The sequence below is a fragment of the Microbacterium esteraromaticum genome, from assembly GCF_017303215.1.
Lineage (GTDB): Bacteria > Actinomycetota > Actinomycetes > Actinomycetales > Microbacteriaceae > Microbacterium > Microbacterium esteraromaticum_C.
Genome location: NZ_JAEMWU010000001.1, coordinates 400,396 through 457,084 on the forward strand (window position 1 = coordinate 400,396; position 56,689 = coordinate 457,084).

51 protein-coding genes and 3 tRNA genes (2 of these 54 running past the window's edge) are annotated in these 56,689 nt (G+C 68.2%); 32 read left to right on the plus strand and 22 right to left on the minus strand.

Translation table 11 applies throughout. The features are described from left to right. The 6 genes from JF543_RS01870 to JF543_RS01895 form a co-directional block, all read left to right on the plus strand. Positions 1–658: the 3' portion of a DUF4097 family beta strand repeat-containing protein gene (locus JF543_RS01870; RefSeq protein WP_206821392.1), read on the plus strand. 140 nt of this gene lie to the left of the window's left edge; only the last 658 of its 798 coding nucleotides appear in the window; its start codon lies beyond the left edge, outside the window; the stop codon is at positions 656–658. A 110-nt stretch (positions 659–768) separates the two neighbouring features. After that, positions 769–842 (plus strand) — tRNA-Ile (locus JF543_RS01875). A 37-nt stretch (positions 843–879) separates the two neighbouring features. Next, a tRNA-Ala gene (locus JF543_RS01880) sits at positions 880–952 on the plus strand. 211 nt (positions 953–1,163) lie between these two features. After that, complete coding sequence (locus JF543_RS01885; RefSeq protein WP_206821391.1) at positions 1,164–2,009, plus strand: universal stress protein; 846 nt, start codon at positions 1,164–1,166, stop codon at positions 2,007–2,009. A gap of 43 nt (positions 2,010–2,052) precedes the next feature. Next, positions 2,053–2,481 carry an NUDIX hydrolase gene (locus JF543_RS01890; protein WP_206821390.1) on the plus strand — a complete coding sequence of 143 codons (429 nt, stop codon included), beginning with the start codon at positions 2,053–2,055 and terminating at the stop codon, positions 2,479–2,481. 37 nt (positions 2,482–2,518) lie between these two features. Further along, on the plus strand, positions 2,519–3,703 hold the full coding sequence (locus tag JF543_RS01895) for an amidohydrolase family protein (protein ID WP_206822572.1): 1,185 nt from the start codon (positions 2,519–2,521) through the stop codon (positions 3,701–3,703). A 9-nt stretch (positions 3,704–3,712) separates the two neighbouring features. On the opposite strand, the gene JF543_RS01900 is transcribed toward JF543_RS01895, so the two are convergent. Both JF543_RS01900 and JF543_RS01905 read right to left on the minus strand, forming a co-directional pair. Continuing rightward, positions 3,713–4,162: an aminoacyl-tRNA deacylase gene (locus tag JF543_RS01900; protein ID WP_347401306.1), complete on the minus strand. Its 450-nt coding sequence runs from the start codon at positions 4,160–4,162 to the stop codon at positions 3,713–3,715. A 20-nt stretch (positions 4,163–4,182) separates the two neighbouring features. Further along, a complete protein-coding gene (locus tag JF543_RS01905; RefSeq protein ID WP_179409548.1) occupies positions 4,183–4,671 on the minus strand; it encodes a DNA helicase in 489 nt (162 codons plus the stop codon). A gap of 137 nt (positions 4,672–4,808) precedes the next feature. Between JF543_RS01905 and JF543_RS01910 the strand changes: the two genes are divergently transcribed. Both JF543_RS01910 and JF543_RS01915 read left to right on the plus strand, forming a co-directional pair. Next, entirely contained in the window at positions 4,809–5,366 is a 558-nt protein-coding gene (locus tag JF543_RS01910; RefSeq protein ID WP_179409547.1) for a peptidylprolyl isomerase, read from the plus strand. A gap of 21 nt (positions 5,367–5,387) precedes the next feature. After that, complete coding sequence (locus JF543_RS01915; RefSeq protein WP_179409546.1) at positions 5,388–6,275, plus strand: rhomboid family intramembrane serine protease; 888 nt, start codon at positions 5,388–5,390, stop codon at positions 6,273–6,275. A 174-nt stretch (positions 6,276–6,449) separates the two neighbouring features. On the opposite strand, the gene JF543_RS01920 is transcribed toward JF543_RS01915, so the two are convergent. Beyond that, positions 6,450–6,689 carry a cell division protein CrgA gene (locus tag JF543_RS01920; protein WP_179409545.1) on the minus strand — a complete coding sequence of 80 codons (240 nt, stop codon included), beginning with the start codon at positions 6,687–6,689 and terminating at the stop codon, positions 6,450–6,452. A 36-nt stretch (positions 6,690–6,725) separates the two neighbouring features. On the opposite strand from JF543_RS01920, the gene JF543_RS01925 reads away from it, so the two are divergent. From JF543_RS01925 to JF543_RS01935, 3 genes are read left to right on the plus strand one after another with little or no spacing between them, the layout of a single operon-like run. Next, positions 6,726–7,538, plus strand: a complete 813-nt coding sequence (locus tag JF543_RS01925; protein ID WP_206822573.1) for a class E sortase — start codon at positions 6,726–6,728, stop codon at positions 7,536–7,538. After that, positions 7,538–7,693, plus strand: a complete 156-nt coding sequence (locus JF543_RS01930) for a hypothetical protein (RefSeq protein WP_179409543.1) — start codon at positions 7,538–7,540, stop codon at positions 7,691–7,693. Before JF543_RS01925 ends, JF543_RS01930 begins: the two co-directional genes overlap by 1 nt. After that, on the plus strand, positions 7,690–8,295 hold the full coding sequence (locus JF543_RS01935; RefSeq protein WP_206822574.1) for an anthranilate synthase component II: 606 nt from the start codon (positions 7,690–7,692) through the stop codon (positions 8,293–8,295). The genes JF543_RS01930 and JF543_RS01935 overlap by 4 nt, the downstream gene beginning before the upstream one ends. Here JF543_RS01935 and pknB read toward each other — a convergent pair. From pknB to JF543_RS01970, 7 genes are all read right to left on the minus strand, one after another. Next, complete coding sequence (gene pknB / locus JF543_RS01940; RefSeq protein ID WP_242519495.1) at positions 8,274–9,890, minus strand: Stk1 family PASTA domain-containing Ser/Thr kinase; 1,617 nt, start codon at positions 9,888–9,890, stop codon at positions 8,274–8,276. The genes JF543_RS01935 and pknB overlap by 22 nt on opposite strands. A gap of 105 nt (positions 9,891–9,995) precedes the next feature. Further along, entirely contained in the window at positions 9,996–11,771 is a 1,776-nt protein-coding gene (locus tag JF543_RS01945) for a serine/threonine-protein kinase (RefSeq protein WP_206822575.1), read from the minus strand. Further along, positions 11,768–13,225 (minus strand): peptidoglycan D,D-transpeptidase FtsI family protein, encoded by a 1,458-nt coding sequence (locus tag JF543_RS01950; protein ID WP_206822576.1) that lies wholly within the window; start codon positions 13,223–13,225, stop codon positions 11,768–11,770. The genes JF543_RS01945 and JF543_RS01950 overlap by 4 nt, the downstream gene beginning before the upstream one ends. Positions 13,226–13,241: 16 nt before the next feature. After that, on the minus strand, positions 13,242–14,624 hold the full coding sequence (locus tag JF543_RS01955; protein ID WP_179409538.1) for an FtsW/RodA/SpoVE family cell cycle protein: 1,383 nt from the start codon (positions 14,622–14,624) through the stop codon (positions 13,242–13,244). After that, positions 14,621–15,928 (minus strand): PP2C family protein-serine/threonine phosphatase, encoded by a 1,308-nt coding sequence (locus JF543_RS01960; protein WP_206821385.1) that lies wholly within the window; start codon positions 15,926–15,928, stop codon positions 14,621–14,623. Before JF543_RS01960 ends, JF543_RS01955 begins: the two co-directional genes overlap by 4 nt. A 14-nt stretch (positions 15,929–15,942) precedes the next feature. Then, positions 15,943–16,437: an FHA domain-containing protein FhaB/FipA gene (locus tag JF543_RS01965; protein WP_206821384.1), complete on the minus strand. Its 495-nt coding sequence runs from the start codon at positions 16,435–16,437 to the stop codon at positions 15,943–15,945. Next, positions 16,434–17,117 (minus strand): FhaA domain-containing protein, encoded by a 684-nt coding sequence (locus tag JF543_RS01970; RefSeq protein ID WP_179409535.1) that lies wholly within the window; start codon positions 17,115–17,117, stop codon positions 16,434–16,436. The genes JF543_RS01965 and JF543_RS01970 overlap by 4 nt, the downstream gene beginning before the upstream one ends. Before the next feature lie 289 nt (positions 17,118–17,406). Here JF543_RS01970 and JF543_RS01975 point away from each other — a divergent pair. The 3 genes from JF543_RS01975 (at position 17,407) to JF543_RS01985 (ending at position 19,550) form a co-directional block, all read left to right on the plus strand. Then, positions 17,407–17,493, plus strand: a tRNA-Leu gene (locus JF543_RS01975). A gap of 106 nt (positions 17,494–17,599) precedes the next feature. Continuing rightward, on the plus strand, positions 17,600–18,067 hold the full coding sequence (locus tag JF543_RS01980) for a hypothetical protein (RefSeq protein ID WP_206550858.1): 468 nt from the start codon (positions 17,600–17,602) through the stop codon (positions 18,065–18,067). A 61-nt stretch (positions 18,068–18,128) separates the two neighbouring features. Continuing rightward, positions 18,129–19,550, plus strand: a complete 1,422-nt coding sequence (locus JF543_RS01985; protein WP_206822577.1) for an LssY C-terminal domain-containing protein — start codon at positions 18,129–18,131, stop codon at positions 19,548–19,550. A gap of 10 nt (positions 19,551–19,560) precedes the next feature. Here the strand turns inward: JF543_RS01985 and JF543_RS01990 are convergent, their stop codons facing one another. The 3 genes from JF543_RS01990 to JF543_RS02000 form a co-directional block, all read right to left on the minus strand. Then, on the minus strand, positions 19,561–21,780 hold the full coding sequence (locus tag JF543_RS01990; protein ID WP_242519370.1) for a beta-N-acetylhexosaminidase: 2,220 nt from the start codon (positions 21,778–21,780) through the stop codon (positions 19,561–19,563). Positions 21,781–21,920: 140 nt separating this feature from the next. After that, positions 21,921–23,459: a multicopper oxidase family protein gene (locus JF543_RS01995; protein ID WP_206822579.1), complete on the minus strand. Its 1,539-nt coding sequence runs from the start codon at positions 23,457–23,459 to the stop codon at positions 21,921–21,923. A gap of 65 nt (positions 23,460–23,524) precedes the next feature. Further along, positions 23,525–23,917 (minus strand): hypothetical protein, encoded by a 393-nt coding sequence (locus JF543_RS02000; RefSeq protein ID WP_206822580.1) that lies wholly within the window; start codon positions 23,915–23,917, stop codon positions 23,525–23,527. 133 nt (positions 23,918–24,050) lie between these two features. Between JF543_RS02000 and JF543_RS02005 the strand changes: the two genes are divergently transcribed. The 4 genes from JF543_RS02005 to JF543_RS02020 are packed head-to-tail and all read left to right on the plus strand — an operon-like array spanning position 24,051 to position 29,800. Further along, a complete protein-coding gene (locus JF543_RS02005) occupies positions 24,051–26,213 on the plus strand; it encodes an MMPL family transporter (RefSeq protein WP_206822581.1) in 2,163 nt (720 codons plus the stop codon). Further along, positions 26,179–27,474: a sensor histidine kinase gene (locus JF543_RS02010; RefSeq protein WP_206822582.1), complete on the plus strand. Its 1,296-nt coding sequence runs from the start codon at positions 26,179–26,181 to the stop codon at positions 27,472–27,474. The genes JF543_RS02005 and JF543_RS02010 overlap by 35 nt, the downstream gene beginning before the upstream one ends. Next, the gene (locus tag JF543_RS02015; RefSeq protein WP_206821376.1) at positions 27,471–28,088 is read left to right on the plus strand and encodes a response regulator; all 618 of its coding nucleotides are present in this window, start codon (positions 27,471–27,473) and stop codon (positions 28,086–28,088) included. Before JF543_RS02010 ends, JF543_RS02015 begins: the two co-directional genes overlap by 4 nt. Positions 28,089–28,090: 2 nt before the next feature. After that, positions 28,091–29,800, plus strand: coding sequence for an MFS transporter (locus JF543_RS02020; protein WP_206822583.1), 1,710 nt, complete (start codon positions 28,091–28,093; stop codon positions 29,798–29,800). A 45-nt stretch (positions 29,801–29,845) separates the two neighbouring features. Here the strand turns inward: JF543_RS02020 and JF543_RS02025 are convergent, their stop codons facing one another. Continuing rightward, positions 29,846–30,019: a CsbD family protein gene (locus tag JF543_RS02025; protein WP_179409525.1), complete on the minus strand. Its 174-nt coding sequence runs from the start codon at positions 30,017–30,019 to the stop codon at positions 29,846–29,848. 676 nt (positions 30,020–30,695) lie between these two features. Between JF543_RS02025 and JF543_RS02030 the strand changes: the two genes are divergently transcribed. After that, positions 30,696–30,902, plus strand: a complete 207-nt coding sequence (locus tag JF543_RS02030) for a cold-shock protein (RefSeq protein WP_136034351.1) — start codon at positions 30,696–30,698, stop codon at positions 30,900–30,902. 67 nt (positions 30,903–30,969) lie between these two features. Here the strand turns inward: JF543_RS02030 and JF543_RS02035 are convergent, their stop codons facing one another. From JF543_RS02035 to JF543_RS02045, 3 genes are all read right to left on the minus strand, one after another. Continuing rightward, entirely contained in the window at positions 30,970–31,638 is a 669-nt protein-coding gene (locus JF543_RS02035; RefSeq protein WP_206821375.1) for an HAD hydrolase-like protein, read from the minus strand. Between the two features lie 63 nt (positions 31,639–31,701). Further along, complete coding sequence (gene nucS, locus JF543_RS02040) at positions 31,702–32,397, minus strand: endonuclease NucS (protein WP_179409523.1); 696 nt, start codon at positions 32,395–32,397, stop codon at positions 31,702–31,704. A 56-nt stretch (positions 32,398–32,453) separates the two neighbouring features. Beyond that, positions 32,454–33,677: an MFS transporter gene (locus tag JF543_RS02045; RefSeq protein WP_179409522.1), complete on the minus strand. Its 1,224-nt coding sequence runs from the start codon at positions 33,675–33,677 to the stop codon at positions 32,454–32,456. Between the two features lie 59 nt (positions 33,678–33,736). Between JF543_RS02045 and JF543_RS02050 the strand changes: the two genes are divergently transcribed. The 12 genes from JF543_RS02050 (at position 33,737) to JF543_RS02105 (ending at position 47,009) form a co-directional block, all read left to right on the plus strand. Further along, positions 33,737–34,810 (plus strand): LacI family DNA-binding transcriptional regulator, encoded by a 1,074-nt coding sequence (locus JF543_RS02050; protein WP_206822584.1) that lies wholly within the window; start codon positions 33,737–33,739, stop codon positions 34,808–34,810. A gap of 224 nt (positions 34,811–35,034) precedes the next feature. Next, entirely contained in the window at positions 35,035–35,937 is a 903-nt protein-coding gene (locus tag JF543_RS02055; RefSeq protein ID WP_206822585.1) for a PIG-L deacetylase family protein, read from the plus strand. After that, on the plus strand, positions 35,937–36,839 hold the full coding sequence (locus JF543_RS02060) for an ATP-grasp domain-containing protein (RefSeq protein WP_242519371.1): 903 nt from the start codon (positions 35,937–35,939) through the stop codon (positions 36,837–36,839). The genes JF543_RS02055 and JF543_RS02060 overlap by 1 nt, the downstream gene beginning before the upstream one ends. Positions 36,840–36,844: 5 nt before the next feature. Further along, positions 36,845–38,173, plus strand: coding sequence for a glycosyltransferase (locus tag JF543_RS02065; RefSeq protein ID WP_179409519.1), 1,329 nt, complete (start codon positions 36,845–36,847; stop codon positions 38,171–38,173). Continuing rightward, on the plus strand, positions 38,173–39,453 hold the full coding sequence (locus JF543_RS02070) for a hypothetical protein (RefSeq protein ID WP_206822586.1): 1,281 nt from the start codon (positions 38,173–38,175) through the stop codon (positions 39,451–39,453). The genes JF543_RS02065 and JF543_RS02070 overlap by 1 nt, the downstream gene beginning before the upstream one ends. A gap of 59 nt (positions 39,454–39,512) precedes the next feature. After that, on the plus strand, positions 39,513–42,485 hold the full coding sequence (locus JF543_RS02075; protein WP_206822587.1) for a Na+/H+ antiporter subunit A: 2,973 nt from the start codon (positions 39,513–39,515) through the stop codon (positions 42,483–42,485). Beyond that, positions 42,485–43,045 (plus strand): Na(+)/H(+) antiporter subunit C, encoded by a 561-nt coding sequence (locus tag JF543_RS02080; protein ID WP_179409516.1) that lies wholly within the window; start codon positions 42,485–42,487, stop codon positions 43,043–43,045. Before JF543_RS02075 ends, JF543_RS02080 begins: the two co-directional genes overlap by 1 nt. Next, complete coding sequence (locus tag JF543_RS02085) at positions 43,042–44,607, plus strand: Na+/H+ antiporter subunit D (RefSeq protein WP_206822588.1); 1,566 nt, start codon at positions 43,042–43,044, stop codon at positions 44,605–44,607. Before JF543_RS02080 ends, JF543_RS02085 begins: the two co-directional genes overlap by 4 nt. Next, positions 44,604–45,185: a Na+/H+ antiporter subunit E gene (locus JF543_RS02090; protein ID WP_179409514.1), complete on the plus strand. Its 582-nt coding sequence runs from the start codon at positions 44,604–44,606 to the stop codon at positions 45,183–45,185. The genes JF543_RS02085 and JF543_RS02090 overlap by 4 nt, the downstream gene beginning before the upstream one ends. Then, positions 45,182–45,451 carry a monovalent cation/H+ antiporter complex subunit F gene (locus JF543_RS02095; RefSeq protein ID WP_179409513.1) on the plus strand — a complete coding sequence of 90 codons (270 nt, stop codon included), beginning with the start codon at positions 45,182–45,184 and terminating at the stop codon, positions 45,449–45,451. The genes JF543_RS02090 and JF543_RS02095 overlap by 4 nt, the downstream gene beginning before the upstream one ends. Further along, a complete protein-coding gene (mnhG, locus tag JF543_RS02100) occupies positions 45,448–45,837 on the plus strand; it encodes a monovalent cation/H(+) antiporter subunit G (protein ID WP_206822589.1) in 390 nt (129 codons plus the stop codon). The genes JF543_RS02095 and mnhG overlap by 4 nt, the downstream gene beginning before the upstream one ends. Positions 45,838–46,097: 260 nt before the next feature. Further along, positions 46,098–47,009: a type IV toxin-antitoxin system AbiEi family antitoxin domain-containing protein gene (locus tag JF543_RS02105; RefSeq protein WP_206822590.1), complete on the plus strand. Its 912-nt coding sequence runs from the start codon at positions 46,098–46,100 to the stop codon at positions 47,007–47,009. A 97-nt stretch (positions 47,010–47,106) separates the two neighbouring features. On the opposite strand, the gene JF543_RS02110 is transcribed toward JF543_RS02105, so the two are convergent. From JF543_RS02110 to argG, 5 genes are all read right to left on the minus strand, one after another. Then, complete coding sequence (locus tag JF543_RS02110) at positions 47,107–49,746, minus strand: penicillin acylase family protein (protein ID WP_242519372.1); 2,640 nt, start codon at positions 49,744–49,746, stop codon at positions 47,107–47,109. A 111-nt stretch (positions 49,747–49,857) separates the two neighbouring features. After that, a complete protein-coding gene (locus JF543_RS02115; protein WP_206822591.1) occupies positions 49,858–51,669 on the minus strand; it encodes a YhgE/Pip family protein in 1,812 nt (603 codons plus the stop codon). Further along, positions 51,666–52,337 carry a hypothetical protein gene (locus tag JF543_RS02120; protein ID WP_206822592.1) on the minus strand — a complete coding sequence of 224 codons (672 nt, stop codon included), beginning with the start codon at positions 52,335–52,337 and terminating at the stop codon, positions 51,666–51,668. The genes JF543_RS02115 and JF543_RS02120 overlap by 4 nt, the downstream gene beginning before the upstream one ends. 13 nt (positions 52,338–52,350) lie before the next feature. After that, positions 52,351–52,992: a TetR/AcrR family transcriptional regulator gene (locus tag JF543_RS02125; protein ID WP_206822593.1), complete on the minus strand. Its 642-nt coding sequence runs from the start codon at positions 52,990–52,992 to the stop codon at positions 52,351–52,353. Between the two features lie 147 nt (positions 52,993–53,139). Beyond that, positions 53,140–54,585 carry an argininosuccinate synthase gene (argG, locus tag JF543_RS02130; protein ID WP_206821363.1) on the minus strand — a complete coding sequence of 482 codons (1,446 nt, stop codon included), beginning with the start codon at positions 54,583–54,585 and terminating at the stop codon, positions 53,140–53,142. A 213-nt stretch (positions 54,586–54,798) separates the two neighbouring features. On the opposite strand from argG, the gene JF543_RS02135 reads away from it, so the two are divergent. Next, on the plus strand, positions 54,799–56,689 hold the 5' end (the start) of the coding sequence (locus JF543_RS02135; RefSeq protein WP_206822594.1) for a DUF5979 domain-containing protein. It continues 2,306 nt past the right edge of the window; 1,891 of the gene's 4,197 nt are visible here — the first part of the coding sequence; the start codon lies at positions 54,799–54,801; its stop codon lies off the right edge, out of view.

The following is a 56,689-nucleotide window of genomic DNA, read 5'->3' on the forward strand; positions in this document are numbered from 1 at the left end:
ACAGGGACTGGATGCCACGGTCGATGCGGCTGGCCTGACCATTGAGTTCTACGACGGCGACGACGCACGTTTGCGTGCGGATGAGGGATCCACGGATGGGTGGACGCTGCGCACGCGCGGCGAAGAGCTCGTGGTGCGCACCCCACAACCGTCGTGGCTCGGGTGGCTCTCGCCGGACTGGCTGCGCGGAGACTGGTTTGATGGTGGTGACCAGGTGACCCTGCTGTTGCCGGAGACGCTGAAGGGCATCGACGCCGATCTCACACTCAACGCCGGTGCGCTGTTCGCCAATGGGGACTTCGATGAGATCGAGGCGCAGGTCAATGCGGGACGTATGGAACTGCTCGGTTCAGCCGAATCGTTGGACCTCTCGCTGAACGCCGGTGCCGGTAGTGTCGAGCTCGAGGGCGTCGATGAGGCGGGCTTCGACGTGGCTGCAGGGCGGATCGATGCCGAGTTGACCGGAACCGCACCTTCCGAGGTGACGATCGATGTGTCGGCGGGCGATGTGACGCTGACGCTTCCGCGAGGCGACTACGACGTCCGCCAGGACGTGTCGGCGGGAGACCTGAGCAGTGAACTGCGTCAGGACCCGGACAGCACGAACCGGGTGCGGGTCTCGATTTCGGCGGGTTCGGTGAACCTCCACGAGGGGTGATCAGTGACGGGCGCGCCGCGGGTTTCGACTCGCGGCGCGCCCGGGATTCATCCTCTCGGCGTCCGATTGGATTTCTCCCGTGTTCTTCGGGTAAAGTCTTCAAGGTTGACGGGGCTATAGCTCAGGCGGTTAGAGCGCTTCACTGATAATGAAGAGGTCCCAGGTTCAAGTCCTGGTAGCCCCACTCCGTTCGCGGAATCCCCGCGGTGACCGTGCCGCATGGGGCCTTAGCTCAGTTGGTAGAGCGCTGCCTTTGCAAGGCAGATGTCAGGAGTTCGAATCTCCTAGGCTCCACAGTAGAAACCCCCGTGCTTTGCACGGGGGTTTCTTCGTTTACGACGCCCGTCCCACACCCGAGGCGGGTTATAGGCCCCCGAGGCAGACGGTCGAAGAACCCGGCGCCGAGTATCTCGCCGCTAACTGATCGCCTGATATCCACGGGCGTACGGCGCCCGGAATCCCCGCGGAATCAATAGAGTGGAAGTCCTCGCGGATGGAGACGGAAATGACCGAGAAGATCGTCGTCGGAGTCACTGGGGCCTCAGGCAGCCGCCGTGCTGTCGATTGGGCCGCGGCACGTGCAGTGGCACGCAAGCAGCAGCTCGAACTGATCAACGTCGTCGGTGGTGCCGTCGGCATGATCGGTGAAGGAGCCGTGCTGCAGGCCGCCAGAGAGGCCGCGGACGAACTGCTCCGCGAAGAGGCCGAGCGGATCGCATCCGATGGTCTCACCGTCACCACGCGCATCGAGACCGGCGACCCGGTTCACACGCTCATCGACGCGTCCAAGGACGCCGCCCTGCTCGTGATCGGCAGCGACTACCAGGGGCCGGGGCAGGGTCCTGCCCGTGGTTCGCACGGTATCCGCATCGCGGCCGCGTCGTCGAGCCCGGTCGTCGTCGTCCCCGACTTCGACATCACCGGGGAGCGCTCCGGTGTCGTCGTCGCGGTCGACGGCTCCCCCGTCTCGGAATCGGCCATCGCCTTCGCCGCCGCCGAGGCCGACCGACTCGGCGAGCCGCTCACCGCGCTGATCGTATGGACGCCCATCGCGGTACCCCGCAACGCGCTGATGGTGATGCCGCAGGCCTACCGTGAGGGCATGGAGCAGAGCGCCCGTGAGGCGCTGTCGCTCTCGTTGGCCGGCCTGCGTTCGCAGTACCCGGGTCTCGAGATCGAAGAGGCCGTCGCTGAGGGCTTCCCGTCGGTGATCATCAACGAGCTCGCCGAGAGCGCGCACCTCACGGTCGTCGGCAGCCGCGGTCACGGTGCCGTGCGTCGCTTCCTGCTGGGCTCGATCAGCCACGAGGTGCTGCAGCGACTCGCGACGGTGACCGCCGTCGTGCGCTGATCGCTGATCGACAGGTGATCGATCCGCGCACTACTGTGAACAGATGGATCTGCGGGTAGCGGCGTACGGCGTCGTCACGGACGATGCCGGTCGCGTCCTGTTGGCGCGGTGGGTCGAGGGCCGTCGCGTCGCATGGACGATGCCCGGCGGAGGCCTCGAGGCGGGCGAGGATCCCGAACTCGCCGTGCGCCGGGAACTGCGCGAAGAGACCGGTTTCGATATCGAGCCGACCGAACTGCTCGGCATCCACTCCCGGGTGATTCCCGCGTCACGGCGTGTGCGCCGAGACGACATGGACACGCCGCTGCACACCCTGCGCATCGTCTACCGCGCCAGGATCATCGGAGGCACCCTGCGCTTCGAGAAGAACGGCTCGACCGATATGGCGGCCTGGTTCACTCTCGACGAGGTCGCCGAACTGCAGCGCGTCCGGCTCGTCGACACGGCGCTGCGGATGGCGCAGATCCTCTGAAGCGACTCCCGCGCCCGCCGTGCCGCAAGATGGTGGGATGCACTCGTCGTTGCTCGCCGTATCCGCCGTCCGCAACATCCGCCCGTGGGGCGGTGACCGAAGCGACATCCTCATCGAGAACGGCCTGATCACCGCCGTCGTTCCCGCCGAAGACCGCGCGCCCGCGCACGGAGAGATCGACGGCCGGGGCATGCTCGCCCTGCCCGGGCTCGTGAACGCGCACGCCCACGTCGACAAGTCGTGGTGGGGTCGCCCGTGGCAGTCCTACGGTGGCGAGCCGGGCACCGACGGACGGATCCGCCATGAGCGCGCCCGCCGCGACGAGTTGGGCATTCCCAGCGTCGAGACCACCGCCCAGGTGCTCGAACAGTTCGCGCGGCACGGCACCACCGCCATGCGCACGCACGTCGACGTCGACACGGGCATCGGGCTGCGCGGCATCGACGCCGTGCGCGAGGCCGTAGCGGCGTACCAGGGGGCGTTGGCGTGCGAGATCGTCGCGTTTCCGCAGGACGGAGTGCTGCGCAGGCCGGGAGTGCTCGAGCTGCTCGCCGACGCCGCGCGCGCCGGCGTGGAGCACATCGGTGGTCTTGATCCGGCGGGCATCGACCGTGACCCGGTGGGGCAGATCGATGCGATCTTCGCGCTGGCGGATGAGCACGGGTGTGGCCTGGACATCCACCTGCACGACGGTGGGTCGCTCGGGGCGTTCCAGTTCGACCTGATTCTGGATCGGACGCAGCGCCTCGGTCTGCAGGGCAGGGTCAATATCGCGCACGGCTTCGCCATCGTCGAGGTGGATGCTGTCCGCCGCCGCGATCTGCTGCACACGATGGCCGAACTCGACGTGACGATGACGACCGTCGCACCGGTGCGGATGCCGCAGCTGAGCGTGCACGAGTTCGATGACGCCGGCGTGCGCTACGGACTCGGTACCGACGGCATCCGCGATCTGTGGAGTCCCTACGGAACGGGGGACGTGATGGGCATTGCGTGGCAGCACGCGCGCGGCGGAGGAATCGTGCGTGACGAGGACCTGCGGCGCGTGGTCGAACTGGCGACGTCGGCCGCCGCTCCGTTCGCGGGCGTGGAGCGCGCTGATCTCACGCCGGGATCGCGCGCGGATGTGGTTCTGGTCGACGCCGAGAACCCGATGGATGCCCTGGTGCGCGTCGTTCCGCGCGAGATCGTCATCGGCGCCGGGCGTGTACTGCACGGTTGACGACCGAGATCACTCCGGGACGGAGATGTCGGCGATCGTCGCGTCGTAGGCGCGCACGAGGGCATCCGCGTCGACGAACAGGCTGAAGCCGTGACTTCCGGCGCCCATCGCGACCCGGCGGCCGAGCACCGTCTCGTCGACGTACACGGGCCAGTCGACCGTGCTGCCGATCGGGACGATCGTGCCGCGTTCATAGCCGGTCGCGGCCAGTGCGAGGTCGGGTTCCGGCAACCGAAGCCGGTTGACGCCGACGACGGCGCGCAGCTTCGGCCACGAGATCGACCTGCCGCCGGGCACCAACGCGAACAAGTACGTGTCGTCCGACTTCTTGACCACCAGGGTCTTCACGATGTCGGACGGCGTGAGTCCGAGCAGGTCAGCGGCCTCGTGCAGACTGCGCGCGTCAGGCCGCTCGCGGATCTCGATCTCGAGACCGCGAGCGGTCGCAGCGTCGCGCACCCTGCGGTGCGGATCGGATGTCACACGTTGGGCGGCGACAGCGGGTCGTCAGCGACCCACAGCTCATCATCGGCACGCAGCGCCTGCCATGCGGCGACGACAACGCCCACGGCGGCAGCGGCACCGAGCACGATGGCGATGACCGAACCGAGGCCCAGACCCTTCTTCTCGGGCACGGCCACGGGGACGGGCCGACCGGTCAGCACGTGCCGCTTCTGATTCGCGACATCCCATGCCGAAAGGGCGGTGCCGACGACGCCGCCGACGATCGGGACGACCCGCTCATCGACGACCTTCTTGCCGCGGTTCACCGTCGGAGCGACGTGGCGCTCGTAGGAGTCATGCATCGCGGGCACGACCTGCTCACGGTTGAAGTTGCCGAGCTGGCGTCCGGCCTCGCGTGCGATGTCTGCGGCATCGGCCACGAGAACCTGCTGCGATTCCCAGAGTCGGCCGGCGTTCTTCTGAAGCTGGCGCAGTTCTTTCTTGCGCTTACGGCTGAGGTTCACGTTGCTCTCCCGTCGGTCGGAGTCCGTTCAGCACTCATCTAACCAGAACAGACTGAACGACAGCACAGTCTTGTGGATGTGCTGTAGGCGTACACGATACGCGGCTTGTTCAAGAGTCGCTCTGAGACAATGGAGCCATGGCTCACGCTTCTCACGTCGCAACCCTGCACACCAACCACGGTGACATCGTCATCAACCTGTTCGGCGACCACGCGCCCAACACGGTCGCGAACTTCGTCGGCCTCGCCGATGGGTCGAAGGACTGGACCGACCCCGCCACGGGCAAGCCCGGTGAAGGTCCCCTGTACAAGGACGTCATCTTCCACCGCATCATCCCGAACTTCATGATTCAGGGCGGTGACCCGCTCGGCCAGGGCATCGGCGGCCCCGGCTACAACTTCAACGACGAGATCCACCCCGAGCTGAACTTCAACGCTCCGTACATCCTCGCCATGGCCAACGCCGGCCTGCGTCGCAACGCGATCACCGGTCAGGCCGAGGGCACCAACGGCTCGCAGTTCTTCATCACCACCGACCCGACGCCGTGGCTGATGGGCAAGCACACCATCTTCGGCGAGGTCGCCGATGACGCCTCGAAGGCCGTCGTCGACGCGATCTCGGCCGTTCCCACCGGTGCCGGCGACCGCCCGGTCGAGCCGGTCGTGCTGCAGTCGATCGACATCGTCGCGGCCTGACGAGAGCACGAGCCGATCCGGATGACCTCGCCAGACCTCACGCAGAACCGCGAGAATTTCTGCTACCGGCATCCGGATCGGCAGAGCTTCGTGCTCTGTCAGCGATGCATGCGCACGATCTGCCCCGAGTGCCAGACCCAGGCACCGGTCGGTGTGATCTGTCCGGAATGCATGAAGGCCGAGCGCAAGGCGCGCACGCCCGCCCAGCGCCGGGCGCAGCGCCGCTGGGGCGGATCGATCGCCGCTGACGGGCGTCCACTCGTCACCTACGCGATCATCGCCGTCACCGCGGCGGTCAGCCTGCTGCAGATGGTTCCGGTCATCGGCGGCTACATCCAACGCGCGCTCATCTTCGCCCCGGCCTTTCTCTACCCCGACCTGTCGGGTGCCCCGTTCGAGCCGTGGCGCATGCTCACCGCGATGCTGCTGCACGGCGGCTTCATCCACCTCGGTCTGAACATGCTCGCGCTGTGGATGCTGGGCCGGTCGCTCGAACCGATGCTGGGGCGCTGGCGCTTTCTGAGCCTGTACCTCATCAGCGGGTTCGGTGGCTCTGTCGCCGTCGCATGCCTGGCGCCCAACACGCTGACCGTCGGTGCATCGGGTGGCGTCTTCGGTCTGATGGCCGCGCTGCTGATCATCGGTCGCCACATCGGTGCCAACGTCACGGGCATCCTCGTCGTGCTCGGCATCAACTTCGCGTTCGGACTGTTCGTCGGCGGCATCTCGTGGCAGGCACACCTGGGTGGTGCCCTCGTCGGTGCCGCCGTGGCCTACATCTTCACGCGCACGCGGCAGCGGCAGCAGCGCACCGCACAGATCTGGCTGCTGGTGGCGCTGGTCGTCGTGCTGATCGGGATCACCGCGTTCGTGCCGCCGGCGTTGATCGCCGCGGGCGTCTTCCGCTGAGTCCTGCGCGGCATCCGCAGGTTTTACACGGAGTTATCCACAGGACTCTCCACAGATGGGGAGAATTACACCGGTGTTATTCACAGTTCTCCCCCGTTGTTAACAACTTTCTGGGGATAGCACGAGGCCCCCTCACGTTCGTGAGGGGGCCTCGTGTCAAGAAGCGGATGCTGGTCAGCGCCAGCGTGTGGTCATCAGGAAGCCGATCAGCGCGATACCCAGGCCGATGCCGAGGTTCCAGGCGTCGAGGCCGGGGATCGGAAAGCGCGAACCTGAGATGTAGTACACCAGGATCCAGATGAGCCCGAGCAGCATGAAGCCGACCATGACGGGCTTGAACCAGACAGCGTTGGGGGCCTCATCGGTGCCCTCGGGGCGGTCGACGGGCTCTTCGGGTACGCGGGATCGTGCCATGCGAGTCAGTCTAGCCCGGGTGAATAGACTTTCCCTATGCACGAACACGGCTCCTCGCGCCGATCGAGCCGCGCAGCGCGCCGATCGCGCCCGAGGGCGACCTTCACGAGCGTCCTCGGCGAGCTGCTGCTGACGGCCGGCACGCTCGTGCTGCTGTTCGTCGCCTGGCAGATGTGGATCGGCGACATCATCATCGGCGCCGAGAACAACGCCAAGGGCGCCGAGCTGTCGCAGGAATGGGCGGCCGTTCCGGCCCCCGAGCCGCCGCCCGCCATCGAGCAGGACGGCGAGCTTGTCTACGAGCCGCCCGTGCTGCCCCACCCGGACGACGCCGAGATCTTCGCGAACATGCTCATCCCCCGGTTCGGCGACGATTACAACGTGCACATCGCCGGCGGCACCAGCCGCGCCCGCACCCTCGACACGATCGGCATCGGGCTCTACGAGCAGTCGAAGATGCCCGGTGAGGTGGGCAACTTCTCACTGGCCGGTCATCGCACCACGTGGGGCATGCCGTTCAACAAGGTCGACAAGCTCAAGCTGGACGACGCGATCGTGGTCGAGACGCCCGAGGGCTGGTTCACGTACCGTTTCCGCACTCTCCAGTACGTCACGCCCACCCAGGTGGATGTGCTGCTGGACGTGCCCCAGATGCCCGAGCTCGACACCGACGAGCGCTACATCACCCTCACCGCGTGCTCACCGCTGTACTCGCTCGCCGAGCGCATCGTCGCCTACGGCGTGTTCGAGTCGTTCCAGCCGAGGGCCGAGGGCCCGCCGGCATCACTGGCATCGGTCGAGGCGGCGACGCCGTCGGCCGGAGCCGCACCGTCCGAAGGAGTCCGCTGATGTACGCCGCCCTGTGGCGCCTGCTGCCCGGCCCGTGGTGGGTGCGGCTGCTGATCGTACTGATCGTGCTCGCCGCCGTGCTGTACGCCCTGTTCTTCCACGTCTTCCCGTGGGTGAGCCCGTACATCCTGCCCGAAGAGGTCGACCTGGCATGAGCGTGCGCGTGCTGGTCGTCGACAACCACGACAGCTTCGTGCACACCCTCATCGGATACCTGCGCGAACTCGGCGCGGACGTCACGATGGTCGAGGCCGATGCGTCCGACGCCGACTGGCCGGCGCTGCTCGGTGCACACGATGCGGTGATGATCTCACCCGGGCCCGGCACACCCGCCGACGCCGGTGCATCCGTCGCCGTCGTAAGGCTGGCGGCAGACCGGCGGATGCCCCTGCTCGGCGTCTGCCTCGGACACCAGGCGATCGGCGAGGCATTCGGCGCAACCGTGGCACGCGCCCCCGAACTGATGCACGGGATGGTGTCGCACGTCACTCACGACGGTTCGGCGCTGTTCACGGGCATCCGATCGCCCTTCGACGCCGGGCGCTACCACTCGCTCGCTCTCGCGGATCTGCCGGCGACGCTGGGCGTCACCGCGCGCGCCGAGCACGGCACCGTGATGGCCGTCGCTCACGAGGAGCTACCGATCGTCGGCGTGCAGTTCCACCCCGAGAGCGTGCTTACCGAAAGCGGGCATCGGATGCTGCAGAACTGGCTGTCAGGGGTCGCCGCGTCGACTCACTCGCCGGCGACGCAGTGACGCAGCTCGACGGTCGAGTTGATCGGCACCTCGCCCGGGGCCTCTGACATCGAGACCACCACGCCCGGGACCTGACCGTCCGAGCACGTGCCCAACTCGACGGGCGCAGCCGTCAGGCCGAGCTTCTCGAGCTGGCGGGTGGCGGCATCCAGTGACCAGCCGGTCATGTCTTCGATGGTGACCCGGCCATTGGCGACCACGAGATCGACGACGGTGTCAGGAGCCACCTCTGCTTCGGGCTCGACGCTCGCGCTCAGCACGATTCCTGCCCCGGTGTCGGGGTCGTTCTGCTGTCGTACCGTGCCCAGGGTGAGGCCGGCATCGGTGAGCGCCTTGGTCGCGGCGTCTTGCGTGAGTCCCTCGATGCTCGGCATCGTCACGGTGTCGGCGCCGGTGGAGACGTAGACGATCACCGTGGTGCCTTCGTCGACCTTCTCGCCGCCGGCGGGCTGCGTGCGGATCACGTTGCCCTCGTCGACGTCGGTGCTCGCCTCATCACGCAGGTCGGCGACCAGACCCTCGTCCGTGAGCGCCTCTTCAGCCTCGCTCGAGGTCAGGTTCGCCACGCTCGGCACGGTCACCGTGGTGGTCGGCACCTCCTTCGGAGCACTCGCCAGGCTGATCACCCAGAACAGCACCGAGATCAGCAGTACGGCCAGCAGAGCGACGCCGGCCCAGATCCACGCGACCGGCGGGCCGGACTGCGTGCGGGTCATGGTGGCATCGGTGCTCAGCTGACGCAGCGACCGCGCGGTCTCCTGGGCCTGGCGCGGGCTGGGGCCGTACAGCTCGCTGGTCAGCGCCCCGATGTCCTTCTTGGTGGGTGCGTAGCCGGCGGCGACCTCCTTCAGCGCGGCCCGGAACGAGCCCGCGTCGGGAAAGCGCTGGTACGGGTCCTTCGCCAGGGCGCGCAGCACGATGGCATCCAATACCCGGGGCAACGCCTCGTTCAGCTCGCTCGGTGGCTCGGGCGTCTCGCTGACGTGCTGGTAGGCGACCGCCACCGGCGAGTCGCCGCGGAACGGCTGGCGCCCGGTGAGCAGCTCGTAGAGCACCACGCCGGCGGAGTACAGGTCGGTGCGCGCATCGACCGACTCGCCCTTGGCCTGCTCGGGCGAGAAGTACGCTGCCGTGCCGATGATCTGCGTGGTCTCGGCGACCGTCGACGACGAGTCCGACACGGCACGCGCGATGCCGAAGTCCATCACCTTCACGGCACCGGTGGTCGTCACCATCACGTTGCCCGGCTTGATGTCGCGGTGCACGACGCCGGCGCGGTGCGAGTAGTCGAGAGCCTCGAGGATGCCGTCGGTGTACCGGATGGCGTCGGCGACGGGCACCGGTCCGTCAGCGATCAGATCCTTCAGCAACGTGCCGTGCACGAGCTCCATGACGATGTACGGCTCTGCCTGGGCGCCCGGGTCACCGGCGTCGTACACGCGCACGATAGACGGATGCGACATGCGCGACGCCGCCTGCGCTTCAAGACGGAACCGTGTGCGGAACGCGGCGTCACGAGCGAGATCGGGGTCGAGGATCTTGATCGCGACATCGCGCCCGAGGGTCAGGTCGTAGCCACGATGAACCTTCGCCATGCCGCCCTGGCCGATGACCTCGTCCACTCGGTAGCGGCCCGCGATGATGCGCGGCTCTGTCGACACAGATGACCCTCTCTCGGTGCTGTCTGATTCGCTAACAGGCTACCCGCCGACGGGCGGAACCACGTCGCCGGAGCCCTGTTCGTTTCCGCCGCCGTTGCCGCCGTCCGGCGTCGCCTGAACGATCAGCACCTCCATCTGGGGTGAACGGGGCGAGGGGCGCTCGTCTCCGCAGTACGCAACATATGATGCGGTGACCTGCTGCCCGGCGGTGCCGTCGTTGATCGTGATCTCCGCGGTGCGCTGGTTGGGGCCGAAACTCTGCTCGGCGTTGTTCGTGTCGCTGAAGACCGCGTTAGTCAGCTTGACCGAGTACGCCGAGAGCGCGGGCACGCCAGAAGGGCATTCGAAGTTGGTCCAGTTGAGCGTCACGGGTTCCCCCTCGACGGCGTCGCCGCTGAGGGTCGGTGCCGAGCCTGGTGCTGGAATCTCGACGGGGGCCGCGTACGTGGTGAGCGTGATCGTCGTGCCCTCGGGAACATTGCCCGTGTTGCTGACGCTCTGCACCCGGTTCTGCTGATCCGCAGAGGGGGCCGGGGTGTTCCCGGCCACGCACTCGCCGACAAGGCCGTTCTGCTCGAGGATCGCCACCGCATCCGGGCAGGCCATGCCGACCAGGTTCAGATCGCCCACATTGACTGTCGCCGCCGTGGGAGTGTCGGACGGCGTGGGCTCGTCAGAGGGCGTCTCCGACTGCGAGGTCGGCGGCGTGCTCGGGGTCTCGTCGCGGTCCTGCGGGTTGCCGAACAGTGCCCACAGCGTGCCGACCAGCACGAGCACCAGCAGCACGATCAGCGCGACCAGCGGCCAGGTCCAGGGGCTGCGCTTCTTCTTCTCGGTCTCTTCGCCTTCCGCGGCTCCCTCAGTGGGAAGCTGCGCCGTCGTCGGCATGATGCGCGTGGCATCGTCTGCACCCGTGAGCACCCGCGTGGCGTCGTCGAGCATGGCCGCACCGGCGGCCGCCGCGATGGCGGGAACGGCGATCGCGGCCGAGTTCAGATCGCCGCGGCGCAGCGCCTGCGCGGCCCTGGCGACGGTCGCGGCCGAAGACGGCCGGTCGGCGGGCTTCTTGGCGATCATCGCCATCACGAGGTTCTGCACCGGCTGCGGCACGGTCGCCGGCAGCGGAGGCGCCTGCTCGTTGATCTGCGCCATCGCGATCGCGACCTGCGACTCACCCGTGAACGGGCGCTTGCCGGCAAGGCTCTCGTACGCGACGATACCGAGCGAGTAGATGTCGGTCGCGGGCGACGCCGGGTGCCCCGACGCCTGCTCGGGCGACAGGTACTGCACTGTGCCCATGACCTGACCGGTGGCCGTCAGCGGCACCTGGTCGGCGATGCGTGCGATGCCGAAGTCGGTGATCTTGACGCGGCCGTCGGGGGTGATCAGCAGGTTTCCCGGCTTGATGTCGCGGTGCACCAGCCCGGCCGCGTGCGCGGCCTGCAACGCGGCTGCGGTCTGCGCGACGATGTCGAGCGTCTTGTCGGCGCTCAGCGCACCGTCACGCTCGAGGATCGTCGACAGCGCCTCACCGGGCACGAGCTCCATGACGAGGTAGGCCGAGCCGTTCTCCTCGCCGTAATCGAAGACGCTGGCGATGCCTTCGTGGTTGACCAGTGCGGCGTGACGGGCCTCGGCGCGGAAGCGCTCGAGGAACCCGGGGTCGCCCATGTACTCGTCTTTGAGGATCTTGATGGCGACGGTGCGGCCGATGACGTGATCCGTCGCCTCCCACACCTCGCCCATGCCGCCGATCGCGATACGCGACAGCAGCTCGTAGCGTCCTCCGAACGACACACCCTGCGTCGGCCTCATCTGCCCAGCACCGCCTCTATGACCTTCTTCGCAATCGGGGCGGCGAGCTCATTGCCCGTTCCCGACTGACCCTTTCCACCGCCGTCTTCGACGAGGACCGCCACTGCGACCTGCGGATCATCCGCGGGCGCAAAACCTGTGAACCACAGCGTGTACGGTGCGTCTTCACCGTTCTGCGCTGTGCCTGTTTTTCCGGCGACATCGACGCCATCTATTCTTGCACCCGTCGCGGCTCCCGACTCGACGCCCGCGACCATCACGGCAGTCAGCGCGGCGGCATCCTCGGCGTCGAGCACCTGATCGAACGCCTCGTCGGTGAACTGCTGGTGCACAGCGAAGTCGTCACCGATGACGGCATCCGCCATGCGCGGCTTCATGACCGTTCCCGCATTGCCGACCCCGGCCGAGACCATCGCCATCTGCAGCGGCGTCGCCGTGACCTGCCCCTGTCCGAATCCGGTGAGCGCCGTCTCGGGGTCGTTCAGTCCGCGCGGGTAGCTCGATTCGGTGACTTGCAGCGGGATCTCGAACTCGGTGTTGAACCCGAACCTCTCGGCGGTCTCGCGGATGGCCTCGTCGCCGAGCGCGACCGCCAACTGTGCCATGGGGATGTTGCAGCTCAGCTTGAGTGCCTCGGCGATGGTTGCGGTCTCCCCCGGGCCGCAGGTGCCACCCCACGCGTTCGAGATCTGCGTCGAGGTACCCGGCAGGGTGTAGCGCGCGGGGTTCGGGAGCGTCGACTCCATGGTCCAGTCACCGGATGCCAGTGCAGCGGCGACCACGACGACCTTGAACGTCGAGCCCGGCGGGTTGAGCTTGCCGGCGATTCCCCGGTTGTAGAGCGGCTTGGTCGGATCGGCGGCGAGTTCGTCGTGCGCGGCGTTCACCGCCGCGGGGTCGTGCGCTGCGAGCGTGTTCGTGTCGTACCCGGGGGTGGATGCCATCGCGAGCACGCGACCGGTGGCGGGCTCAATAGCGACGACGGCTCCCTGCAGCCCGTCCAGGGCCTCGTAGGCCGCGCGCTGCGCGCGGGCATCCAAGGTCAGCTCGACGCTGAGACCCTGTTGGGGCTGCCCTGACAGGATCCGCTCGATCTCGCTGAAGAACCGGTTCGACCCGGTGCCTGAGAGATCGGCGTTGAAGGCGCTCTCGATGCCGGTTGCCGAGTTCAGTGCGGGGTTGACGTATCCGGTGACCGGCGCCCACATCATCGGGTCGGTGTAGACCCGCTGGTACTGGTAGCGGTCATCCGACGGCACCGATGACGCGATCGCCGCCCCGTCGACGATGATCGATCCGCGCTGGATCTCGAAACTGTCCAGACGCGTGCGGGTGTTCGCCGGGTTCTGGGCGAGGTTGTCGGCGTCGACGACCTGGATCCAGCTCGTGGCCAGGAACAGCGACAGGAACATCGCCAGCACGACGAAGCTCAGGCGGCGCAGCTCTTTCGTCATCCGTTCACCACCTCTCTCATCCGATCACGACCCTGGGCTGACGACGCACGGCATCGCTGATGCGCAGCAGCAGCGCCACGATCAACCAGTTCGCCACGAGCGACGAGCCACCGGCAGCGAGGAACGGCGTCGTCAGACCCGTCAGCGGGATCACCCGGGTGACACCGCCGACCATGATGAACACCTGCAGCGCGATCGTGAATGACAGGCCGGTAGCGAGCAGTTTTCCGAAGTCGTCCTGGCCGGCCAGCCCGATGCGCAGGCCGCGGCTGACGAAGACCATGTAGAGGCACAGGATGGCGAACAGCCCGACGATGCCAAGCTCTTCGCCGAGACTCGGGATGATGTAGTCGCTGTGCGACAGGGGCGTGATGTGCGGCCGGCCCTGTCCCCAACCCGTGCCGATGAGCCCGCCGTGCGCGAGGCCGAAGATGCCCTCGACGAGCTGGTAGCTGCCGCCGTCGGCGGCGATCACGTCGGGGTTGAACGCGTCGAGCCAGTTCGTGAAGCGACCCTGCACGTAGGCAAGCACCCGGGTCGCGAAGAACACGCCGACGGCGACACCCGCAAGGCCGATCAGCACCCAGCTGGTCTTGCCGGTCGCAACGTACAGCATCGCGATGAACATGCCGAAGATCAGCATTCCGGTGCCGAGGTCGCGCTGGGTGACGATGATCAGCAGCGAGATCAGCCAGACCACCAGCACCGGCCCGAGCTCGCGCATGCGCGGCCAGGTGATGCCGAGGAACTTCTTGCCCACCGAGCTGAGGCTCTCGCGGGTGCGCACGAGGTAGCCGGCGAAGAAGATCGCCAGACAGATCTTTGCGAGCTCACCCGGCTGGAACGAGAACAGGCCACCGATCGATACCCACACATCGGCGTTCGCGCCCGTCGCGCCGAGCCCGGGGATGAACGGCAGGATCAGCAGCACGATGCCGGCCAGGCCCGAGATGTACGTGTACCGGTACAGCACCCGGTAATTGCGCAGCAGTACGACCAGGGCGATCGCCCCGGCGATCGAGATCGCGGTCCAGGCCAGCTGTTTGGTCGAGAACGCTTCCCAGCCGGTGTTGTTCTGGGCGATGTCGATGCGGTAGATCATCGCGATGCCCAGGCCGGTGAGCACCGTCGCGATCGGCAGCACGAACGGATCGGCATCGGATGCCACGAAGCGCAGCACGATGTGCAGCGCGAAGACCAGTACGGCCAGTCCGCCGCCGATCGCCAGGATCATCGGATCGACGACGCCTAGGGCGCCCAGCTGCACCAGGGTCAGGGCCGAGCCGGCGATCGCGATCGCGAACAGCAGCAGCCAGAACTCACGGTTGCGCTGCTTCTGCGGCATCCGAAGCTTCTTCAGCGCCTTCACGACGCTGGTGTCGGCACTCACGGCGGTCATGGTGTCGGCACCTCCGTGGGCAGGGGCGTCGCCGTCGGCGAGATCTCAGGAACCGGGGTCGCCTCGGGAACCGGGGCCAGCTCGCTGGCCCGCAGTCGCTCGGTGATCGCCAGCGCGTCGGTGTACGAACGGGCGTTGATCGTGCGCTCGACCGAGGCGCGCTGGTACGAGGGAAGATCGGCGAGCAGGATGCCGGTGTCGTGCACCTCGGTCGACAGCGAGATCGGGCCGAGGTTCTGCTGCACACCGCGGAAGATCACGACGCTGTCGTCATCGGCGCCGACGAAGTAGCGCGTCTGCGTCCAGTTGTACGCCAGCATCCCAGCGCCGACGAGCGCGGCGATCGCGAGGAACAGCGCCACCAGCCATGCCGCGCGTCGACGACGCGCGCGGCGGCGATCCTCTTCGATGATCTCCTCGAAGTAGTCGGAGTCGGGCTCGAAGTGGCTGGGCTCGTTGGCGGCCTGCCGCACCGGGTGCAGCCAGCTGCTGAGCGAGGGGCGCACGGTCGGCATCGGCAGATCCGACGGGGTGGACGCCGCTCCGACGATGGTGGGCGTGCCGGAAGAGAGCGGATGCGCGCCACCGACGTCGACGAGCACGACCGTGACGTTGTCGGGGGCGCCGCCGTCGAGCGCCTGCTTGAGCAGGTTGTCGGCCGTGCGGCCCGGGGCGAGGCCGAGCCCCATCGCCTTGGCGATGTGCTCGTCGTCGACGACACCGGACAGGCCGTCCGAGCACAGCAACCAGCGATCGCCCGGCCGAGTCGGCATGACGAACATGTCGAGGTCGGGCGCGATGTCCATGTCGCTGAGTACGCGCATCAGCACCGAACGGCGCGGGTGGTAGCGCGCTTCTTCGACGGTGATGCGCCCCGAGTCGACCAGGCGCTGGACGAACGTGTGGTCGGTGGTGATCTGGGTGAGCGCGTCGTCGCGATACAGGTAGATGCGCGAGTCGCCGATATGCCCGATCACGGCGTAGTCGTCGACCATCACGATGGCGCTGAGTGTGGTGCCGAGGCCGGCGAGCTCAGGGCGCTCCTTCGACGCGCGCACGAGGTCGGATGCCGCGCTGGTGGCCGCGGCCTGCAACGAAGCCTGGGCGTCGTCGGTGCTCGCGTAGGCCTGGTCGAGGCCCTCCATGCGGGCGATGGCCATGCTCGAGGCGACGTCGCCTCCGGCGTGCCCGCCCATGCCGTCGGCGACGACGAACAGGTTGGCGCCGGAGTAGCCGGAGTCCTGGTTGTTGGAGCGGACCTTCCCGGTGTGGGAGATCGCGGCGCTCGAGCCCTCGAAGACCATCGTGGTGCGCGCCCTTACGCTCGCAGCTCGAACGTTGTGGCGCCCACCTTGATGGGGGTGCCGAGGGCGACCTGCGTGGGGGTATCGCCGAGACGCTGGCCGGCGAGGAAGGTGCCGTTGGTCGAGCCGAGGTCCTGCAGGGTCCAGATGTCGCCCCGCTTCGAGAGGCGAGCGTGGTGGCTGGAGGTGTAGTCGTCTCGGATGACCAGGCCTGATTCGCTGGACCGGCCGATGGTCATCGAGTCAGCGGCGCCGAGGGGGACTTCGAGCCCCACCTTCGGTCCCGAGGTGATCACCAGCCGCGTCGCGACCTGCGCCGATGATGCGGTCGGGCGCGGTGCGGCGGCGCGCGCGGATGCCACGGGCGCCGCACCCGCTTCACCGGCCGGCATCTTGCGCACGCGCACGCCGAACAGGTCGGAACGCAGCGAGTACACGACGCCGAAGACGAAGAACCACAGCATCACCAGGAAGCCGATGCGCAGCACTAGCAGCATCAGTTCACTCATCGGGTGCCCTCCTTGCTCGTGAGCGGGACGACACGGAAGGTCAGCTCGGTGCGACCGATGGTGAAGGTCGCATCGGGCGTCAGGGCGGCTTCGCGCACCTTCTGCCCCTCGAGCTTGGTGCCGTTGGTGGAGCCCAGATCGCGCAGCAGGGCGCGTTCGCCGTCCCAGAGGATCTCTGCGTGGCGCCGGCTGGAGCCCGCGTCGGCGATGGTCAGGTCGGCGTCGCTGCCGCGCCCGATCACGGTGCGCGCGCCGGCGAGAGGATGCTGTCGCCCGTCGATCTCGACGACACCCTGCCAGCTGACGCGGCTCTCGACGGAGCTGGAGTTCACGCGGACGGTGCCGGTGGCGATGCGATCATCGGCTTCGATGGCGATCGAGAGCGGGCCGGCGAAACTGTATCCCTGCGTGCGGGCGTGCTTGGTCAGCAGAGCGTAGAGCTCGTCATGCAGTGCGCGGCCGAGGGATCGCATCCGCTCATCGTCTTCGGGGCTCAGGCGCACCAGGTAGTCGCTGGGGGTGATGATCCGATCGCGGCTGACGACCGCGGCCTTCGTGTCGGCCTCGCGACGCAGGGCGGAGGCGATCTCGACCGGCTGGATGCCGCTGCGGAAGGTCTTGGCGAAGGCGCCGTTGACGGCGCGTTCCAGACCCTTCTCAAAGCTGTCGAGTAGTCCCACGGGGTTCCTTTGGCATGCTGATCGGTCACGTCATCGTATCGGTGCGGCCTGAAAACGCGCCCCCGACGTTGCGCAGTAGTGAATCTCACCCGCCCGCGTCACGCCCTCCTCCCCGTGAGAAACCACTTCTCGTACGAGAAACCACCCCGCACGTGGTGTTTCAGACGGGAAGTGGTTTCTCACGGGGGTGACGGGGCGACGGGGTGACGGGGGGTGTTACGGGGGGTGTGCAAGAGCAGGGGGAGAACCGTGATATCTTTGGGAGGTTGGCTTCTACGGAAGACAACATGCGCGAGTGGCGGAATAGGTAGACGCGCTGGCTTCAGGTGCCAGTGCCTGCAAGGGCGTGGGGGTTCAAGTCCCCCCTCGCGCACCACGGGAAAGAGGCCCGGATCTCAGGATCCGGGCCTCTCGTGTTTCCGCGCACCAGTCGGCCCCGTAACCGCGCAGGCACTCTTACCCGGGCCTCCTAGGCTCGAAGCATGGAGTCTGTTGAGCAGTCCTCGCGGACGGGTACGTCCCGCGGCATCGTCGTTCTCGTCGCCGGCACGGCGCTCGCCCTGTGGATCGTGCTCGGCCGCTTCCTGTTCGGCGCCGGGGGTGAGCTCGTCACCGCGTACCTGATGATCGGCGTCGTGGTCATCGTGCTGCACATCTTCATCGCCCGGGCCATCGCACGTACGGCCGACCGCGGGTTCACACTGCGACCCTCGACGCGCGGCACTCTCATCGGCGCCTGGGCATGCGGCATCCTTCTCGGTCTCACGATCCCCGACATCACACCCGACGGACTGCAGACCATCATCAGCGGCACCCGCCAACCCGCCCTCGACGTCGCCGTCGGCGTCGCCAACCCGGCGGGGATCATCATGATCGCCCTCACCATCACCGCTCTTGTTCTCGCGAGTCAGGACGCCAACGGGCCGCGCCCCACCGAAGACGAGTACTGACCCCGAAAGTTCCGTCGCACGTCGGTGCTTGACGACCGCGCTGACGACCTACTATGACGGTATGTCCCGCACAGAGGGTCGAGCCGCCGGCTTCGGCGATGCGGACAGCGGAGTGCCCGGCGATCCGGGCAAACGTGCAGCCCGCCCGCTGCACGTGCGGCGCGGGCGGATCGTCGATTACGTCTACTTCGTGGTCGCCACTCTCGCCGCGGTCTGGCTGGCCTGGTTGCTCGCCCGCGAGAGCCTCAGCTGGGGCTGGTGGCTGTTCCTCTTCTTCGTGCTCTTCTGGGCGCTGCTCGCCTACCTGCTGCTGCCGAGGCTGCACAGCATCCTCACCCGCATCTACGTGCCCGGGTACTTCATCGGGCGGGCGCGGACGAGCGACGGACTGCTCGGCGACCCCATCAACCTCGCGATCCGTGGCAGCCAGGCGCAGCTTGAGTCAGCGATGGCGGATGCCGGATGGACGCGCGCCGACCCGGTCACCGCGCGCACCAGCATGCGTATCGTCACGTCGACGCTGACGAGACGCAGCTACGACGAGGCGCCGGTCAGCCCGCTGCTGCTGTTCGGGCGGGTACAGGACCTCGCTTACCAGCAGGAGGTCGAGGGAAACCCGGCCAAGCGTCACCACGTGCGCTTCTGGCGCTGCCCGGAAGGGTGGCGGCTGCCGGGCGGAGGCGAGGCCGATTGGCTGGGCGCGGGTACCTTCGACCGCGCCGTGGGCTTCTCGCTGTTCACGCTGCAGATCACTCACAAGATCGACCGCGATACCGATGTGGAGCGCGACCACATCGTCTCCACGCTCGCGACGGCGTGCCCCGATGCGCAGGTCGACGTCATCCGCGACTTCTCCACCGGGTACCACTCCCGCAATGGCGGTGGCGACACGATCACGACCGACGGCGATCTGCCCATCGTCGACCTGCGGAACGTGCCGGCGCGCCCGGAGTACGAGGCGGCCGGCGACGTGGTCGAGGAGGCCGCTGATCGACGTCCCGTCGCGATCACCCTCGGCGTGCTGCTGCTCGCGTTGCGGGCTGTCGCCGGGCTGCTGTTCATCGCCTCCATCGTCATCGGCTGGGATGCCTTCGTCGCCTCGCTGGTGGTCGATGTCGACGACGCCGACCTGGACGCTCAGGTCGTCGCGCAGACCGCCGCGATTGTCGTGATCCTGCTGGCCACGATCGGTGTGATCGCGCAGTTCGCACTCATCGGCCTGATCGATCGCGGCAGCAACTGGGCCCGCATCCTGGCGATGACGCTGAGTGTCATCTCGGTCGTCGTCTCGGCCATCGACTACTTCAACGGCGGTCCGCCGGTGAGCCTGCGCGCCAATCTGCTTGGGCTGCCGCTGGACATCCTCGTGCTGCTGGCGCTGTCGTCTGCCAGTGCCAGCGCGTGGACGCGGCGCATCCGCTACCTGCGTCTGCGTCGCGCGCACATGACAAGCCCGAAGGGGCATACCGCGCGCGACGCATAGATGCGCTCCGCTAACGCCGCAGCCCCGCCACCAGCTCGTCGACGATCTCGGTACGCTGCTCGATGCTCATCGGCTTGCCGGGCACACCCGGTCGACGCTGGTCGGGACGCGGTCCGTCGAGCGGTCGGTACTGCACACCGGCGGCGGCGAGTCGGCGCAGGTGCACGTCGAGGCGCTCCGCGAAGTCGTCGAACGATCCAGGCTCTCCCCCGAGCCACAACCGCTCGGCGATCGCCGAGAGCCGGGGGAACATCGCGAAGTCGACCCGGTCGCGGGTGGGCAGATGCTCGGTCCACACGTTGGCCTGGCCGCCAACCGCCCCGTCGGGGATGCGCAGCGTGTAGGCGCGTTCGATCGGGAGCGGTGGACCCACTCTGATCGGCTCATCGACGGTATCGGCCTGCGGGTAGTCGAGGTACGCCTCGAGATCGGGGCATCCGATCACCGGGATGCCACGGCGCAGCGCCTCAGCCATCGCAACCGGCCCGCGCCAGGCGAGCAGCCGCACACCGTCCGGCACATCGCCTTCGAGCACCTCATCCCAGGCGAGGGCGGTGCGTCCGCGCGCGCGCACGTGGGCGACGAACGCGCGCGTGAACCAGGGCTGCACCTCGTGCACGGACGTGAGACCCAGCTGCAGCATCCGCTCTTGGGCAGCCGCGCTGGCGGTCCACTCCTGCGTCGACACCTCGTCGCCGCCGATTCCAACCCACTCACAGTCAAATATGCCGCAGAGGGCATCGATTGCCGCGTAGCCGAAATCGAGCGCCGCCTGGGTGGGTGCGAGCGTGCGGTGGTTGATCCCGAAGCGCTCCCACGCGCTGGTCGCCGGTTCGGAGACGTCGGTATTGCCGAGCTCGGGGTACGCGGCCAGTGCGGCCTGCACGTGCCCGGGCAGCTCGACTTCGGGTACGAGCGTGACGAACCGCTCGGCCGCATAGGCGACCAGCCCACGCAGTTCGTCCGCGGTGTAGAAGCCCTCGTGTCGCCCGGGCTGCACGGTGGCCTGCGGGCCGTGGCCGAGCTGCGTCGCCTCGCGCACCGCACCGATCTCGGTCAATCGGGGGTAGCCGGGCACCTCGAACCGCCACCCCTGATCGTCGGTGAGATGCAGGTGCAGCACGTTCAGGTGGTGCGCGGCGAGCAGGTCGATCAGGCGGCGCACGTCGTCGACCGGACGGAAGTGCCGCGCCACGTCGAGCATCGCCCCGCGCCAACCGAAGGCCGGCGCTCCCGTCCACGTGCCCGCCGGCAGCTCGGAGCCCACGGGGCTCTCGGGCGTGCAGAGCTGGCGCAGGGTGACCGCACCGCGGAAGACCCCCTCGGGTGTCGCCCCGGCGACCTCGACGAGAGTCGGCGCGACGGTGATGCGGAATCCTTCGCGGTCGTCGCTGACGTCGTCGCTGACCCGCAGGGTGATCGACGGCCGCTGTGACGCATCGGAACCTTCGGCGCCGACCTGCAGCCAGTCGCCGAGCTGTCGGGCGATACCCGTCAGTTCGGCGTCCGCGACGATAGGTGTGTCGGCGCGCAGCGTGAACATTCCGCGATCGGAGTAGACCTCGTGCTGCACCGCGGGAACCGTCGCCAGGTAGGGGGGCAACGACGCCGGCAGCATCCGCCCCGGCTGGGAGCCGGTGAGAGCTCCGTCCGCGACGACCGGTACACCGGCGACGAGCACCTCGACGGGCGCAAGGTCGGTGCGCAGCCGCTCGGGTGCGAGCTCGGTGGGATCGAAGAGCACCAGGTCGGCGATGGCCCCGGCACGGATGACACCACGCGGCGCGTCGCCAAGGTCGAGCCCCAGACGCGCGGCCGGCTCTGCGGACACCAGGCGCACGGCATCTTCGAGCGAAAGGCCGCCGCGCGGAACCGCGGCACGCGCGTCGGAACCCTGCGCAGATCCGTGCGCAGATCCGCTCGCGGCGACGTTCATCACGCTGGCGGCATGTACGCCCGACACGGTGGTCACTCCCACCAGCGGTGACCCACCGGCGGCATCCTCAGCAATCAGGCCCGGCGCCAGCACGAGAGCGGTGCCGTCGATCTCGACGGTGCCGGGCGGCACGTCGAACGCATCCGTGGCATCCGTCCGAGAGATGGCGGCCACGCGCGCACCCTCGACCGCGACGTCGGCGACGTAGCGCTCGGCACCCGTGCCGTCGACCACCGAGACGCCGCGGTACACGCGCACGCGCCCCTCACTTGCCAGTCGTTCGCTCAGCAGCATCCCGTCACCTCCCCCATCGGAACATCGGTCGAGATCGGATGCGGGACGACGGAAGGCACGAAGCGCTCCCCCTTCTCGGTGCTGTGCGCCCGCCCGGTGGGCGGAGTTCGCTCCGCCCACCCTAGCGGGAGCCGCGGGGCTCAGTTCTGCTGGTAGGCGATGGCGCGCATCATGCCCGATTCGCCGTGATAGACGTTGTGGCAGTGGGTCATCCATCGCCCCGGGTTGTCGGCATCGAACTCGACGCGCAGCCGCTGCCCGGGCAGCACGATCGAGGTGTCTTTGCGGGGTCCGCCACCGCTGTGCTGGTACGTGTGACCGTGAAGGTGCATCGGATGCCACATCATCGTCGTGTTGACGAACTCGAGGGCGACCCGCTCGCCAGCCGCGACGCCGATCGCATCGCGCATGGGCTGCTCCATGTCCATGCGACGGCCGTTGATCCCCCAGTTGTAGCTCATCATCCCGCCGGTGAGTCGAAGCTCGATCGTACGGTCGACGGCGCGCTCGGCAAGCCGAACGGCTTCAACGGCCCGCAGATCTGCCGCGGTCGCCGGTGGACGGGTGCGCGGCAGGCGGTCTTCGGCGCTCGGCACGGCCCCGGCTCCTGTGCGCAGGACAGCACGCGCCTGCTGTCCTTTGCCGAGCGCCTCGGCGATCACCGCGAACGCGCCGTCGGCGGCTGTGATCACGGCGTCGTAGCGTTCGCCCATGCCGAGCACGACGCTTTCGGCCGTGAACGGCTCGATGGGGAATCCATCGGTGTGGGTGAGGGTGAGCGGATGCCCGACGATGCCGAATCGGAAGGCGGTGTCGCCGCCGGTGTTGATGACGCGCAGGCGGATGCGCTGCCCCGGCGTCGCCGTGAACGTCTCGGGATCCTGGGGACCGCGTCCGTTGATCAGGTAGAGGGGGTAGTAGACGTCTCCGGCGTCCCCGCCGAGCAGATCCGATCCGGCGCCCATGAGCATGTGCCCCTGCCGCTGCGGCTCGTCGTCATCGTCGTCTACGCCGCCGTGACCCATCGCGCCGTGATCCATCCCCGCGCCCATACCCTGCGAGAGCTCGGCCAGCACCTCGTCGGGTGTGGACGTAACGCCGTCGAGCCAGTCATCGAGCACGATGATCCACTCGTGGTCGTAGTCACCGGGCTCGGCCGGGTCATCGATGATCAGAGGCGCATACAGGCCCCGATCGAACTGGGTCCCCGAGTGCGGGTGGAACCAGTACGTGCCCGGGTGTGAGAGGGCGAAATCGTAGGTGAACGTGTCGCCTGGGGCGATCGGCTGCTGGGTGAGGTGCGGCACACCGTCCATGTCGTTACGCAGCGCGAGACCGTGCCAGTGCGCGGTCGTCGAATCGGGCAGGTCGTTGGTCAGCGTCACCTGCAGGCGATCGCCGACCGTGGCGCGGATCGGCTCGGTGGCCGAGGCGCCCCGGTAGGCCCAGGTGTCAGCCGTGGTGCCCCCGAGGTCGAGGGTCATCGGGGTCGCGGTGAGTGTGCGGCGCACGACGGTGCCGGTGACGCGCCGCGCGGCCTCGGCTTCGGTCACGGGAGCGCCGGTGGGAGGGATGAACGCGGATGCCGTCGGGCGCGGCGTGCATGCGGCGAGGCCGGCCGTGGCCAGGGTGAGAGCACCCAATGCGAGGAAGTGTCTGCGGTCGAGTGGGGAAGCCATGACAAGGATCTTTCGTGTCGGTGAGAGAGTGACGAGCGCACGGGGCGAGCCCGCGCAGGCTCGACTCACGTGCGACTGATCGAGAGTTCTTGCGGTGACAGTGCGGTGCGGCGGGGCGCGGAATGCGCGACGGCGTCTGCGGTGATGGTGTGCGGTGAGAGTCGCGGCACCGCGGACAGGGGCGGGTCGACCGCGGTCGGCGCGGCGGGACCTGCCGGTGCCGACAGGCACGGCGTGCCCTCATCGCCGTCGTCTGTCGGGCACGGCATCGGCGTGTGCGCCGCGTCTTCGGGCGCGTGCTCGACCGAGGCGGTGCTCGAGATGGAACCGGAGGGGTGCGTCGGTGCGGCGCCCGCCAGTGAGTGCATCGACAACAGCCCCGCGGCTACGAGGAGGGCGAGCACGACTGCCAGGGCACCGCGCGGTGCCCTGATGCGGATTCGGACAGGAGCCCTCACGCCGCAGAGCATACCCCTCGGGGGTATGAATCGGCTCCCAATCGCAGCCCACGCGACATCCCCCAAAAGGTGGAGGCCGGATTCGACCGGTCGCCCGATGATTCCGGCGGCCGATCGGAGTGGAATCGTTGACATGCCGTCCTCTTCGTATCGCCCCCGCTTCTCCGACCGGCTCACGTCGCGTCGCGGCGCTTGGCTCGCGCTCGGTCTTGCCCTGCTCGTGCTGACGCTCCTATTCGGCGCGTTCAGCGGCGCGACAGCGCCGTCCGGCAACGCGCAGGCGCCGCAGGACTCGGAGTCGGCGCATGCCGCCGACCTGATGGCGCAGTTCCCGAACGCGGACCGCCAGTCGGTGCTGGTCGTCGCGTCGCGGGACGACGGTGCAGAGCTGTCGGATGCTGATATCGCCGACCTCGAGGCCGTGCTGCCGGCGCTCGACGAGCACACCGAGGCACCATCGTCGGGTCCGATGATCAGCGACGACGGTCATGCCGCACTGCTGGTTGCGCCGATCGCGGTGGGCGAGAGCAACACCGAGAACGCGACGACCATTGAGGCGCTGCGCGATAGCATCCGCGAACATTCCCCGACGGGCATGAGTCTTCTCGTCACCGGCGGACCCGCATTCGGCGCCGACATCGCCGCGGCGTTCGACGGCGCCAACATCACCCTGCTGCTGGTGACCGTGCTGATCGTCGCGGTGCTGTTGATCATCACCTATCGCTCGCCGGTGCTGTGGCTCGTGCCCCTCATCGTCATCGCGCTCGCCGACGGCCTCGCCGGCCGGGTCACCGCCGCTGCCGCGTCGTTGTGGGACTTGCAGTTCGACGCCGGCATCGTCAGCGTGCTGGTGTTCGGCGCTGGAACCAACTACGCCCTGCTGTTGATCTCGCGCTATCGCGAAGAGCTGCTCACCGCTGATGATCATCGCCGGGCCCTCAGCGTGGCCTGGCGCCGGACGGCGCCGGCCATCCTGGCATCCAATGTCACGGTCGTGCTCGCCTTGCTCACGCTCGTGCTCGCGGTCATCCCGGGAACGCACGGGCTGGGCATCACCTCGGCGATCGGTCTGCTCATCGCACTGGCCGCCGTGTTGCTGGTGCTGCCGCCGGCGCTCGCGATCTGCGGACGAGGCGTGTTCTGGCCCTTCGTCCCCCGGCCCGGGGTCGAACGCTCTCAGGGACGCGCGTGGCGTTCGGTGGCGACGCACGTCGTGCGTCGGCCGGCCCGCAGCCTGCTGGCGGGTCTGGCACTGCTCGCCGTGATGTCGGCAGGGCTGTGGGGCATCAGCGTCGGGCTGGACCAGATCGAGAAGTTCCGTGTGCAGTCGGAGTCGGCCGCGGGTCTCGAGGTCGTCTCAGCCCACTTCGCCGGAGGTGAGGCGCAACCGATCTGGGTGGTCGCCGATGCCGAGCAGGCCGATGACGTCGTCGATGTCGCGGCCGCCGTGCCGGGTGTCGTGCGCGCGCATCCGGTCGCATCGACTGAGGATGCCACCCTGACCAAGATCATGGTGACGAGCCAGTACGCGCCGAGCACGCCACAGAGCCTCGAGCAGATCGGTGAGCTGCGCGCGGCGGTGCACGCCGTGCCGGGAGCGGATGCAGTCGTGGGCGGCGCTGTCGCCACCGATGTCGATGCCCGCGCCGGCAACACACAGGATCTGTGGGTCATCGCTCCCCTGGTGCTGGTCGTCAGTCTCATCGTGCTGCTGGTCTTGCTGCGCGCGGTGATGGCTCCTCTGCTGCTCATCGCGGTGAACGTGGCCAGTGCCCTCGCAGCGATCGGCGCGGGCGCCTGGCTGAGCCGCGTTCTGTTCGATCAGCAGTCGCTCGACCTGCAGGTGCCGCTGCTGTCGTTCCTCTTCCTGGTCGCCCTGGGTATCGACTACACGATCTTCTTGGTGCACCGGGCGCGTTCCGAGAGCGCGAGCCGGGGTACCAGGCAGGGCATGATCGAGGCCGTCACGCATACCGGTGGCGTCATCACCAGTGCGGGTATCGTGCTCGCCGCCGTGTTCGCCGCGCTCGGTGTGCTTCCGTTAGTCACTCTGGGGCAGCTCGGTCTCATCGTCGGTGTCGGTGTGGTGGTCGACACGCTCGTCGTGCGCACCGTGATCATCCCGGCGCTGTTCAGCGCACTCGGCGACCGCATCTGGTGGCCGGGGGCGCGACCAGCCGGCGCATCCCGCACCATCGCGGTGTCCGCAGACTCCGCCTCGGCGCCTGCGGAACGGCTCGATGGAGAGGCAGAATCGACCCATGAGCGTCGTGAGCGCATCGCTGAACCGTCCTGACCCGCCCGGTGCAACGCACACCGCCGCACCGGGCACGGGTGCGGCGGTGCGGGCGATGGAGATCGGTCAGTACCTGATGGTGCTGCTGCTGACGGTCATCGGCGTCGTGCGGGCGGTCGGCGACGGAGTTGCGGTAGCGGTGGCGATCATCACGGGCGCCGCGATCATCGTCTGGCACGTCGCCGGGGCTGTTCTGCTCGCACGGGCACCGTCGCGGGCGCTGTCGGTCGGGTGGCTGCTGGGCCTTGCCGCCGTGTGGGTGGGGGCCGTGGCGGTGTCCGCCGAGTTCGTCTGGCTGGCGTTCCTGCTGTGGCTGCTGGCCGGTCACCTGCTCTCGTTGCGGTGGGGTCTCGTGTTCTCGGGCGTGGTCCTGTCCGTCGTCGTCGTCGCGCCGATCCTGCACCACGGCACCACGACCTACGCCACCGTCTTCGGTCCGCTGATCGGTGGGGTGTTCGCGTTCGGGATCTCTCGGGGCTATCTGCAGCTGCTCAAGGACGCCGCCGAGCGCGAGCGCCTGGTCGCCTCGCTCACCCGAGCCCAGCACGAGATGGCCGAACTGCAGGACGAGCTCGCCGACGCACAGCGCACGTCGGGGGCGATCGCCGAGCGCACCCGCATCTCGCGCGATATCCATGACACCGTCGCTCAAGAGATCTCGTCGATTCGACTACTCGCCCACGCGGCGATGGAACGCAGCGACGATCCGGACGCGATCCGCGCTCTCGCGCAGATCGAACAGCTCGCCGGCGAGAGCCAGTCCGACATCCGCCGTATCGTCGAGGCGCTCGCGCCCGCCGAACTCGATGACGACGCGCTCGCTGCTGCGCTGCGGCGGATGCTGGATCGCATGCACGCCGAGACCGGCCTGCAGACGGATCTGCACGTGGACGACACGCTTCCGGTGCTGCCGACTGAGGCCGAGGTGGCGCTGTTGCGGGTCGCGCAGTCGGGGCTGGCCAACGTGCGGCTGCATTCGCACGCGACCCGGGTGGTGATGAGCCTGATCGACGCCGAAGATGCCGTGCGCCTGGACATCATCGACGATGGCACCGGCTTTGATCTCGTCGCGTGGGAGGCGGATGCTGACGCCGGGGCATCCAGCTACGGACTGCGATTCATGCGCGCCCGCTTGCGCGAGCTGGGCGGAGGGCTCGACATCGAGAGCACGCCCGGAGAGGGCACCGCGATCTCGGCGCACCTGCCCGTATCGACCTCGACGCGCAATCATGAGAGTCGAAGCCAGGAGGAGATCCCATGACGATCACCGTGCTCCTCGTCGACGACCACCCGGTCGTCCGCAGTGGCCTGCGCGCCGTGCTCGACGGCGACGCGTTGCGCGTCGTCGGTGAGGCTGCGACCGGGGAAGAAGCCGTGACGCTGGCGACGACGCTGACGCCCGATGTCGTCCTGTGCGATCTGCGCCTGGGCGCAGGGATGGACGGCATCCGCACCACCGTCGCGCTGCGCGCGCTCTCCCCCGCCCCTGTCGTGGTCATCCTCACCACGTTCGAGCGCGATGCCGAGATCCTCGGCGCGATCGAGGCGGGAGCCGCCGGGTATCTGCTCAAGGACGCCGCCCCCGAGGACATCGCCGAGGGCATCCGCCGCGCCGCCGCCGGAGAGACCGTGCTCTCCCCCGCGTTGGCGGGCCGCGTGCTGCGCGGCATGCGCAACCCGCTCCCGCGGCTCACCGACCGTGAGATCGAGGTGCTGCGCCAGCTCGCCCAGGGGGCGGCGAACAAAGAGATCGCGCGTGAGCTCTTCGTCACCGAGGCGACGGTGAAGAGTCATCTCGCGCACATCTTCACCAAGCTCGGCGTCGACAGTCGTTCGCGGGCCGTGCACGTGGCACGCGAGACGGGGTTGATCTGAGCATGAGTGTTGATCTGAGCATGAGTGACGCACCCACACGGCGGGAATGGGTCGGCCTCGGCGTACTCGCTGTCGGCCTCGGGCTGATCGTGCTCGACGGCACGATCGTCGGTGTCGCCCTGCCGGCGATGATCAGCGACCTGGGCCTCGCCCTCACCGACGCGCAGTGGGTCAACAGCCTGTACGCCGTCGTGCTGGCTGCGCTGCTGCTGTCGACCGGCAAGCTCGCCGACCGCTGGGGCCGCAAACGGCTCTTCCTGGCCGGACTCGCCATCTTCATGGGGGGCAGTCTGCTCGCGGCGCTGTCGACCTCGGCCGGCCCGTTGATCGGCGCGCGGGCGGTGCAGGCCATCGGGGCCGCGCTGATCATGCCGTCGACGCTGTCGACCGTCAACGCGGTCTTCCGCGGCAGGTACCGCGCCGCGGCCTTCGGCGTCTGGGGCGCTGTCATCTCGGGCGCCGCGGCGATCGGGCCGCTCGCCGGCGGTGCACTGACCCAGTGGACGACGTGGCACTGGATCTTCTTGGTGAACCTGCCGCTGGCCGCGATCGTCTTCATCGCGGCCGTGTTCGCGGTTCCCGAGACGCGTGGCGGGACACCGCGACCGGGTGCCGATGTCGACGGCGCACTGCTGAGCGGAATCGGCTTCGGTGCCCTCGTGTTCGCGGTGATCGAGGGCCCGCAACTGGGGTGGTGGACGCCGCGGGGTGAGTTCACGCTCTTCGGATGGCGCTGGCCGTCGGATGCGCCGGTCTCGATCGTTCCGATCGCGCTCGCTGTCGCGGTGGTCGCGCTGACGCTGTTCGTGATCTGGGAACGGCACCGTGAGCGTGTGCGACGGTCGGCGCTACTCGATCTGCGACTGTTCACGTTCGCGACCTTCTCGTGGGGCAATGTCACCGCCGCCATGGTGGCGATCGGTGAGTTCGCGCTGCTGTTCGTGCTGCCGCTGTACCTGATCAACGCTGTGGGCCTCGATGTGATGGGGGCAGGTATCGTCCTGGCGGCCATGGCGCTCGGGGCCTTCCTCTCGGGAGCGGCCGCGCGCCACCTCGCCGTGCGGTTCGGCGCCCCGGGGGTGGTGCTGATCGGCCTGGGACTGGAGGTCACCGGCATCCTGGTGCTCGCTGTCGTGATCCATTCCGACACCGCCGGGTGGGCGATCGCGCTGCCCTTGGTCGCCTACGGACTCGGGCTGGGTCTCGCCTCGGCGCAGCTGACCGGAACGGTGCTGCGCGACATCCCCGTCGGAGTGTCGGGGCAGGCCTCTGCGACGCAGAGCACCGTGCGGCAGATCGGCTCGGCGCTCGGTACGGCGTTCTCGGGCGCCGCACTCGCGACCGCGCTGGCGCTCACGCTGCCCGCGTCGCTGAGCGCCGCCGGCATCGGTGGCGCAGAGGCGGAACGGCTCGCGGATGCCACGCGGGAGTCGGCCGGGACCACGATCGCGCAGCTGCGCGCGCAGGGCGACGCCGGTCCGCTCGGCGAGCGGACGTCGAGCGCTGTCGAGGCGCTGGCGAGCGGATTCGCGGATGCCACACGCTGGTCGATGCTGTTCGCGGCGATGTTCCTGGTGCTCGGCCTGATCGGTGCGCTGCGGCTGCGCGCCGCCGCACGGCGGTCGGAAGAGGGTTCCGCGGCCGCACTGGATGCTCGTCATGCGGCGGATGCCCGTCGTATGCCCGACGCGGAGATCCCCCCGGGCGCCTAGGCATCCGGAGGGATCGTCTTCCGCGCTGCGGCGGGTGCAGGCGGCCTACTTGTTGAAGGCGTCCTTGATGTCATCGCCGACCTTCTTGGCATCCGCCTTGGCCTGGTCGAGCTTTCCCTCGGCCTTGAGCTTGTCATTGTCGGTCGCGTCGCCGATGCTCTCCTTCGCCTTGCCGACGAGCTTCTCGGCGTTGTGCTTGGCGTCGTCCATGGCTCCCATGTCGGGCTCCCTTCATCGTGGGCGGGGTCGCCGCCCGGCGTGATCTGACGTCGTCAGCGTCTCATCGGTGAGACGGGTGCTCAACGGGATTGACACACAGAGAGGTGCGCGTTAGGCGGGGTGCTCCTGCGCGGCTCGGAGGGAGACCGTTGCGGTACATCTCCCCCCGAGCCTGCAGCAACCCCATGTGGTCCTTCACGGGAGGGAGCGGAGTCCGTTGGCTCCGCGGGTTCCCTCCCTCAATGTGAAGGAGCATGCCCTGTCGTTCTCGCCGATCCCCGTCAGCGAAGGAAACTCCCCAGTATCCGAAGATCAGTGCATGCGGCTTGGTCTCTTCCCCAGTAGCGCCCCCAGAGAGCGTGGGATATCAACCGCGATCATCCTCTCACCGATCCGCCGATTTGTCCCCCTTTTGGGGGACAAATTTCGTCGAAACTGTGTATGCTGATCTCGACGCACCCTCCGGTCGTCTTCGGCCCTCATCGCTCCCCCCGCGATGAGGGCCATCACTTTTCTTGGGACGTGCGTCACCGTTTCGGACGTGTGCGGCGTCGAATCCGGATGCAACGTTTAGGTCACCATCTGCTGAGTGCTGTTGTCGGGCGGGTCGCCTGGGATAGCGTTAGCGCAGTCGGTGCATCCTGCGTCGGCATAGCAACAAGCAGAACGGCAGTAAATGAGCACCCAGGGCACGGTCAAGTGGTTCAACTCGGAGAAGGGCTTCGGCTTCATCTCCCCCGACGACGGAGGCGCCGACGTTTTCGCGCACTACTCCGCCATCCAGTCTTCCGGCTACCGCTCGCTCGACGAGAACCAGCGCGTTGAGTTCGATGTGGCGCAGGGCCCCAAGGGCCTGCAGGCTGAGAACATCCGCCCTCTCTGAGGCGTGATCGAACTCCCCGGCGGACGCTGACCCAGCATCCGCCGGGGAGTTCTGTGTTTTCGGAACGCTACCCCAGCAGCAGGGGCCGCAGATCGGCGGCGGTCGCGGCGGTCGCGATCGCGCCTTCCGCTTCGGCAGCGTCGCCGAAGCCCCATGCTGAGAAGATCACCGGGATGCCGTGTTCGGCGGCTCCGTCGATATCGTGATGGCGGTCGCCGATCAGTACGGGCCGAGAGACGTCCACCCCGGCCGCCGAGAGACGCTCCAGCGCCTGCGTGATGACGAATGCCTTGCCGTCATCGTTGCCGACCTGGCCGACCCGAGCTCCGGAGATCGCGGTGAACAACGGCGTCAGGTTGTAGTGGTCCAGGATCGCGCGCACCTGGTTCTCGGGCTTGGTGCTGGCCGTCGCCTGCGGAATGCCCGCCGCATGCACCGCGTGCAGCACGTCTTCGACGCCCGGATAGATGTCGACGGATGCCGCGTAGCCGTCGGCTGCGGCCAGGGCGCGGTACCGCTTGACGGCCTCCTCGGCCTGTTCGCGGTCCATGCCGGCCAGTCGCTGGAACGATTCCAGCATCGGCGGGCCGATCCAGAGCGCCAGGGCCGCGGGGTCGGGCTGCGGACGGTCATAGGAGTCCAACACCAGACGCAGACGCGGAAGAATGCCGGCAGAGGCGTCGGCGATCGTGCCGTCGACGTCCCAGAGGATGCAGGTGTAGGGCGAGGTGGACATGAGCCCCACTCTAGGCGGCGGCCCTATGAGCGACGCCGCCGGCCCGTGACGGCGGGCTGTGGCTCAGAACAGCCGGGGGACTCCCGACTCGATGCCCTTCATGTCCTCGTAGTCGAGTACGACGCAGCGGATGCCGCGATCCTCGGCGAGCACTCGGGCCTGCGGCTTGATCTCCTGAGCGGCGAAGACGCCGGTGACCGGGGCGAGATGCGGGTCGCGACCGAGCAGTTCGAGATAACGGGTGAGCTGCTCGACGCCGTCGATGTCGCCACGCCGCTTCACCTCGACCGCGATCGCGGCGCCGTGGGCATCGCGCACCATCAGGTCGACCGGGCCGATCGCCGTCGGGTACTCGCGGCGCACCAGCGTGGCGCCTTCGCTGATGAGGTCGACCTGCTCGGCGAGCAGTCGCTGCAGGTCGGCCTCGACACCGTCCTTCTGCAGTCCGGGATCGATGCCGAGGTCGTGCGCGGAGTCGTGCAGGATCTCGTAGATCTGCACGCGGAGCGCATCACCGGTCTTCTTGTGCGTGACGCGCCACACCTCGACGACACCTGCGCCGGCCTCTTCGTCGCCGGGTTCCTCGGATGCCAGTGAGCAGGGCGGACTCATCCAGTTCAGCGGCTTGTAGCTGCCGCCGTCGGAGTGCACGAGCAGGCTGCCGTCGCCCTTGTGCACCAGCAGGCGCGTGGCCAGGGGCAGGTGGGCATTGAGGCGACCGGAGTAGTCGACGGAGCAACGGGCGATGACGAGACGCACCCGAAGAGCCTACCCGCCGGTCAGGCGTTCGGGTGCGTCGTCGCGGGCTCCGGCTGTCATGCGACGGGCGTCTTCTCGTCGGCACGCAGCGGGCGCGCGGCCGCCGAGAACAGGCCCGACAGCACGACGAGCGCAACCAGGATGTACAGCGTGTTGAGCAGGCCGATCTGCTCGCTGATCAAGCCCAGCAGCGGGGGCCCGCCGAGGAACGCGACGTACCCGATGGTCGCGGCGGCGCTGACGCGGGCCGCGGCTTTGGCCGGATCGTCGGCGGCGGCCGACATGCCCAGCGGGAATCCCAGCGAGGCACCGATACCCCACAGCGCGGCGCCCACCAGCACGAGCGGCAGGGTGGGGCCGAGGATGAAGAGCAGGATGCCCGCCGCGGCCGTCGCCGCGAGTACCCGCAGCACGGCTACGCGACCGAAACGATCGACCAGTGGTCCGCCGAGTAGTCGCACCACCGTCATGCCGACCGAGAAGACGGCGAGGGCGAGCGCGCCCATGCCGGGCTCTTGATGGTGACCCTCGACGACACCGAGCGCGATCCAGTCGTTCGCCCCACCTTCGGCGAACGACATGCCCAGCATGACGACGCCGAGCGCGTAGATGCGCGGCTCGCGCCACGCCTCGAATGCGGTGTGCACGCGTTCGCGCCAGTGTGGCTTCTCTTCAGGTGCCGGGTCGAGAGCGGCCTCGCGCACGGGAACCTGGGTGTAGCACCCGACTGCCGCGACGAGGATCAGCGCGCTGATCAGCGCGGTGTGCGCGGCGACGTTCAGTCCCAGGAGTGCGGCGAGGGCGCCGATGCCGGCGCCGATCACGGTGCCGAAGCTGAAGAAGGCGTGGAAGACGGGCAGGATCGTCTTGCCCATCTGCTGCTCGATGGCCGTCGCCTCGACGTTCATCATCACGTCGACGGAACCGTTGCCATAGCCGAACAGCATCATGCCGAGCACGACGACCGGCAAGGCACCGAAAACGTCAGTGCCCAGGCCGATCAGCAGCACGCCTGCGCCGAAGACCAGCATCATGATGAGCATGCCCACCCTGGCGCCGGTACGTGCCATCACGAGCGGACCGGTCGAGATGCCGACGATCGACGAGATGCCCATTCCCAGCAGCAGCAGACCGATCTGTGCCTTGTCGATGCCGAGTGCCTCGGCGATGCTGGGCACGCGCGAGGCCCAGGTCGCGATCGACAGACCGCTGGCGAGGAAGATCACGAAGATCGCGGTGCGCCAGCGCACGAACTGCGAACGAGTGAGGGCGGTGTCCATTCCGCCATCGTAATCGAAACGTTTCGATTACGTGTGCGCAAGCGGGATATCCTCGGAGGATGAGCAGCAGCGGCCGTCGCGCGACCATCGCGGACGTGGCGCGAGAGGCCGGGGTGTCGACATCGACGGCATCCGTGGTCTTCAGTGGCAAGGTCAACGTCGCCGAGGCGACGCGAGAGCGCGTGCTCGCCGCGGCCGACGCGCTCGGCTACGCCGGCCCGGATCCGCGTGCCGCATCGCTGCGCACGGGCCGCAGTGGCATCGTCGGCGTGCTGCTCGGCGGTGATCTGCGCCATGCCTTCCTCGACCCGGTTACGACGGTGATGATGGACGGCCTGACCGAGGCGATGGCCGCCGACAGCGTAGGTCTGCTGTTGCTGCGCGATGACCCTCGTGGCGCGGAGGCGCCGCCGATCGGCGAAGCGCCGGTGGACGCGGTCGTGCTGATCGGCTGCTCGGCCCGGACGCGTTCGGCACTGGAGACGGTGCGCCAGCGCGGCCTGCCCGCCGTGGTGATCGAAGGCGACGCCGGACCGGATGTTCCCCAGATCACGCTGAATAACCGCGAAGCCAGTGCCGAGATCGCACGCCATCTATTCCGCTTGGGGCATAGACGGGTGAAGGCCATCACGCTGCCCCTGGATGCGGCACGTGAGCGGAGCGAGTTGACGCCCGAGCGCGAGGCGGCCGCCACGGTGGACGTCACTTTGGACCGGCTCGCCGGTTTCCGTGAGGTGTACCCGCAGGGCGGTGGCGTCTCGGCGGCCGGAAGCCTGGTCGACGAGGGCAACCATGGCGCGCGGATGCTGCTCGCTGATCCGGACGGGCGGCTACGAGACGACCGACCCACCGCGATCGTCGCACAGAGCGATCTGTTGGCCGTCGGCGCGATCCGCGCCGCCGAGGAGCTCGGTCTGCGTGTACCGGAGGACCTCAGCGTCGTCGGCTTCGACGGCATCTCGGCTGACGGGCTGGGGTCGCGACGCCTGACCACCATCACGCAGCCTGCGCTCGAGAAGGGGCGTGCGGCGGGCACCCAGATCTCGCGGATGCTGGCCGGGGAGCCGGGGGAGTCGGTGCACTTCACGTGCGTTCTCCGCGTCGGAGGGACCTCGGCCGCCCCGCGTGCATGACGCGTCGGTGTCATGCCAGCATATTGCTAGGACGACTTACAAACCCTGCTATTCCGCAGGATTTAGAGGCTCGACAGCGGTCCACAGTTTGTGCATACTTGACGCTTGACGCGCCGCCAGCACTGTGGGGGTGCACGGTTGCGACGTGAGGTGGGGACCTCCGCGCGACTTCGTTAGGGTGACGCGTCGTGATCGCTGGGGGATCAACCATGTTGCATGTTCTGTTGTCGGCTGCCGTCTTGGCAGGCGCCGCCGTGGCCGCTGGTGCGACCATGCACCGCACTGCTCGCTGGATCGACCGCGAGTTCCGCTATGGCCGAGTGCTTCGCAGCGTCGTTGCGGCGATCGGCATCGCGCTCGCGACCAGCGCGATGGCCATCGTGCTCACCACCGGGCACGCGCACGACATCGCGGGACTGTTCGCCTGCTGCGCCACCTTGTTGCTCGTCAGTGTGCTGTTCATCGCGCCGTACCTGCGCCGAACGGTGTCGGTGACGCTGCGGCCGCGTCGCATCCTCGCGATCGGGGCGCATCCGGACGACCTGGAGCTCGCCTGCGGTGCGACCCTCGCGAAGCTCGTCGACCAGGGGCACGAGGTGCACACCGTCGTGATGAGCCACGGTGCGTCGGGCGGCGACGAGCACACGCGCGCATTGGAAGCGCGTAACGGGTCGCTGTACCTGCGAGCCACGACCGTCAACGTGCTCGACTTCGAGGACACCGCGTTGCGTGAGCACGAGCAGGGCATGATCGCCGCGATCGAGCGTGCGATCCGCGACGTACGCCCGGATGTCGTGCTCACCCACTCGGCGCATGACCAGCACCAGGACCACCACGCCGTCCACCAGGCGACCATGCGCGCCGCGCGACAGTGCCCATCGATCCTCTGCTACGAGAGCCCGTCGGTGACCCGCTCGTTCTCGCCGGAGTTCTTCGTCGACGTCTCGACCCACGTCGACGTCAAGGTGCGCGCCATTGAACTGCACCGCGACCAGCGGAACAAGCCATACATGACCGGCGCGCGTGCGCGCGCGACAGCCGCGTTCCGCGGGGGCCAGGCCAGGGTCGGCTTCGCCGAGGGGTTCGAGGTCGTGCGCCTCGAGGCGTCGGCGATCGGCGAATTCTGATGCGCGTTCTGCTCACGGGCGTCGGAGGCCCTGCCGGGCGCTCGCTCGCCCGGCAGCTCTCAGCGCGCGGCCACTGGGTTGCCGGAACTGATCTGCGCGACACCGGTGCTGAGGTGGATGCGTTCCGTCGGGTGTGCGCCGTGTCGGACCCCGCGTACCTGCCGACCCTCCACGAACTTGTGGGGGAGTGGAGTGTGGATGCTGTCATCCCGAGCATCAGCGAGGAACTGCCCCTACTCGCCGGCCAGCACGCGCTCCTTCCGGTGCCGGTCCTGATCGGCTCGCCCGATGCCGTCGGGACGGCCGACGACAAGCTGCTCACCGCGCAGCGATTGCAGCAGGCGGGGGTTCCCGTGCCGCGATTCGCCGGCCCCGCGGACTTCCCGTCTGCCGCGGACGCCGTGAGCGCCTTTGGGGGACCGGTGATCGTCAAGCCGCGCGTGGGGCGGGGAGGACGTGGGGTACGACTGCTCGACGTGTACGAATCCGCCGGGCCCATCGCCGAGGGCTTCTGGGCCGATCTCGACGAGGGGAGCATCGTGCAGGAGTTCGCACCCGGCGCGGAGTACGCGCCGGTGCTCTTCCGCGACATCGACGGCGCGTTCCCGGTCTGCACGGTCCTGCGCAAGACGGCGTTGAAAGACGGCGCCGTCGGCAACGCGGTCTCGGTTGTGCGCGTCGAGGGCACAGAAGATGAGGACGTGCGATCGGTCGCCCGCGCCGCTGCCGAAGCGCTTGATCTGCACGGCCCGATCGACATCGACGTGCGTCGCCGCGCGAACGGGATGCCGGTGGTGCTCGAGATCAACGCCCGCTTCGGAGCGAACAGCGCTCATGCCCCGGAGCTGCTCGATGCCGCGCTCGCGTCTCTGTCGGAACGTACCGCGGCGGCGCGCGTATGAGTCTGATGCAGGTCGTTCAGACTATTGCGATCCTGCTGTTCGCGGTGAGTGTGGTCAAACTCGTCTTCGTGCCGCTGGCGCTGTGGTTCGAGGCGCGTCTGCGCACGACCCCGTGGCGCCGTGCGCGGCTGAGAGCGGGGCCTGGCCCAGGAGTGCGCGGGTTCGCGGGAAGGTCCGCGCGACGGCGCAGCTCACGACACCTGCGGTACCTGGACGGCACCACGGTGTCGGTCATCATCCCGGCATACAACGAGGGCATCGTGCTGCGCAATTGCGTCGACTCGGTGATGCGCAGCGACTATCCGCATGTCGAGGTGATCATCGTCAACGATGGCTCCACCGACGACACCGGCGACGTCATGGCAGACATCGTCCACCGGCATCCGAGCGTCCGTGCCATCCACCAGGCCAATGCGGGCAAGGGTGCCGCTCTCAACCGGGGGATCGCCGAGGCGAGCGGTGACGTATTGCTGTTCGTCGACGCTGACGGCCTGTTCACGCCACGCACGATCGACTGGTTGCTGGTGGGGCTCTCATCACCGGACGTCGGCGCGGTCTGCGGTGACGATCGCCCGGCGAACCCCGACCGACCGCTCACCCAGATGCTCTCGGTGATGAGCCACGTCGGTACCGGGCTGGTCCGCCGCGCCCTCTCGCTGCTGCACTGCCTACCGATCGTCTCGGGCAACATCGGTGCCTTCCGCGCATCGCTCGTGCGCGAGATCGGCGGCTTCCGCGAAGACACCATCGGCGAGGACCTCGAACTCACCTGGCGGGTGTACGCCGCGGGCTACCGCGTGGTCTTCCAGCCCCGTGCCATCGTCTACGCCGAATCGCCCTCGACCCTGCGCGGACTCTGGCGTCAGCGGGTGCGCTGGTCGCGCGGACTGCTGCAGACCACACGCATCCACTGGCGCCTGATCGGCAATCCGAACCACGGGGTGTTCGGTAGCTTCCTGGCTCTGAACACCTTCGCGATGATCATCGCACCCCCCTCGCAGATGGTCGTGCTGATCGCGCTTGGCGGGGCCCTCCTGCTCGAGCCGCAGCCCGCCGCTCCCGAGGTGATGGCAGTGCTGTCGTGGCTAGGGGTCTTTCTCAGCCTGGCACTGGTGCTGCTCGCGATCGTGTTGAACGCGGCCTGGCGCGACCTGCGCTACCTGTGGACGCTGCCGTTCTGGCCGATCTACTCGATGGCGATGGGCCTGACCATGGTCACCGCGCTCGTGCAAGAGGTGCGCGGTGCCCCGGCCCGCTGGAACAAGCTGCAGCGCACCGGTGTGGTCACCGGCGGTGCGGTTGCGGGCATGATCCCGGCCGGGAAAGCCGCCTGATGTCAGGGGTGTCCCCGCCGCGCTCCTGGCGTCGGTCGATCACCGGCATCCTCGCTCTCGTCGTGCTCGTGGGTGCCATCATCGCTACCGCCGTCATCGCCACACGTGATGCGCCCGCGAAGACGCCCGCGGCGACGGCGTCGACGCCCACGGAGCGTCCGCGCGCCGAGGTGGTCATTCCGACACCGACGCCCGAGCCCATCACGGTGACGTGCCCGTCTGAGACGGCCCCGCCACCCGCATCCGACATCCCCGCCCACCGGGCGGTGAATTTCGGGATTGAGGACCTCGTCGACGAACGCCCCGGCCACCTGGAGGCGCTCGCCGCGAGACTCGACCAGGTCGGCGCCAACACCGTCTCGATCTCGGTCGGACGACTCGACTGGATCGAGTTCCCCTGGGCCGGCAACGAACGCAACCAGGCGTCGGATGTCATCAGGACCGGCCGCGACTACGTCGGCGAAGCCGTGAACGTCTTCCGCTGCGCGCCGGACGGCACAAGCCGTACCGTCATCCTCGGCATCGACACGTTGTTCGGGCGCGACATCCAGCGCGGCACGGTACCGGCCGGGCAGACGGTGGGGGGATGGTCATCCGACCTGTTCGCGAGCCTGAGCGCCTGGAAGAGCGATGAACTGAGCGGCCGCCTGACCGCGCTCGCCGAAGAGCTGGCAGTGCGCTACCAGCCCGATGCCATCAACATCACCGAGCTCTTCTTCGACACCACCGTGTACGGGCCGGCCGATCTGGTCGACTTTCAGGACGTCAGCGGCCTGTCCGAATGGCCGCGCCGGGACGACGGTGGCGTCGACACGCATCACCCGGCGGTGAGCGCATGGAAGACCGACGCCCTGACAGGGGTGCTCGCCCAGCTCGATCAGGTGCTCACCCCGCACGGTGTTGAACTGACCGCCGACGTGCGCGGGCCGATAGACGTGCACACGCCCACGCGCGCCGACATCGGACAGGACTACCCCCGCATGCTCGAGCACGCCGATCGCCTGAACGTCTGGGACTTCCCCGGGGTCAACCAATGGATCGGGGTGCTTGACGCCGATGACTACGCCTCTGTGCTGTTCGGTCCGGCGCCCGAGAGCTACTCGCTCGAGATCGGGTTGTGGCTCGGCGGTGGCGCGATCTCGCCGGACGTGCTTCGCAAAGAACTGGCGGTGGCGAGCGACTTCGGCATCCGGTCGGTCTCTGTGACGCCCGCCTCGTTGATGACCGATGCGCACTGGAAGGTGCTGCAACAGGAATGGCGCGACAAGACCACCCCGTAGACTGAGAAGCGAAACCTCCCTCCGCGCCGGAAGGCCCCGACGACCCCGAGGAGCCGCTTATGCTGTTGCTCCTTGCCGTGTTCCTCGCGGGAGCTCTGCTGCTCCCGTTCCTGGTGCGCTGGCTGGGAGCGCAGGCGTTCGTGCTCGGGGCCCTGGTGCCCGGCGCCGCCTTCGTACACGCGCTCACGCAGACACCCGCTGTGCTGTCGTCCGAAACGGTGCCCTTCGAGTCGTACAGCTGGATCCCGCAGCTCGGGCTGAACCTCTCGATGCGGATGGACGTGCTCGGGTGGGTGATGACGCTCATCGTCACCGGTGTCGGCGCACTCGTGCTGCTCTACTGCCGGTGGTACTTCCACGATGACGCCGCCGACGTCGGGCAGTTCGCCGGCGTGCTCCTCGGATTCGCCGGCGCGATGTACGGACTGGTGCTCACCGATGACCTGATCGTCATGGTCATGTTCTGGGAGCTCACCAGCATCCTCTCCTATCTGCTCATCGGCCACTACCGGCGGCGTGCTTCGAGCCGGCGTGCTGCGCTGCAGGCACTGCTGGTGACCACTCTCGGCGGACTCGTGCTGTTCGTCGGTGCGATCCTCCTGGTCGTCGACACAGGTACCTCCAGCATTCGCGAGCTGCTCGAGATCGCGCCCACCGGACCCCTCATCGACGCCGCCGTGGTGATGCTGCTGATCGGTGCGGTGAGCAAGTCCGCCCTCTTCCCATTCCACTTCTGGTTGCCCGGTGCGATGGCCGCGCCGACCCCGGTCAGCGCATATCTGCATGCCGCCGCGATGGTGAAGGCCGGTATCTACCTCATCGCACGGTTCGCGCCCGTCTTCGCCCTAGCCGAGCCCTGGCGACCGATCGTCATCGGCTTGGGCGTGTTCACCATGCTGCTCGGCGGTATCCAGGCGCTGCGCGAGACCGACCTGAAGCGCATCCTCGCGTTCGGCACCGTCAGCCAGCTGGGCTTCCTGTCGGTTGTGATCGGCTACGGCACGCCGGCCGCCGCGCTGGCGGGCCTGGCACTGGTGCTCGGACACGCACTGTTCAAGTCAGCACTGTTCCTCATCGTCGGCATCATCGACCGGCAGCTCTCCACACGCGACATCGACGAGCTGTCGGGCGTGGGCCGGCAAGCCCCGGTGCTGGCGACAGCGGCATTCATCTCGGCCGCATCCATGATGGGCCTCGCCCCCACGCTCGGCTTCGTCGCGAAGGAATCCGCGCTCACCGCACTGCTGGAAGACGCCGAGCACGGCTCGATCTGGGGCGGGGTGGCGCTCATCGGTGTCGTCATCGGGTCTATGCTGACCGCCGCATATAGTGCACGATTCCTCTGGGGAGCGTTCTGGCGCAAGAAGGACGCCACGGGCGCTTCTATGCCTGATACGGAATGGCCAGATCCGCCGGTGGGCTTCCTGTCTGCCCCGATCATCCTGGCCGGCGTCACGGTCGCGGCAGGACTGGGCGCGCCGACGGTCGACACCGCCCTGCAGGGGTACGCCATCACGGCGCTGCCAGCGGGTTCGGCGGCCTCGCCCGAACCCGGTCACCTGGCGCTCTGGCACGGGCTCGAACCGGCGCTCTTCCTGTCTCTCGGAGCGATCGCTGTCGGTATCGGACTGTTCATCCTCAGCATCCGATCCGGTTGGGACCGGCGGCGCAAGCTGCTTTGGTTCACGGCGGCCGACGCGTACTACGCGGTCATGCGCGGCATCGACCGCGTCTCGGTCTTCACGACCGGACTCACTCAACGCGGATCCCTGCCTCTCTACGTCGGCACCATCTTCATCGTGCTGCTCGCCGCCGAGGCGACCGCACTCGTGGCCGCCGCCCCCGAACGGATCGAGCTGTCGGCGTGGCACACGCCGGCGCAGATCGTCGTCACCCCCGTCATGGCGATCGCCGGCGTGATCGCGGTGCGAGCGCGCAAGCGCTACACGGGCGTCGTGCTGGTCTCGGTCACCGGACTCGGCATGGTGGTGCTGTTCGCGACCAGCGGTGCGCCCGACCTCGCACTCACGCAGATCCTCGTCGAGACGGTGACGATGGTCACCTTCGCGCTGGTGCTGCGGCGGCTGCCAGCACGGATGGGAGAGCACAACGCCTCGGTGGGCAGGCTACCCAGAGCGGTGCTGGCCATCGGCGTCGGTGTCACGATGGCGTTCGTCGCGATCGTCGCGACCCAGGCACGCATCTTCGAGCCGATCTCGACCGAGTTCAGCGACCTGGCGTACAACCTCGGGCACGGCAAGAACGTCGTCAACGTCGCACTGGTCGACCTGCGCGGGTGGGACACCATGGGCGAGCTCAGCGTGCTCGTGCTGGCGGCCACCGGGGTGGCATCCCTCGTCTTCGTCTCGCATCGCGCTGACCTGCTCTCGGCCACACGCGACCTCCCGGCGACCGGTCGCCGGCGCCGGGAACGACGCCCCCTGGTCGAGACCGATCAGGGACTGCGGTTCCAGACCTCCGAGAACCAGGGTGCGCCGCGCGCCTGGCTGGTCAGCGGGCAGCAGATCAAAGCCGAAGACCGTTCGATCCTGCTCGAAGTGATCGTGCGGGTGCTGTTCCACACCATCATCGTGGTGTCGATCTACCTGCTGTTCGCCGGGCACAACCTGCCGGGCGGCGGCTTCGCCGGTGGCCTCGTGGCCGGCATGGCCATGGTGATGCGCTACATCGCCGGAGGGCGCTGGGAACTCGGCGCGGCCGCGCCGACCGACGCCGGGCGCCTGCTCGGAGCCGGCCTCGCCCTCGCCGTCGGCGCAGCCCTGATGCCGCTCTTCTTCGGCATGGCACCCCTGCAGAGCGCGGTGTGGGAATGGGAGGTGCCGGTTCTCGGTCATCTCGAGCTCGTGTCGTCGACGATCTTCGACATCGGCGTCTACCTGGTCGTGATCGGCCTGGTGCTCGACGTGCTGCGCAGCCTCGGTGCCGAGGTCGACCGGCAGACCGCCCAGCTGCGGCATCCCGAGCGCGAGTTCACGGCGGCACCACCGCGCACCGGGGGGAGAAGCAGCTGATGGATGTGTCGCTCACCCTCATCGTCATCATGGCCGTGCTGTTCGCCGCCGGTGTCTACGCGATGCTCGAACGCAGCCTCACCCGCGTGCTGATCGGCTTCCTGCTGCTCGGCAACGCGACCAATCTGCTGCTGCTGATCGTCATGGGGGTTCCGGGAAGCGCGCCGTTCTACGGTGCGGAAGGCCCGGTCAGCGACCCGCTGCCACAGGCGTTGACGCTGACCGCGATCGTCATCACATTCGCCGTCTCGGCGTTCCTGCTCGCCCTGATCTACCGTTCGTGGCAACTCGGTCAGGCCGATACGGTCGAGGACGACGAGGTCGACATCGCGCTCCGCGAGCGCACGGATGCCGAAGAGGAGCTGTTCGACGATGAATCGGAGACCGGCGACGACGACGCCACCACCGACTTCGTCGATGTCGTCACCTCGCCCATCACCGTGCTGAACATGCGCGACCACCCGTCGATTCGGGACGACGCCCCGATCGACACACCCATGGCTCCGCGGGCATCCGACGCCCCACGCGGGGCATCCGACGAACGGGAGCCGAACGCATGAGCGCACTCGTCCCCCTCATCGTGATGCTGCCGCTGCTGGGCGCGGCTGTCGCGCTCATCTTCGGCCGCAATCCGCGCCTGCAGATCATCGTGACGACGGGCACACTCGCGGCAGTCTCGATCATCGCCGCTGTGCTGTTGGCCGCCGTGCATGCCGCCGACCAACCCTTTGCTGTGTCGGTCGGGGGATGGCCCGTGCCGTTCGGCATCATCCTGTACGTCGACCGGTTCGCGGCCCTGCTCGTGCTCGTCTCGAGCATCGTGCTGCTGGCGGTGCTGTTGTTCTCGATCGGTCAGGGATCTGCCGACGGTGACGGCGAGACGCCGATCTCGATCTTCAACCCGACGTACCTGATCCTCGCCGCCGGCATCTTCGATGCATTCATCGCCGGCGACCTGTTCAACCTCTACGTCGGCTTCGAGATCCTGCTCGTGGCGTCGTACGTGCTGATCACCCTGGGCAGCACCGAGTCGCGCATCCGCACCGGAGCGGTGTACATCGTCGTGTCGCTCGTGTCATCGATCCTGTTCCTGGCCGCGATCGCGATGATCTACGGAGCCGTCGGCACGGTCAACATGGCGCAGATCGCCGAACGGGTCGCCCAACTGCCGCAGGAGACGCAGCTGGTGCTGCATCTGCTGCTGCTGGTGGCCTTCGGTATCAAGGCGGCCGTGTTCCCCGTGTCGTTCTGGCTCCCCGACTCGTATCCCACCGCGCCCGCACCGGTCACAGCGGTGTTCGCCGGGTTGCTGACCAAGGTCGGTGTCTACGCGCTGATCCGCACAGAGACGCAGCTGTTCGCATCGAACAGCGTCGACGATCTGCTGATGATCGTGGCGCTGGCGACGATGATCGTCGGGGTGCTCGGCGCGGTCGCGCAGGCCGAGCTGAAGCGCATCCTGTCGTTCACGCTCGTCAGCCACGTGGGCTACATGATCTTCGGCCTCGCGATCGCCACCGAGGCAGCCATCGGGGCGACCGTCTACTACATCGTTCACCACATCGTCGTGCAGACGACGCTGTTCCTCGCGGTCGGCCTGATCGAACGCCAGGCGGGCAGCACCTCGATCCTGAGAGTCAGCGGCCTGATGAAGGCCGCACCATTGCTGGCCGTGCTGTACTTCGTACCCGCCATCAACCTCGGAGGCCTGCCCCCGTTCTCGGGATTCATCGGCAAGATCGGACTCTTCGAGGCCGCGGCCTCGGTGGGAACGCCGTTGATGATCGTGCTGATCTTCGGGGGCATCCTGACCTCGCTCCTCACCCTGTACGCGCTGATGCGGGCGTGGAACCTGGCGTTCTGGCGCGAGGACGAAGAGGGCGCCGAGATCGCCACCTCTACCGGGCGTCTGGCGCACCTCGGGAACGCGCCGGCGGCGGATGTCCAACAGGAGACGCGTGCCATCCCCGCGATCATGAAGATCGCGACCGGCGGCATGGTCGCGGTGACGCTCGCGCTGACCGTGTTCGCCGGACCGCTCTACGCTCTCTGCGACAGCATCGGTACCGGTCTGCTGCAGCCGGTCACGCTCACGCAGATCGATGAGGAGGCCGGTCGATGACCCCCGAATCGAAGCGCGGCGCCGTGCGCGACCTGCTGCTGCAGCTGCCGTTCCTGCTCTGGCTGGTCGTGCTGTGGATGCTGCTGTGGCACCAGTTCACGCCGCTCGCCCTGGTCAGCGGGCTGATCGTCGCGATCTTCGTCACCCGGGTCTTCCGCCTGCCGACCGTCGAGCTGGTCGGACGGGTGAACCTCTGGTACGTCCTGGTGTTCATCGTGCTGTTCCTGGGCGCCGTCGTCGCCGGTGCGATCAGCGTGGCGATTCAGGTGTTCGACTTCCGCCGTCAGCCCGGGGCTGCCATCATCGAGATCCCGCTCCGATACGCGGATGACATCGTCATGACCCACGTGGCCGTCACCGCCTCGCTCATCCCCGGATCACTCGTCGCAGAGAGCGACCGTGACCGTCGCATCCTGTACCTGCACGTCATCGGGGTCCGTAACCGCGCCGACGTCGACGCTTTTCGCGACGGCGTGCTTCGGTGGGAGAAGCGCATCGTTCGCGCCGTCGGATCGCCGGAGCAGTATCGTGCTCTCAAGGCCGATGAGTCCCGTGCCCGTGCCGGAGGTGCACGATGAGCCCTCTGATGGTGACAATCCTGGTGGTCTTCGCCGTGGCCGCGCTGCTGTGCGTGGTGCGGATCGTCAGCGGACCATCGATCCTCGACCGCGCGGTGGCGTCAGATGTGCTGCTGACGCTCGTGATGTGCGTGTTGGGCGCTGAGATGGCGATCAACGGTCATACCCGCAACGTGCCGGTGCTGCTCATCATCGCCGCCGTTGGCGTTTTCGGGTCGATTGCCGTCGCGCGTTATGTGGCGCGAAGGGACAACACGACATCATGAACGTGCTGGAACTCGAACTGCCAGAGGCCGTCGCCGACACGATCGTGCTCGTGCTCGTGCTGATCGGTGCGATCCTGTGCCTCTCGGCCGCGGTCGGTCTGCTGCACTTCCGCGATGTGCCGTCCCGGCTTCACGCGGCGACCAAGCCGCAGGTGCTGGGACTGCTTCTGATCTGCCTGGCGATCGCCGTTTCGCAGCGGACGGTCGGCGGCATCCTGCTGGGCCTGGTGATCAGCACACCGGTGATCCTGCTGCAGTTCGTCACCGCACCGCTGTCTGCGCACATGGTCGGACGCCAGGCGTATCGCAACGGCACCATTCAATCGCGTGACCTGGTCGTCGACGAGTACGCCGAGTCGAAGCGCACCCCGCCGGCCGCTGGCTGAGTCACCGGCAGCGGGCTGACTCACCGGCCGCGGGCTGAGTCACAGGAGGCCCGGCCCGGGCATCCGACGCTCTCTCGTTCGCAACTCCGGAAGAACCTGCGGCAACCCGGCCTATAGCGGTGTTCGGGGCCCATCCGCGGGTGTTTCTCCGGAGTTGTGTGCACTCCACTCGTCGTGCACAGACAACGTGAGCGGCGATTCCGTCCACAGATCGGGCAACTCAGGTCCGCGCCGCCGCCCAGCCGACCAGGATCGCGTGCATGCCTGTCTCGAAGCCGACCGTCGCTCAGCGTCTTGCAGACCTGCAGCGGATCCGTATCTACAGCCGAGCGGACCTCTTCGACCAGGGGCTCGGCGCGCGCGGCATCACCGCAGCGGTGCGCGCCGGCAGACTGTTCCGACTGAGACGCGGGCACTACGTCACCCATCAGGTCCCCGACGACATCGCCGACGCGGTGCACACCGGCGGTCGCATCGGGTGCGTGACGCTACTGCACCTGATCGGCGTCTTCGTTCTGGAGAAGCCCGCGGCGCATGTGCACGTGTCGCCGCAGCTCTCACGCAGCCGTCACCGTCGATCTCGCTCCGCCACGATGCACTGGAGTCCGTGTCACGAGCCGGGGACTGCGCACGCGGTATCGGTATGGGATGCCGTGCGTGAGTCCATCCGGTGCCAGGCGCCCCGTGCGGCGATCGCGACCGTGGACAGCGTGCTGCACCACCGTCTGCTGACACGGGAGCAGATCGTCCGGATCTTCCGCAGCCTGCCCGCGAGGTTCCAGGCGCTTCTGCCTCTGGTCGACGCCTCGGCCGAGTCCGGACCCGAGACATTCGTCAGGCTCATGCTGCGCGCTCTGGGCGTGCCCTTCGAGACTCAGGTCACGCTGGTCGGCATCGGCCGCGTGGATTTCGTGGTCGATGGATGGCTGATCATCGAATGCGACAGCCGGGAGTTCCACGAGGGATGGGATCAGCAAGTCGAGGATCGGGCGCGTGATCTGATGGCCGCGCAACTCGGATACGTCACGATCCGGCCGATCGCGGCCGATATCTTCAATCGGCCTGACCGAGTGCGGGCAGCCATCACGGACGTGATCGCAGTGCTCGGACCGCTGTTCGAGGGTCGGCGGCGTTCACAACTCCGGAGAAACGGGCGATCTGGCGGGGCTTGACCGCGGGTAGCCCGGAAAACCCGAGAATCTCCGGAGTTGCGAACAGGGGCGGGGGTGCGGATGCCAGGGACGGGGGTGCGGATGCCAGGGGCAGGGGCTAACCGGCCGGGGTCAGCGTCAGCGTGTCGACGGCCGCGGCCTTCACCGCCTTCGGGCTGAAGGCCCAGGGGGTCTGGATGCCCTTCGCCCAGTCCGCTGTCTGATCGGTGTAGTGCGGGTGGAAGGCATGCCCGCTGGCCCCGGTGAGGTGGTTCCACGTCGACGCGTCGAAGTCTGCCAGGTCGATCACCATGCGCATCGACGGGACGGTCGCGGTGGCGTACGACTCGCCGAGCACCCATCCGGTGGCGTTGACGACCGATGAGCCGCCGCCGACGGGGTACGGCCCGCGGTTGAACAGCATCTCGATCGGCGCGATACCTGACGTGCCCAGCGTGTCGTGGGTGAGTGGCAGCGCGTGCAGCGACCCCCAGCTCCAGCGGGTGACGTCTTCGCCCTGCAGCTCGGCGAGTTCGGCATAGGCCTGCTCGGCCGAGAGCGCCAGCATTGAGTACATGTCGGTGGTGCCGAGGCGCTCGTTGGTCCACATCGGGTCGACGGCGTCGTCGAGCATCGTGCCGACGACGGTGAAGAGGCGGCCCTGGTCGCCGACCGGAAGCGGAACCTCGCGTTCGACGAAGACGTTCTGCGCCAGGTTCGACCACAGCACGTTGGCGAAGGCCGCGGCTGCCGAGTCTGGATCGTTCTGGGCATCCCAGGTGCGTAACAGCTCGATGGCCGCCTGCGGGCCCTCGCCTTCGACAGCGACGCGGTCCATGACCACGGCGAGCTGCTTGCCGATCCACATCTCTTCATCCATCTGGATGTCGCGCATGTCGGCGGCGGTGATCGGTCCGGCTGCCGCTTTGCGTTCGATCAGGTGCTCGATGCGCGCGGCGCGGTAGCCGTAGTCCCAGTCGCGGGATAGGAAGTGCTCGTAGTCGTCATCGACGATCGCGTTGTTCGCCGTGACGATGTACCCCTGCGGCGGGTTGTACGACACCGGGAGTTCTTCGAAGGGGATGAACCCCTCCCAGTCGTAGGCGCTGTCCCAGCCGGCCTGCGGCAGCCAGCCGTCGCCGGCGCCGCGGATCGGCAGCCGCCCGGGCGCCTGATAGCCGATGTTGCCCTCGACGTCGGCGTAGACGAGGTTCTGCGCCGGGACGTCGAAGAGGGATGCTGCCCGCCGGAACTCCTGGAAGTTCTGGGCGGTGTTGAGCGCGAACAGGGCGCTGGCGGTGGTGCCGGGCTCGAGAGCCGTCCAGCGCAGGCTTACCGCGCTCTCACCGTCGGGGATCTCGGGCGCACCCTCCAGTGGGAGCACCGCATCGCCCGCGCTGACGACGGGGGACTCCGCGATCGACGTGAAGTCGTCGGTCAGGCCCGAGATGATCGGACCGTGCACGGTGCGGCGGATGGTCAGCGGCACGTCGTCGCCGCCGGCGACCTTGATGACATCCTGCTCGATCTCGAGCGGCGTCAGCGCACCGTCGCGCCAGTACTGGTCACCGTCGAGCTTCTCGATGTACAGATCCGTGACGTCGGTGGTGAGATTGGTGAAGCCCCAGGCGACGGTCTGGTTGTGTCCGATGACGACGCCCGGCATTCCCGAGAATGAGAACCCGGCCACGTCGAAGGGGCACTGCTCGCCGACGGCTTCGCACTTGAGCTGGATCTGGTACCAGACCGAGGGCAACGAGGCGCCCAGGTGCGGGTCGTTGGCCAGCAGTGGCATCCCGCTCTCGGTGAGGTCACCCGAGACGACCCAGGAGTTCGACCCGATGCCCTCGCCGACCCCGCCGATCATCATGCTCGCCGCGGCGAGCACGCTCTCGGCCTCCTGCCACTCGACCGTGGCGAGGGCGTCGGTGACCCCGGCATCGCCCGCGCCACCGAAGGCCGCCGGCTCAGCATCGGCCTGCACGGGTTCGACCGCCGAGATGGTGGGCACGATCACCGGGTTCTGCGCGAACGGGTACGGCGGGTAGGCCGTTTCGATGACGGCCGTGTTCTCAGCATCCGACGCTCCGGATGCCTGCAGCCGGGCAGCGAGCAGCGCACGGTCGGTCTCGTCCTCGACGTTGGTGCGCAGATCCCAGGCCATCGCCTTCAGCCAGGCGACCGAGTCCGCCGGCTCCCAGGGCTCGGGCTCGTAGTCCGGGTTCTGTATGCCCAGAACGGCATATTCCAGTGAGAGCTGGGCGCCGGAGCGGGAGTCCAGATAGGCGTTCACCCCGTCGGCGTAGGCCTCGTAGTAGCCGAGCGTCGTCTCGTCGAGGTTCGCGACTTCCTCTTCGGCGACGGCGCGCCACCCGAGCGTACGCAGGAACTTGTCGGTCGCGACCTGGGAATCACCGAACATCTCGGCGACGCGCCCCGAGGTCACGTGCCGCCGGAAGTCCATCTCGAAGAACCGGTCCTGCGCGTGCGTGAACCCCTGCGCGTAGAACAGATCGTGCGTGGTCGAGGCGGTGATCGTGGGGATGCCGCGGTCGTCTCGCTGCACCGTCACCGTGGCGTCCAGTTCGCTGAGCTGAATCTCGCCTGAGGTCTGGGGGAACGAGCGCTGGATGGTCCAGGTGAGGAAGAACGCGGCGGCGGTGGCGATCGTGATCAGTACGGCGACCACGACGAAGGCGATACGGCCGAGGCGTCCCGCGAGGGAGCGTCGGTTCGGGTCGCTGGTTGTGCTCATCATCGGTGAAGGCCCTTGGGTAGTACGTGGGACTCCGTGTCACGGAGGCCGCGCACGCGTCTCGGGTCGCGCGCGTCCTCGCATACTACCGATTCCCGCTCGCGCTGCCGAGGATCACCCGATCAGACTGGGCTGCAGGTCGCGCAGGGTGCGCCGGTGGGTCATCCGGGTCACTCCGACGGCCGCCAGCGCGAGGGCGCCGATGAGCCATGCGGCGAGGATCGCCAGGTCGTAGAGGGCTCGGGTGATGTCACCGCCGTACATCAACTGGCGCAGCGCATCGACGACGTATCCCATCGGCAGCACGTGATGCAGTCCGGCGAGCGGCTCGGGCAGCGTCTGCCAGGGGAACGTGCCACCCGCGGTCACCAGTTGCAGCACCATCAGGACGAGGCCCATGAACTGGCCGACGGAGCCCAACCAGACGTTGAGCGCCAGAATGATCGCCGCATACGTCGCCGAGGCCATCACCATGACGCCCAGTGATCCCCACGGGTGTGAGAAGTCGAAGCCGAGCATGTAGCCGAGCACACCGATCAGGCCCACCATCTGCAGGGCGCCGAGCATCGCCGGTGTCAGCCATCCCGCCAGCGTGATCCGCAGCGGTGAGTGCAGCGCGGTCACCGCCCGCCGTGAGATCGGTTTGACGATCAGGAACAGGGCGTAGATGCCGATCCACCCGGCCAGCGCGGCGAAGAACGGCGCGAGGCCCTGACCGTAGTCGCGCGCGGCCGCGACCTTGTCGCTGGAGACGTGCACGGGGTCGGCGATGGTGTCGGCCTGCGCGGCGCGCAGCTCGGCGGTGGATGCCGGAATCGCCGCCACTCCGGAGGCCAGGCCGTCGCGCAGGGACCCGATTCCGTCGCCGAGAGCACCGAGGCCGTCGTCGAGACGGGCGGCACCGTCGCGGGCGGATGCTGCACCATCGGCGGCGTCCCGAGTGCCGCTGGACAGTCGTGCGGCGCCTTCGGAGAGCCGCTGCGCGCCTGCGGCGAGTTCATCGACCTGGTCGACGGCGCGTTGTGCGGCGGTGTTGCCCTCCTGAAGGCGGGCGGCCAGCGGATCGAGGTCGGTGAGCACGGCGTCGATCTGCTCGGCGGTCAGTCCGTGTTCGGCCATGCCCGCGGCGAGATCCGCGCGCACGCCGGGCAGCGCATCGGCCGCCTGCTGGGCATGGACGGCGGCGTCATCGGCTGCTTCGGCCAGCTTGCGGTTTCCGGCGCTGACCTGTGCGGCGCCGTCGGCGAGCGAGCGGGCCCCGAGGGCGAGCGCATCGGTCCCGTCGGCGAGGGTTCCCAGCCCGGTGGTGAGCGCTGACGATCCGTCCTTCGCCGAGTGGGCGCCATCGAGCAGCTGTCCGGTGCCGTCGACGGCGTCGGCGAGGTTCGCGCGCACATCGCTGAGGCCGGTCAGGAGTTGACCGGCCGCTTCCGAGCCGACCATCTCGGCGACGGAACGCCGGATGCGTTCGACCGCCTGCGTGCCGATGGATGAGGCCAGATAGTTGTTCGCATCGTTCGTCTCGAGCTCGATGCGCGCCTGGCGGGGGTGGTCGCCGGAGGCCGAGGCGAGTGCATCCGAGAAGTCGCGGGGGATGGTCACGGTGAAGTCGACCGTGCCGTCCGAGAGCGCTGCGCCGGCCTCGGATGCCGTCATCACCCTCCAGTCGAAGGAGCCGTCGCTCAGCAGCTGCTCGGCGACGTCCGATCCGTAGTTCTGCGGGTTCTCGGCGTCACCGGTGCCGGTGTCGTCGACCACCAGCGCGACGGGGACCTCGGTGAACTTGCCATAGGGGTCTTGATTCGCCCACAGGTACAGCCCGCCGTAGAGCACGGGAACGGCCAGCAGCGCGATCAGCGCCACTACGGCCATGGGGCTGGCCACCAGTCGCCGCAGTTCGGCGGCGATCATCGAGGGGATCTTCATCGGGCGTCCTCCTCTGCGGCGGGCGTGACCTGTGCGGCAGCGCCGGCATCTGACAGATGCTCGGCGTGCACGGTCTCGGGCATGGTCGAGATGACGGCGGCGGCTGCGCCACCCACGATCACGAGCATCGCGTACCCACGGTCGGCGAACTCCGACGCGATGCGCCACCAGCCATCGGGCCGTCCACCGTGGCGGTCGGGGGCCACCAGCACCAGCGCCTCGACCTCGGCGCGGAGCACGGCCAATTCGCACAGGATGCGCACGCGCGCCGCCGGGTCGATGACGCCGATCGGTGTTCTGATCAGATCGTCGAACCCCAGCATCCGCAACCAGCGACGTGCGTGGCGGGGTGTGGCGGGGCGTCCGGCGAACATGAGCTCTTCGCCCACCACTGCGCCGACGGCAACGTCGGGGGGTGGGTCGCTGACGGCCGGGGCATCGACCAGCGCCACCCGTCGCCGCAGCGCGCCCGCGTCGGCGACGCCGTCGATCGTGACCGTGCCGGAGTCGGGGCGCATCCGCCCCGAGGCGATGAGGCCGAGCACGGTCGGGCGCTGCTCGGTCTCGGCACGGATGAAGCGGGCGTGCCCGGACTCGAACACGATGTCCATGGTCGGCAGCACTTGCCCGCGACGACCCTTCGTGACGTTCTGCAGTGCGACCCTCATGCGGCGGATGCCCTCACTCGGCGCTCTGCGCGGGGACGAGAACGTCGGGGTGATCGCGAAGCAGGGCGTCCGCGTCGCGCCACGACAACCCGGCGATGCTGAGCACGATCCGCACGACCGCATCGGCTGCTGCGGCGGGTTCTGCGCCTGTCTCGTCCGCGAGGTTGCGGGAGGCAACTGTGCGCGCCACCTCCTCGATCAGTCGGGCGAGCATGCCTGCGTCGATGTCGGTGCGCATGCGCTCGCCGCGTCGGCCCCGCCGCACGATGTCGGCGAGCACGCGACGTAGCGGGGCCAGCGCCGCGGCGGTCTCGGTGAGGTGCGCATCGTCGAGCGCCAGCGCCGCCGTGATGCGCACGTGCGCCGCCTCGTGCCACATCAGTGCGGCGAGGCGCGCGAGCGCGACCTGAGGATCATCGTCGTCCACCGAGGTCGCCAGCGCGTTGAAGCGCCGGGCGCCGGACGCGATGAGCTCGCGGATCAGCGCGTCGCGGTCGGCGAAGTGCCCGTAGATGGTGCGGCGAGAGACGCCGGCGGTACGCGCGATCGCGTCGACCGAGGCGTGCGGGTCGGACGCGAGGGCGGTGCGGGCCGCGGCGATGATCCCGGCACGGTTCGCGAGAGCATCCGAGCGCGGAGTGCGGGTGGAGGACATGCATCGAGTGTAAGTATCTTGCACATCACTGTGCAAGATAAAGCAGGGGATTCACAGCCCATGCGTCACTACCGCTCAGAACGCAGTCGCCCCGCGTGGGTCACCCGAACGGGCGACCCACGCGGGGCGTCGGAAAGCGTACTGCGGTCAGTCGGTACCGAAGTCGAAGGCTGCGCCCTCGGATGCTGCATCGACAGCATCCGTCAGCTCACCGTCGACCTGCGAGACCGAGCCCTCCACGAGTCCGGTGATGTCGCCGGCTTCGCCCGCGGTGACGCGGCCGACGAGCTCGCCGGTCGCGCCGCCCACCAGGCCCAGCCCGGCGTACTGCTCCAGGCGCGAGCGCGAGTCGGCGATGTCGAGGTTGCGCATGGTCAGCTGACCGATGCGGTCGACGGGGCCGAAGGCGGCGTCGCCGACGCGCTCCATCGACAGCTTCTCGGGGCCGTACGACAGGTTCGGCGAGACGGTGTCGAGGATCGTCCAGTCGTCACCGCGGCGCAGGCGGATGGTGACGGTACCCGAGATCGTGAGGCCGACCCAGCGCTGGATCGACTCGCGCAGCATGAGCGACTGCGGCTCGAGCCAGCGGCCCTCATACATCAGGCGGCCGAGGCGGCGACCCTGCTCGTGGTACGTGGCGAGGGTGTCTTCGTTGAGGATGCCGTTGACCAGGCGCTCGTACGCGATGAACAGCAGTGCCATGCCGGGGGCCTCGTAGATGCCGCGCGACTTCGCCTCGATGATGCGGTTCTCGATCTGGTCGCTCATGCCCAGACCATGACGGCCGCCGATGGTGTTGGCCTGCATGACCAGCGCGACCGGGTCGGTGTACTCGACGCCGTTGATGGCGACCGGCCGGCCCCCTTCGAAGGTCACCGTGACGTCCTCGGTCTCGATCGCGACCGACGGGTCCCAGAACTTCACGCCCATGATCGGGTCGACCGTCTCGAGCGACACGTCGAGGTGCTCGAGCGTCTTGGCCTCGTGGGTGGCACCCCAGATGTTGGCATCCGTCGAGTACGCCTTCTCGGCCGAGTCGCGGTATGGGAAACCGCGCTCGACGAGCCACTCGCTCATCTCTTGGCGACCGCCGAGCTCGGTGACGAAGTCGGCGTCGAGCCACGGCTTGTAGATGCGCAGACGCGGGTTGGCGAGCAGCCCGTAGCGGTAGAAGCGCTCGATGTCGTTGCCCTTGTAGGTCGAGCCGTCACCCCAGATGTCGACGCCGTCCTCGCGCATCGCGCGCACCAGCATCGTGCCAGTGACGGCGCGGCCCAGCGGAGTCGTATTGAAGTACGTCTTGCCGCCCGAGCGGATGTGGAAGGCGCCGCACTGCAGAGCGACGAAGCCCTCTTCGACGAGGGCCGTCTTGGCATCCACCAGACGCGACGCCTCGGCGCCGTACTCCAGGGCGCGACCGGGGATCGACGCGATGTCGTCCTCGTCGTACTGGCCGAGGTCGCCGGTGTAGGTGAAGGGGATCGACCCCTTCTCTCGCATCCACGCGACGGCGACAGACGTGTCGAGACCACCGGAGAACGCGATGCCGACCTTTTCGCCGACGGGGAGGGACTGAAGCACCTTGGACATGCGCCCAAGTCTATCGGCGCGCGGCGTGTCGGCCTGCCCGGAGACGATCCGAGAGATTTGCACAGAAGGTTGCCAAAACGATACGGTCGCACGTGATGCCCGATCTCGGGCCGACTGGGAACCCGTCCCGGTCATCGAAGCGTGTCCGTCTGAGGGACTTTCGCGTGCGTGGGGGCGCACGGGGGCGGATGCGTAACTGCTAGGGGAGAGCACATGCTGTATTTTCGCGCGCCCAAACGGCGCGATCATCTGGCGCGCCCGAGCGCGCTCCGCCGCGTCATCTCTGCGTTCACCGTGGGGTTGCTGGCGATCATCGGCCTCGTCGCAGCACCCGCTGCAGCGGTCGCCGCGACCAACGCCGCCATCGCCATCGGCGGCGTCACCATCGAACCGGCCGACGCGAAGCTGACCATCGGCGACTCCGTCACGGTGTCGGGCACCTGGGACGCCTCCACGGCTGATCCTCGGCCCGGTGACACCTTCACGATCGGGCTGCCCGACGTCTTCGAGTTCCCCGCCGCCGTGCCGTTCGCACTGAACGGTCCCGAGGGCGTGGTGTGGGGGAACTGCCTCACCGATCCGTCCACCGGAATCGCCGAGTGCACACTCACCGACGCCGTCACCGAGCGGCCAGAGCTCGTGGCGGGAACCTGGCAGTTCCAGGTCGAGGCCATCCAGACGACCACCGAGACCGAGGTCGTGTTCGACCTGAACGGCACGCCGGTGTCGGTGCCGCTGCCCGGAGGCGGCGGGATCGATGACGGCATCGAACTGCCCGGCGAGGTCTCGAAGGCCGGTCAGATGAACAGCAACAACTGGTCGATGACGTGGACGATCGACATCCCCGGGGCGAACCTGGTCGCCGCGGGCGGAGACGTCGCACACATCACCGACACCTTCGGTGCCGGCCACGTGCTGTGCGACCCGACCGGGTTCCGTGTGCAGACCGTCCGCGGTGACACTGTGGTCGACGTGACCGATCTCGTCGAGTCGGCACCCGTTGCCGGCGAGGCAGGATTCCGCATCGCGCTGAACGCTCCCCGCGGCGGTTTCAACGCCGACGTGACGTACCGCCTCACCTACGAGACGTGCACGCCGGACGGACAGATCGACCCTTCTGGCACCACCTACGAGAACTCGATGCAGATCGAGGGCTGGGGTGAGGCCGGTCAGGGCATCGGCACAGTCACCAACCGCCCCTGGCACCTGGGACTGACCAAGTCCGGCACCGTGCTCGGGAAGGGCGACCGCAACGGTCGGATCGCCTGGATGGTCGTCGTCCCCGGCGACCAGCTGTTCGGCAAGAACAGCTTCACCTTGACCGAGACGCTCGGCGAGGGGCACCAGCTCTGCACCGACACCGTTTCAGGATTGCGCGTCTTCGAGCGCTACGGCCCCAGCGGGCAGCGCGATCGTGACATCACGAATCTGCTCGCCGTGTCGAACCAGACCTCATCGGCGCAGGCCTTCAGCGGTGTCTACACGATCGACGATTCCGACTTCGCGTTCAAGCGCTCCGACTACCGCTATCTCGTGAGCTATGACACGTGCGTCACCTCGGCGGATCTGCCCGAGGCGGGCACGGTCTACGCGAACACCGTCTCGATCGACGGCGATGCCACGGGCGGCGAGGCGAAGGTTCCCGGACGCTCGCAGGGTAAGAAGGGCAAGATCAACGGAGCGACGGTCACGATCGACGGCGTCGAGCACATGCCGCAGACGACCCTCGACTGGAACGTCACGATTCCGGGTGAGAAGGTCGACGGCATCACCGGGCCGCTGACGCTGACCGACACGCTGTCCTCGACGCAGACGGTCTGCGCCGCGGGTGACTCGAGCGATGGCCTCGCCGCGCGTATGAACCTCGCAGTCACGGCCCACGATCAGATCAGCAACGGCGGCCTGAAGAGTGTCAACCTCACCGACGCCACGACGGTGACGGTCGACGGTCAGCAGGTCACCTTCGAGATCGCCGAACCGTCGCTGCCCATGCCACAGGGGGGCACGAGCGACGGATTCACCCGTGAGTACCAGTACACGCTGAGCTACACCACGTGCACCACCAGCGGCGGTATGGATGCGCCGGGCACCGAGTACGGCAATG

What these genes read in the sequence shown, in the direction of transcription:
- JF543_RS01990 (WP_242519370.1), bottom strand. Translation starts at nt 21,780, where the DNA reads ATGCTGCTGAGCGAACGACTGGCAAGTGAGGGGCGCGTGCGCGTGTAC.
- JF543_RS02090 (WP_179409514.1), top strand. Translation starts at nt 44,604, where the DNA reads ATGACCCCCGAATCGAAGCGCGGCGCCGTGCGCGACCTGCTGCTGCAG.
- JF543_RS01910 (WP_179409547.1), top strand. Translation starts at nt 4,809, where the DNA reads ATGGCTCACGCTTCTCACGTCGCAACCCTGCACACCAACCACGGTGAC.
- JF543_RS01930 (WP_179409543.1), top strand. Translation starts at nt 7,538, where the DNA reads ATGTACGCCGCCCTGTGGCGCCTGCTGCCCGGCCCGTGGTGGGTGCGG.
- JF543_RS02010 (WP_206822582.1), top strand. Translation starts at nt 26,179, where the DNA reads ATGAGCGTCGTGAGCGCATCGCTGAACCGTCCTGACCCGCCCGGTGCA.
- JF543_RS02070 (WP_206822586.1), top strand. Translation starts at nt 38,173, where the DNA reads ATGTCAGGGGTGTCCCCGCCGCGCTCCTGGCGTCGGTCGATCACCGGC.
- JF543_RS01935 (WP_206822574.1), top strand. Translation starts at nt 7,690, where the DNA reads ATGAGCGTGCGCGTGCTGGTCGTCGACAACCACGACAGCTTCGTGCAC.
- JF543_RS01920 (WP_179409545.1), bottom strand. Translation starts at nt 6,689, where the DNA reads ATGGCACGATCCCGCGTACCCGAAGAGCCCGTCGACCGCCCCGAGGGC.
- JF543_RS01890 (WP_206821390.1), top strand. Translation starts at nt 2,053, where the DNA reads ATGGATCTGCGGGTAGCGGCGTACGGCGTCGTCACGGACGATGCCGGT.
- JF543_RS01985 (WP_206822577.1), top strand. Translation starts at nt 18,129, where the DNA reads ATGTCCCGCACAGAGGGTCGAGCCGCCGGCTTCGGCGATGCGGACAGC.
- JF543_RS02105 (WP_206822590.1), top strand. Translation starts at nt 46,098, where the DNA reads ATGCCTGTCTCGAAGCCGACCGTCGCTCAGCGTCTTGCAGACCTGCAG.
- JF543_RS01885 (WP_206821391.1), top strand. Translation starts at nt 1,164, where the DNA reads ATGACCGAGAAGATCGTCGTCGGAGTCACTGGGGCCTCAGGCAGCCGC.
- JF543_RS02120 (WP_206822592.1), bottom strand. Translation starts at nt 52,337, where the DNA reads ATGAGGGTCGCACTGCAGAACGTCACGAAGGGTCGTCGCGGGCAAGTG.
- JF543_RS02050 (WP_206822584.1), top strand. Translation starts at nt 33,737, where the DNA reads ATGAGCAGCAGCGGCCGTCGCGCGACCATCGCGGACGTGGCGCGAGAG.
- JF543_RS01945 (WP_206822575.1), bottom strand. Translation starts at nt 11,771, where the DNA reads ATGAGGCCGACGCAGGGTGTGTCGTTCGGAGGACGCTACGAGCTGCTG.
- JF543_RS02030 (WP_136034351.1), top strand. Translation starts at nt 30,696, where the DNA reads ATGAGCACCCAGGGCACGGTCAAGTGGTTCAACTCGGAGAAGGGCTTC.
- JF543_RS01960 (WP_206821385.1), bottom strand. Translation starts at nt 15,928, where the DNA reads ATGGTCTTCGAGGGCTCGAGCGCCGCGATCTCCCACACCGGGAAGGTC.
- JF543_RS01980 (WP_206550858.1), top strand. Translation starts at nt 17,600, where the DNA reads ATGGAGTCTGTTGAGCAGTCCTCGCGGACGGGTACGTCCCGCGGCATC.
- mnhG (WP_206822589.1), top strand. Translation starts at nt 45,448, where the DNA reads ATGAACGTGCTGGAACTCGAACTGCCAGAGGCCGTCGCCGACACGATC.
- JF543_RS02025 (WP_179409525.1), bottom strand. Translation starts at nt 30,019, where the DNA reads ATGGGAGCCATGGACGACGCCAAGCACAACGCCGAGAAGCTCGTCGGC.
- JF543_RS02045 (WP_179409522.1), bottom strand. Translation starts at nt 33,677, where the DNA reads ATGGACACCGCCCTCACTCGTTCGCAGTTCGTGCGCTGGCGCACCGCG.
- JF543_RS02085 (WP_206822588.1), top strand. Translation starts at nt 43,042, where the DNA reads ATGAGCGCACTCGTCCCCCTCATCGTGATGCTGCCGCTGCTGGGCGCG.
- JF543_RS01965 (WP_206821384.1), bottom strand. Translation starts at nt 16,437, where the DNA reads ATGAGTGAACTGATGCTGCTAGTGCTGCGCATCGGCTTCCTGGTGATG.
- JF543_RS02015 (WP_206821376.1), top strand. Translation starts at nt 27,471, where the DNA reads ATGACGATCACCGTGCTCCTCGTCGACGACCACCCGGTCGTCCGCAGT.
- argG (WP_206821363.1), bottom strand. Translation starts at nt 54,585, where the DNA reads ATGTCCAAGGTGCTTCAGTCCCTCCCCGTCGGCGAAAAGGTCGGCATC.
- JF543_RS02110 (WP_242519372.1), bottom strand. Translation starts at nt 49,746, where the DNA reads ATGATGAGCACAACCAGCGACCCGAACCGACGCTCCCTCGCGGGACGC.
- JF543_RS02060 (WP_242519371.1), top strand. Translation starts at nt 35,937, where the DNA reads ATGCGCGTTCTGCTCACGGGCGTCGGAGGCCCTGCCGGGCGCTCGCTC.
- pknB (WP_242519495.1), bottom strand. Translation starts at nt 9,890, where the DNA reads ATGGCGAAGGTTCATCGTGGCTACGACCTGACCCTCGGGCGCGATGTC.
- JF543_RS02095 (WP_179409513.1), top strand. Translation starts at nt 45,182, where the DNA reads ATGAGCCCTCTGATGGTGACAATCCTGGTGGTCTTCGCCGTGGCCGCG.
- JF543_RS02005 (WP_206822581.1), top strand. Translation starts at nt 24,051, where the DNA reads ATGCCGTCCTCTTCGTATCGCCCCCGCTTCTCCGACCGGCTCACGTCG.
- JF543_RS02075 (WP_206822587.1), top strand. Translation starts at nt 39,513, where the DNA reads ATGCTGTTGCTCCTTGCCGTGTTCCTCGCGGGAGCTCTGCTGCTCCCG.
- JF543_RS02080 (WP_179409516.1), top strand. Translation starts at nt 42,485, where the DNA reads ATGGATGTGTCGCTCACCCTCATCGTCATCATGGCCGTGCTGTTCGCC.
- JF543_RS01950 (WP_206822576.1), bottom strand. Translation starts at nt 13,225, where the DNA reads ATGACGAAAGAGCTGCGCCGCCTGAGCTTCGTCGTGCTGGCGATGTTC.
- JF543_RS02115 (WP_206822591.1), bottom strand. Translation starts at nt 51,669, where the DNA reads ATGAAGATCCCCTCGATGATCGCCGCCGAACTGCGGCGACTGGTGGCC.
- JF543_RS02125 (WP_206822593.1), bottom strand. Translation starts at nt 52,992, where the DNA reads ATGTCCTCCACCCGCACTCCGCGCTCGGATGCTCTCGCGAACCGTGCC.
- JF543_RS02065 (WP_179409519.1), top strand. Translation starts at nt 36,845, where the DNA reads ATGCAGGTCGTTCAGACTATTGCGATCCTGCTGTTCGCGGTGAGTGTG.
- JF543_RS01955 (WP_179409538.1), bottom strand. Translation starts at nt 14,624, where the DNA reads ATGACCGCCGTGAGTGCCGACACCAGCGTCGTGAAGGCGCTGAAGAAG.
- JF543_RS01895 (WP_206822572.1), top strand. Translation starts at nt 2,519, where the DNA reads ATGCACTCGTCGTTGCTCGCCGTATCCGCCGTCCGCAACATCCGCCCG.
- JF543_RS01915 (WP_179409546.1), top strand. Translation starts at nt 5,388, where the DNA reads ATGACCTCGCCAGACCTCACGCAGAACCGCGAGAATTTCTGCTACCGG.
- JF543_RS02035 (WP_206821375.1), bottom strand. Translation starts at nt 31,638, where the DNA reads ATGTCCACCTCGCCCTACACCTGCATCCTCTGGGACGTCGACGGCACG.
- JF543_RS01925 (WP_206822573.1), top strand. Translation starts at nt 6,726, where the DNA reads ATGCACGAACACGGCTCCTCGCGCCGATCGAGCCGCGCAGCGCGCCGA.
- JF543_RS01995 (WP_206822579.1), bottom strand. Translation starts at nt 23,459, where the DNA reads ATGGCTTCCCCACTCGACCGCAGACACTTCCTCGCATTGGGTGCTCTC.
- JF543_RS02020 (WP_206822583.1), top strand. Translation starts at nt 28,091, where the DNA reads ATGAGTGTTGATCTGAGCATGAGTGACGCACCCACACGGCGGGAATGG.